This window comes from Mycetocola sp. CAN_C7 (genome assembly GCF_015752285.1).
Taxonomy (GTDB): Bacteria; Actinomycetota; Actinomycetes; order Actinomycetales; family Microbacteriaceae; genus Mycetocola_A.
This window is the reverse complement of sequence record NZ_JADOUY010000005.1, coordinates 228,399-285,232: the sequence shown is the minus strand read 5'-3', so window position 1 is coordinate 285,232 and position 56,834 is coordinate 228,399. Positions and strand designations below refer to the sequence as shown.

General features: G+C 66.6%; 52 protein-coding genes and 1 tRNA gene (1 of these 53 only partly in view). 24 read left to right on the top strand and 29 right to left on the bottom strand.

Annotation, left to right across the window (positions count from 1 at the left end):
• The 6 genes from thrB to argS form a co-directional block, all read right to left on the bottom strand.
• Positions 1 to 944 carry the 5' portion of a homoserine kinase gene (gene thrB, locus IWX78_RS13120; RefSeq protein ID WP_196833982.1) on the bottom strand. It extends 16 nt beyond the left edge of the window, so only the first 944 of its 960 coding nucleotides appear in the window; its start codon is at positions 942 to 944; its stop codon lies beyond the left edge, outside the window.
• Positions 941 to 2,023 carry a threonine synthase gene (thrC, locus tag IWX78_RS13115; protein ID WP_196833981.1) on the bottom strand — a complete coding sequence of 361 codons (1,083 nt, stop codon included), beginning with the start codon at positions 2,021 to 2,023 and terminating at the stop codon, positions 941 to 943. Before thrC ends, thrB begins: the two co-directional genes overlap by 4 nt.
• A 2-nt stretch (positions 2,024 to 2,025) precedes the next feature.
• Entirely contained in the window at positions 2,026 to 3,333 is a 1,308-nt protein-coding gene (locus IWX78_RS13110) for a homoserine dehydrogenase (RefSeq protein WP_196833980.1), read from the bottom strand.
• Positions 3,330 to 4,733, bottom strand: a complete 1,404-nt coding sequence (gene lysA / locus IWX78_RS13105) for a diaminopimelate decarboxylase (RefSeq protein WP_196833979.1) — start codon at positions 4,731 to 4,733, stop codon at positions 3,330 to 3,332. The genes IWX78_RS13110 and lysA overlap by 4 nt, the downstream gene beginning before the upstream one ends.
• A 135-nt stretch (positions 4,734 to 4,868) precedes the next feature.
• Positions 4,869 to 5,693 carry an LmeA family phospholipid-binding protein gene (locus IWX78_RS13100; protein ID WP_196833978.1) on the bottom strand — a complete coding sequence of 275 codons (825 nt, stop codon included), beginning with the start codon at positions 5,691 to 5,693 and terminating at the stop codon, positions 4,869 to 4,871.
• 1 nt (position 5,694) lies between these two features.
• A complete protein-coding gene (gene argS / locus IWX78_RS13095; RefSeq protein ID WP_196833977.1) occupies positions 5,695 to 7,359 on the bottom strand; it encodes an arginine--tRNA ligase in 1,665 nt (554 codons plus the stop codon).
• Positions 7,360 to 7,466: 107 nt separating this feature from the next.
• On the opposite strand from argS, the gene IWX78_RS13090 reads away from it, so the two are divergent.
• Positions 7,467 to 8,090, top strand: coding sequence for a hypothetical protein (locus tag IWX78_RS13090; RefSeq protein WP_196833976.1), 624 nt, complete (start codon positions 7,467 to 7,469; stop codon positions 8,088 to 8,090).
• Between the two features lie 2 nt (positions 8,091 to 8,092).
• Here IWX78_RS13090 and IWX78_RS13085 read toward each other — a convergent pair whose 3' ends face one another.
• The gene (locus IWX78_RS13085; RefSeq protein WP_196833975.1) at positions 8,093 to 8,887 is read right to left on the bottom strand and encodes a transglutaminase-like domain-containing protein; all 795 of its coding nucleotides are present in this window, start codon (positions 8,885 to 8,887) and stop codon (positions 8,093 to 8,095) included.
• A gap of 100 nt (positions 8,888 to 8,987) precedes the next feature.
• Here IWX78_RS13085 and IWX78_RS13080 point away from each other — a divergent pair.
• Positions 8,988 to 9,060 (top strand) — tRNA-Arg (locus IWX78_RS13080).
• A 162-nt stretch (positions 9,061 to 9,222) separates the two neighbouring features.
• Here the strand turns inward: IWX78_RS13080 and IWX78_RS13075 are convergent.
• Positions 9,223 to 10,596, bottom strand: coding sequence for an aspartate aminotransferase family protein (locus tag IWX78_RS13075; RefSeq protein WP_196833974.1), 1,374 nt, complete (start codon positions 10,594 to 10,596; stop codon positions 9,223 to 9,225).
• 78 nt (positions 10,597 to 10,674) lie between these two features.
• Between IWX78_RS13075 and IWX78_RS13070 the strand changes: the two genes are divergently transcribed.
• Positions 10,675 to 12,105: an aminobutyraldehyde dehydrogenase gene (locus IWX78_RS13070; protein WP_196833973.1), complete on the top strand. Its 1,431-nt coding sequence runs from the start codon at positions 10,675 to 10,677 to the stop codon at positions 12,103 to 12,105.
• Positions 12,106 to 12,257: 152 nt separating this feature from the next.
• Here the strand turns inward: IWX78_RS13070 and IWX78_RS13065 are convergent, their stop codons facing one another.
• Positions 12,258 to 13,094, bottom strand: a complete 837-nt coding sequence (locus tag IWX78_RS13065) for a DUF3097 domain-containing protein (protein WP_196833972.1) — start codon at positions 13,092 to 13,094, stop codon at positions 12,258 to 12,260.
• 146 nt (positions 13,095 to 13,240) lie between these two features.
• Between IWX78_RS13065 and IWX78_RS13060 the strand changes: the two genes are divergently transcribed.
• Together IWX78_RS13060 and IWX78_RS13055 are read left to right on the top strand one after the other, a co-directional pair.
• Positions 13,241 to 15,298, top strand: a complete 2,058-nt coding sequence (locus IWX78_RS13060) for a TPM domain-containing protein (RefSeq protein ID WP_196833971.1) — start codon at positions 13,241 to 13,243, stop codon at positions 15,296 to 15,298.
• 38 nt (positions 15,299 to 15,336) lie between these two features.
• On the top strand, positions 15,337 to 16,128 hold the full coding sequence (locus IWX78_RS13055; RefSeq protein ID WP_196833970.1) for a PspA/IM30 family protein: 792 nt from the start codon (positions 15,337 to 15,339) through the stop codon (positions 16,126 to 16,128).
• A gap of 76 nt (positions 16,129 to 16,204) precedes the next feature.
• On the opposite strand, the gene IWX78_RS13050 is transcribed toward IWX78_RS13055, so the two are convergent.
• Positions 16,205 to 16,957: a gamma-glutamyl-gamma-aminobutyrate hydrolase family protein gene (locus IWX78_RS13050; RefSeq protein WP_196833969.1), complete on the bottom strand. Its 753-nt coding sequence runs from the start codon at positions 16,955 to 16,957 to the stop codon at positions 16,205 to 16,207.
• A gap of 182 nt (positions 16,958 to 17,139) precedes the next feature.
• Between IWX78_RS13050 and IWX78_RS13045 the strand changes: the two genes are divergently transcribed.
• Genes IWX78_RS13045 through IWX78_RS13030 form a run of 4 tightly spaced genes read left to right on the top strand, consistent with a single transcriptional unit; the run spans position 17,140 to position 20,867 of the window.
• Complete coding sequence (locus IWX78_RS13045; RefSeq protein WP_196833968.1) at positions 17,140 to 17,958, top strand: arginase family protein; 819 nt, start codon at positions 17,140 to 17,142, stop codon at positions 17,956 to 17,958.
• 38 nt (positions 17,959 to 17,996) lie between these two features.
• Complete coding sequence (locus IWX78_RS13040; RefSeq protein WP_196833967.1) at positions 17,997 to 19,421, top strand: dihydrolipoyl dehydrogenase family protein; 1,425 nt, start codon at positions 17,997 to 17,999, stop codon at positions 19,419 to 19,421.
• A complete protein-coding gene (locus IWX78_RS13035; protein WP_196833966.1) occupies positions 19,418 to 19,807 on the top strand; it encodes a Fe-S oxidoreductase in 390 nt (129 codons plus the stop codon). The genes IWX78_RS13040 and IWX78_RS13035 overlap by 4 nt, the downstream gene beginning before the upstream one ends.
• Before the next feature lie 22 nt (positions 19,808 to 19,829).
• Positions 19,830 to 20,867 (top strand): LLM class flavin-dependent oxidoreductase, encoded by a 1,038-nt coding sequence (locus IWX78_RS13030; RefSeq protein ID WP_334684734.1) that lies wholly within the window; start codon positions 19,830 to 19,832, stop codon positions 20,865 to 20,867.
• A 30-nt stretch (positions 20,868 to 20,897) separates the two neighbouring features.
• On the opposite strand, the gene IWX78_RS13025 is transcribed toward IWX78_RS13030, so the two are convergent.
• Positions 20,898 to 21,725: an aldo/keto reductase gene (locus tag IWX78_RS13025; protein ID WP_196833965.1), complete on the bottom strand. Its 828-nt coding sequence runs from the start codon at positions 21,723 to 21,725 to the stop codon at positions 20,898 to 20,900.
• Between the two features lie 89 nt (positions 21,726 to 21,814).
• Between IWX78_RS13025 and IWX78_RS13020 the strand changes: the two genes are divergently transcribed.
• Positions 21,815 to 23,434, top strand: coding sequence for an HNH endonuclease signature motif containing protein (locus IWX78_RS13020; protein WP_196833964.1), 1,620 nt, complete (start codon positions 21,815 to 21,817; stop codon positions 23,432 to 23,434).
• 70 nt (positions 23,435 to 23,504) lie between these two features.
• Here the strand turns inward: IWX78_RS13020 and IWX78_RS13015 are convergent, their stop codons facing one another.
• The 3 genes from IWX78_RS13015 to IWX78_RS13005 form a co-directional block, all read right to left on the bottom strand.
• Positions 23,505 to 23,978, bottom strand: coding sequence for an SIP domain-containing protein (locus tag IWX78_RS13015; protein WP_196833963.1), 474 nt, complete (start codon positions 23,976 to 23,978; stop codon positions 23,505 to 23,507).
• A gap of 98 nt (positions 23,979 to 24,076) precedes the next feature.
• Positions 24,077 to 24,544 carry a carboxymuconolactone decarboxylase family protein gene (locus tag IWX78_RS13010; RefSeq protein WP_196833962.1) on the bottom strand — a complete coding sequence of 156 codons (468 nt, stop codon included), beginning with the start codon at positions 24,542 to 24,544 and terminating at the stop codon, positions 24,077 to 24,079.
• Between the two features lie 34 nt (positions 24,545 to 24,578).
• On the bottom strand, positions 24,579 to 26,018 hold the full coding sequence (locus IWX78_RS13005) for an amidase (protein WP_196833961.1): 1,440 nt from the start codon (positions 26,016 to 26,018) through the stop codon (positions 24,579 to 24,581).
• Between the two features lie 80 nt (positions 26,019 to 26,098).
• Here IWX78_RS13005 and IWX78_RS13000 point away from each other — a divergent pair, with 80 nt between their 5' ends.
• The 3 genes from IWX78_RS13000 to IWX78_RS12990 are packed head-to-tail and all read left to right on the top strand — an operon-like array spanning position 26,099 to position 28,187.
• Positions 26,099 to 26,494 (top strand): GntR family transcriptional regulator, encoded by a 396-nt coding sequence (locus IWX78_RS13000; protein ID WP_196833960.1) that lies wholly within the window; start codon positions 26,099 to 26,101, stop codon positions 26,492 to 26,494.
• Complete coding sequence (locus tag IWX78_RS12995) at positions 26,491 to 27,405, top strand: ABC transporter ATP-binding protein (protein ID WP_196833959.1); 915 nt, start codon at positions 26,491 to 26,493, stop codon at positions 27,403 to 27,405. The genes IWX78_RS13000 and IWX78_RS12995 overlap by 4 nt, the downstream gene beginning before the upstream one ends.
• Complete coding sequence (locus IWX78_RS12990; RefSeq protein WP_334684733.1) at positions 27,402 to 28,187, top strand: hypothetical protein; 786 nt, start codon at positions 27,402 to 27,404, stop codon at positions 28,185 to 28,187. The genes IWX78_RS12995 and IWX78_RS12990 overlap by 4 nt, the downstream gene beginning before the upstream one ends.
• A gap of 46 nt (positions 28,188 to 28,233) precedes the next feature.
• On the opposite strand, the gene IWX78_RS12985 is transcribed toward IWX78_RS12990, so the two are convergent.
• The 5 genes from IWX78_RS12985 to IWX78_RS12965 are packed head-to-tail and all read right to left on the bottom strand — an operon-like array spanning position 28,234 to position 31,206.
• The gene (locus tag IWX78_RS12985) at positions 28,234 to 28,605 is read right to left on the bottom strand and encodes a hypothetical protein (RefSeq protein ID WP_196833958.1); all 372 of its coding nucleotides are present in this window, start codon (positions 28,603 to 28,605) and stop codon (positions 28,234 to 28,236) included.
• 32 nt (positions 28,606 to 28,637) lie between these two features.
• Complete coding sequence (locus IWX78_RS12980) at positions 28,638 to 29,216, bottom strand: GNAT family N-acetyltransferase (protein WP_196833957.1); 579 nt, start codon at positions 29,214 to 29,216, stop codon at positions 28,638 to 28,640.
• 35 nt (positions 29,217 to 29,251) lie between these two features.
• Positions 29,252 to 29,962, bottom strand: a complete 711-nt coding sequence (locus IWX78_RS12975; protein WP_196833956.1) for a uracil-DNA glycosylase — start codon at positions 29,960 to 29,962, stop codon at positions 29,252 to 29,254.
• Positions 29,959 to 30,684: a Type 1 glutamine amidotransferase-like domain-containing protein gene (locus tag IWX78_RS12970; protein WP_196833955.1), complete on the bottom strand. Its 726-nt coding sequence runs from the start codon at positions 30,682 to 30,684 to the stop codon at positions 29,959 to 29,961. The genes IWX78_RS12975 and IWX78_RS12970 overlap by 4 nt, the downstream gene beginning before the upstream one ends.
• 9 nt (positions 30,685 to 30,693) lie before the next feature.
• The gene (locus IWX78_RS12965) at positions 30,694 to 31,206 is read right to left on the bottom strand and encodes a phosphoribosyltransferase (protein ID WP_196833954.1); all 513 of its coding nucleotides are present in this window, start codon (positions 31,204 to 31,206) and stop codon (positions 30,694 to 30,696) included.
• 64 nt (positions 31,207 to 31,270) lie between these two features.
• Between IWX78_RS12965 and IWX78_RS12960 the strand changes: the two genes are divergently transcribed.
• Entirely contained in the window at positions 31,271 to 32,488 is a 1,218-nt protein-coding gene (locus IWX78_RS12960) for a benzoate/H(+) symporter BenE family transporter (RefSeq protein ID WP_334684732.1), read from the top strand.
• Entirely contained in the window at positions 32,485 to 33,771 is a 1,287-nt protein-coding gene (locus tag IWX78_RS12955; protein WP_196833953.1) for a GNAT family N-acetyltransferase, read from the top strand. Before IWX78_RS12960 ends, IWX78_RS12955 begins: the two co-directional genes overlap by 4 nt.
• A 174-nt stretch (positions 33,772 to 33,945) precedes the next feature.
• Here the strand turns inward: IWX78_RS12955 and IWX78_RS12950 are convergent, their stop codons facing one another.
• The gene (locus tag IWX78_RS12950) at positions 33,946 to 34,671 is read right to left on the bottom strand and encodes a phosphotransferase (protein WP_196833952.1); all 726 of its coding nucleotides are present in this window, start codon (positions 34,669 to 34,671) and stop codon (positions 33,946 to 33,948) included.
• A 2-nt stretch (positions 34,672 to 34,673) separates the two neighbouring features.
• The gene (locus tag IWX78_RS12945; RefSeq protein WP_196833951.1) at positions 34,674 to 35,441 is read right to left on the bottom strand and encodes an SDR family NAD(P)-dependent oxidoreductase; all 768 of its coding nucleotides are present in this window, start codon (positions 35,439 to 35,441) and stop codon (positions 34,674 to 34,676) included.
• Between the two features lie 128 nt (positions 35,442 to 35,569).
• Between IWX78_RS12945 and IWX78_RS12940 the strand changes: the two genes are divergently transcribed.
• The 7 genes from IWX78_RS12940 (at position 35,570) to IWX78_RS12910 (ending at position 42,758) form a co-directional block, all read left to right on the top strand.
• Complete coding sequence (locus tag IWX78_RS12940) at positions 35,570 to 36,895, top strand: bifunctional o-acetylhomoserine/o-acetylserine sulfhydrylase (protein ID WP_196833950.1); 1,326 nt, start codon at positions 35,570 to 35,572, stop codon at positions 36,893 to 36,895.
• 86 nt (positions 36,896 to 36,981) lie between these two features.
• Positions 36,982 to 37,929: an oxygenase MpaB family protein gene (locus IWX78_RS12935; RefSeq protein WP_196833949.1), complete on the top strand. Its 948-nt coding sequence runs from the start codon at positions 36,982 to 36,984 to the stop codon at positions 37,927 to 37,929.
• 108 nt (positions 37,930 to 38,037) lie between these two features.
• On the top strand, positions 38,038 to 39,270 hold the full coding sequence (metX, locus tag IWX78_RS12930) for a homoserine O-acetyltransferase MetX (RefSeq protein WP_196833948.1): 1,233 nt from the start codon (positions 38,038 to 38,040) through the stop codon (positions 39,268 to 39,270).
• Positions 39,271 to 39,344: 74 nt separating this feature from the next.
• Positions 39,345 to 40,541 carry a sensor histidine kinase gene (locus IWX78_RS12925; protein WP_196833947.1) on the top strand — a complete coding sequence of 399 codons (1,197 nt, stop codon included), beginning with the start codon at positions 39,345 to 39,347 and terminating at the stop codon, positions 40,539 to 40,541.
• A complete protein-coding gene (locus tag IWX78_RS12920) occupies positions 40,538 to 41,722 on the top strand; it encodes a hypothetical protein (RefSeq protein ID WP_196833946.1) in 1,185 nt (394 codons plus the stop codon). Before IWX78_RS12925 ends, IWX78_RS12920 begins: the two co-directional genes overlap by 4 nt.
• A 27-nt stretch (positions 41,723 to 41,749) precedes the next feature.
• The gene (locus IWX78_RS12915; protein WP_196833945.1) at positions 41,750 to 42,397 is read left to right on the top strand and encodes a LuxR C-terminal-related transcriptional regulator; all 648 of its coding nucleotides are present in this window, start codon (positions 41,750 to 41,752) and stop codon (positions 42,395 to 42,397) included.
• Positions 42,398 to 42,452: 55 nt separating this feature from the next.
• Positions 42,453 to 42,758, top strand: a complete 306-nt coding sequence (locus tag IWX78_RS12910) for a thiamine-binding protein (RefSeq protein WP_196833944.1) — start codon at positions 42,453 to 42,455, stop codon at positions 42,756 to 42,758.
• Here IWX78_RS12910 and IWX78_RS12905 read toward each other — a convergent pair.
• From IWX78_RS12905 to IWX78_RS12885, 5 genes are all read right to left on the bottom strand, one after another.
• Positions 42,698 to 43,969, bottom strand: a complete 1,272-nt coding sequence (locus IWX78_RS12905; RefSeq protein WP_196833943.1) for a glycosyltransferase 87 family protein — start codon at positions 43,967 to 43,969, stop codon at positions 42,698 to 42,700. The two genes, IWX78_RS12910 and IWX78_RS12905, sit on opposite strands and share 61 nt — an antisense overlap.
• A 35-nt stretch (positions 43,970 to 44,004) precedes the next feature.
• Entirely contained in the window at positions 44,005 to 45,498 is a 1,494-nt protein-coding gene (locus IWX78_RS12900; RefSeq protein ID WP_196833942.1) for a ferredoxin--NADP reductase, read from the bottom strand.
• Entirely contained in the window at positions 45,495 to 46,370 is an 876-nt protein-coding gene (locus IWX78_RS12895; protein ID WP_196833941.1) for an FAD:protein FMN transferase, read from the bottom strand. Before IWX78_RS12895 ends, IWX78_RS12900 begins: the two co-directional genes overlap by 4 nt.
• Positions 46,360 to 46,803: an FMN-binding protein gene (locus IWX78_RS12890; protein ID WP_196833940.1), complete on the bottom strand. Its 444-nt coding sequence runs from the start codon at positions 46,801 to 46,803 to the stop codon at positions 46,360 to 46,362. The genes IWX78_RS12895 and IWX78_RS12890 overlap by 11 nt, the downstream gene beginning before the upstream one ends.
• A 116-nt stretch (positions 46,804 to 46,919) precedes the next feature.
• Positions 46,920 to 47,771 carry an ADP-dependent NAD(P)H-hydrate dehydratase gene (locus tag IWX78_RS12885; RefSeq protein WP_334684731.1) on the bottom strand — a complete coding sequence of 284 codons (852 nt, stop codon included), beginning with the start codon at positions 47,769 to 47,771 and terminating at the stop codon, positions 46,920 to 46,922.
• A 151-nt stretch (positions 47,772 to 47,922) separates the two neighbouring features.
• On the opposite strand from IWX78_RS12885, the gene IWX78_RS12880 reads away from it, so the two are divergent.
• Positions 47,923 to 49,005 carry an NADH:flavin oxidoreductase/NADH oxidase gene (locus IWX78_RS12880; protein ID WP_196833939.1) on the top strand — a complete coding sequence of 361 codons (1,083 nt, stop codon included), beginning with the start codon at positions 47,923 to 47,925 and terminating at the stop codon, positions 49,003 to 49,005.
• A 30-nt stretch (positions 49,006 to 49,035) separates the two neighbouring features.
• Here the strand turns inward: IWX78_RS12880 and IWX78_RS12875 are convergent, their stop codons facing one another.
• The 3 genes from IWX78_RS12875 to IWX78_RS12865 form a co-directional block, all read right to left on the bottom strand.
• Positions 49,036 to 50,085: a hemolysin family protein gene (locus IWX78_RS12875; protein ID WP_196833938.1), complete on the bottom strand. Its 1,050-nt coding sequence runs from the start codon at positions 50,083 to 50,085 to the stop codon at positions 49,036 to 49,038.
• On the bottom strand, positions 50,078 to 51,394 hold the full coding sequence (locus IWX78_RS12870; RefSeq protein WP_196833937.1) for a hemolysin family protein: 1,317 nt from the start codon (positions 51,392 to 51,394) through the stop codon (positions 50,078 to 50,080). Before IWX78_RS12870 ends, IWX78_RS12875 begins: the two co-directional genes overlap by 8 nt.
• 130 nt (positions 51,395 to 51,524) lie before the next feature.
• Positions 51,525 to 52,964 (bottom strand): GuaB1 family IMP dehydrogenase-related protein, encoded by a 1,440-nt coding sequence (locus IWX78_RS12865; RefSeq protein WP_196833936.1) that lies wholly within the window; start codon positions 52,962 to 52,964, stop codon positions 51,525 to 51,527.
• 135 nt (positions 52,965 to 53,099) lie between these two features.
• Here IWX78_RS12865 and IWX78_RS12860 point away from each other — a divergent pair, with 135 nt between their 5' ends.
• Positions 53,100 to 56,783, top strand: coding sequence for a multifunctional oxoglutarate decarboxylase/oxoglutarate dehydrogenase thiamine pyrophosphate-binding subunit/dihydrolipoyllysine-residue succinyltransferase subunit (locus IWX78_RS12860; RefSeq protein WP_196833935.1), 3,684 nt, complete (start codon positions 53,100 to 53,102; stop codon positions 56,781 to 56,783).
• Positions 56,784 to 56,834: the final 51 nt, after the last annotated feature.

The following is a 56,834-nucleotide window of genomic DNA, read 5'->3' as shown; positions in this document are numbered from 1 at the left end:
CCTTTCGCGTCCTGCGCGCGGCGCTTCGCGCCGAGCGCAAGGGACGCGCCCTTCACATCCACGGCCAGGAACATCGCTTCCCAGTCCGTCTCCGACTCGCTGGCGACGAGTTCCGCCGCTTCGAGGCGTCGACCCGGACCGTCCGCGAGTACGAGGATCGAGGGCCCGGCTCCCGAGACGACCGCTGCGAAACCGTGTGCACGCAGCAGGGAGACCAGCCGACCCGTCTCCGGCATCGCGGATGCCCGATAACTCTGGTGCAGCTTGTCTGCCGTGCCAGCGAACAGAAGCTCAGGGCTCTGCGTGAGTGCCGCGATCAGCAACGCCGATCTGGACACGTTGAAGACGGCATCCTCATGGGGAACGCTGAGCGGCTGCAGGCTCCTCGCCAGCTTCGTCGACAGGGTGTGCTGCGGAACGAAGACGAGCGGCGCGACGCCGCGGTGCACCATCAGTTTCTTGTGCTGCGGGCCGGTCACTTCGAGCCAGGCGATGGTGAGACCGCCGAACAGGGCAGGTGCCACGTTGTCTGGATGCCCCTCCAGCTCGGTAGCGATCCGGAGGAGAGCATCCGAGTCGATGTCGACGATGCCATCGAGCAGGCCTTTCGCGGCGACGATGCCTGCGACGACGGCTGCGCCGGACGAGCCGAGCCCCCTGCCGTGCGGGATCACATTGTTCGCGATGATGTCGACACCGGGGACGGGCTGCCCCATCGCTTCGAATGTGTAGGCCATCGACGTGACCACGAGGTTCGTCTCATCGGTCGGAACGACACCGGCACCGACACCACGAACGTCGACGGAGGCGCCGGACTTCTCCCGAACGGTGACAGTGACCTCGTCGTAGACGCTCAGCGCGAGTCCGAGCGTGTCGAAGCCCGGGCCGAGGTTAGCCGAGGTGGCCGGGACGCGGACCGTGACCGAACGGCCCGTGAGAGTCACGCCGTGCCCTTGACCAGTCCGAGTACGCTCGCCACCTCGCTGACGTCGACCGGGACGATCGTCGGGGCGATCTCGCCGCCGTCTGCGTTGCGGAGAGCCCACTGCGGGTCCTTGAGGCCGTGGCCGGTGACGGTGAGCACGACGGTGGAACCGGCGGGCACCTGGCCTGCTTCGGCACGTTCCAGCAGCCCGGCGACACTGATCGCCGACGCCGGCTCGACGAAGATGCCGACCTCGGCTGAGAGGATCCGCTGCGCAGCGAGGATCATGTCGTCCTCGATCGCTCCGAAGTAACCGTCTGTCGCCTCGCGTGCCGCAAGTGCGAGGTCCCACGACGCCGGGTTGCCGATCCGGATGGCACTGGCGACGGTCTCAGGGTTCTTCACGACGCTGCCGGTGACGAGCGGGGCGCTGCCTGCGGCCTGGAAGCCGAACATCCGCGGCAGCTTCGTGCTGATCCCGCGCTCGAGCTCTTCGGTGTAGCCGCGGGTGTATGCGGTGTAGTTGCCGGCGTTGCCGACGGGGATGAAGTGGAAGTCAGGAGCGTCCTCGAGAACCTCGACGACCTCGAACGCTGCCGTCTTCTGGCCTTCGATCCGGTCGTTGTTCACCGAGTTGACCAGGTGGACCGGGTATCCCGCCGAGAGCTCCCTCGCGATGTCGAGACAGTCGTCGAAGTTTCCCTGCACCTGGATCAGCTGGGCGTTGTGCGCGATGGCCTGCGCCAGCTTGCCCATGGCGATCTTGCCCTCGGGAACGAGCACGGCGGCGGTGATTCCCGCGTGGGTGGCGTACGCCGCTGCGGATGCCGACGTGTTACCCGTCGAGGCGCAGATGACGGCCTTGGCGCCCGCTTCGACGGCCTTCGACACGGCCATGGTCATTCCGCGGTCCTTGAACGACCCGGTGGGGTTCATGCCCTCGTACTTCACCCAGACCTTCGCGCCGGTCCGCGCTGACAGTGCGGCCGCATAGATCAGCGGGGTTCCGCCCTCGCCGAGACTGATGATGGGGGTCTTGTCTGTCACATCGAGACGGTCTGCATATTCGTGCAGAACTCCGCGCCACTGCTTGGCCATATCTAGGCTCCTTCAACTCGTAGAACACTGACAACTGAATCGACCACGTCGCTTGTTTCGAGCGCTCGCACGGTGGCCTGAAGTGCGTACTCGCGTGCGGCGTGTGTGCCGATGACGAGGAACGCTGTTCCTTCGTCCTCGGCGGCAACGGTCTGCTCGACGGTCTCGACCGAGACGCCGCCGGCGGCGAACGTCGATGCGACTTCGGCCAGCACACCCTGGAGGTCGCTCACGCGGAGCGTGATCTGGTACTTCGTGATCACGGCGCCGATCGGCAGCAACGGGAGGTCGGCGTGGGTGGACTCACCGAGGCCTGGCCCGCCGGCCACGTGGCGACGCGCAGCGGAGACCAGGTCGCCGAGTACGGCGGATGCGGTCTGCACTCCCCCGGCCCCTGCCCCGTAGAACATGAGCGGCCCAGCGGCCTCGGCCTCGACGAAGACGGCATTGTTTCCACCGTGAACGGCGGCGAGCGGATGCTCCCGCGCGACGAGCGCAGGATAGACGCGGGCGGAGATTCCCTCCGTACCCTGCTCATCGGTGATACGCTCCGCGATCGCGAGGAGTTTGATGACGTGGCCCGATTTGCGGGCGGCCTCGATCTGCTCGGCGGTGATGTCTGCGATACCCTCGCGGTGCACCCGGTCGGCGGGGACGATGCTGTGGAAGGCCAGGCTCGCGAGGATGGTGGCCTTCTGGGCGGCGTCGTAGCCCTCGACGTCGAGCGTCGGGTCTGCCTCCAGGAAGCCGAGCTCGAACGCGGTCTTCTGCGCGTCTGCCATGCTGTCGCCGAAGCGGTCCATGCGGTCGAGGATGAAGTTCGTCGATCCGTTGACGATCGCGAGAATGCGCTTGACATTGTCGCCGGCGAGGCTGTCGCGCAGCGGCCGGATGATCGGAATCGCAGCGGCGACCGCTGCTTCGTAGTAGATCTCAGCACCGACCTGGTCGGTTGCGGCGAACAGTTCAGGTCCGTGCGCGGCCAGGAGGGCCTTGTTGCCTGTGACGACGTCGGCTCCTGCTCCGATGGCCTGCAGGATGAGGGAACGGGCGGGTTCGATGCCGCCGATGAGTTCGATGACGATGTCTGCGCCGACGACGAGGGACTCCGCATCCGTCGTCAGCAGCTCACGCGGGAGATCGACGTCACGGTCGGCGTCGAGGTTGCGCACGGCGATCCCGACCAACTCCAGCTTGGCGCCGGCACGTGCGGCGAGTTCATCGCCGTTGGCGAGCAGGAGCCTCGCCACCTGGGAACCGACGGAGCCGGCCCCGAGCAGGGCGACGCGGACAGTGCGGTATTCGATCATCGTGCATCCAATCCGGCGTCTCGCGCCAGTAGGTCGGACTCGGTCTCACCGCGGACGATCACTCGGGCGACACCGTCTCGGACGGCGACGACCGGCGGGCGTCCCAGATAGTTGTAGTTGCTCGCCAGCGACCAGCAGTACGCGCCGGTGGCCGGCACCGCGACGAGGTCGCCCGGAGCCACATCGGCCGGGAGGTAGTCGTCGGTGACGACGATGTCTCCGGACTCACAGTGCTTGCCTGCGAGGCGGATCAGCGCAGGCTCCGCATCGGAGGAGCGCCCGGCAAGCCGTACGGAGTAGTCGGCGCCGTACAACGCCGTCCTGGCGTTGTCGCTCATGCCGCCGTCGACACTGACGTAGCGCCGAACGGCTGAACCGCCGGCATCCGTCTGCACCTCGACATCCTTGGTGGTTCCGACCTCGTAAAGCGTGAACGTCGACGGGCCGATGACCGCGCGGCCCGGTTCGAAGGCGACGCGCGGAACGGCGATGTCGAGACGGGCACACTCGGATGCGACGATGCGCGCGATCTCGCGGGCGAGTTCGTCCATCGGGGTGGGGTCGTCTGCCGATGTGTACGCGATGCCGAACCCGCCGCCGAGGTTGAGTTCGGGAACCGGCCCGCCTGGGAGCAGATCGCGGTGCACGGCGAGGAGCCTGGCCGCTGACTCGGCGAACCCGTCCGAGCCGAAGATCTGCGAGCCGATGTGGCAGTGCAGGCCGTAGAAGTCGAGCGAATCGAAACCCCGGATCGTGGCGACCGCCTCAGCGGCGTGCTCGAGTGGCAACCCGAACTTCTGGTCTTCGTGCGCAGTGGCAAGGAACTCGTGGGTGTGCGCGTGCACACCGCTGTTGACCCGCAACCGGACACCCTGGCGGCGGCCGTGTCTGGTCGCAGCGGCGGCGACACGCGGGATCTCCTGCAGGCTGTCGATGACGATCGCGCCGATGCCGGCGGCGACGGCCCGGTCGATCTCTGCGAGCGACTTGTTGTTGCCGTGCAGGCCAAGCCGTGCCGCGTCGACACCGGCCGCCAGGGCAACGGCGAGCTCGCCGCCGGAGCAGACATCGATGTTCAGTCCGGCTTCGGCGACCCAGCGGGCCACCTCGGTGCAGAGGAACGCCTTGCCGGCGTAGTACACGGTCGCGCTCGACCCGACGGCAGCGAACTCGCGCTGGAAGGCCGCGAGGGTGTCGGCGGCCCTGCCGCGGGCATCCGCTTCGTCGACGACATAGACCGGGGTGCCGAACCGGGCGGCGAGCTCTGGAGCAGACAACCCGGCGACCATGAGTTCACCTGTCGTCGACCGCGATGCGTTTGCGGACCAGACCGAAGCGGACAGGGCATTGACGTCTTCAGGAACGCGCAACCACGATGGGGCAAGCGGGGAAGATGCCACAGCAGGAACCAATCGTGCGGGGAGACGTACCGCGCGGGTGAGCGGTGGAGACGGAATGAATTCTACCGAGAAGTCAGAAGTCCCAGCGAAATTGTGTCACGTCGCGTATGCGGGGCATGGAATCCAGCCGCGAGCTCACGCTGCCGGGCACTCCCCCGTGGTGCGGAGAGACGAACCGGAGAGAACGAAATCGTTCGCAGACAGGCTGAGCGAGGCGAAGCCGTCTGCGACCTCGATGTCTGAGAGGGTGACCCCCTCAGGCAGGCGGTCGGCCGCGCAGATTGTGACGGGTTCCGCGACGAGCCGGTCGAGGATCGAGGAGACGTCGAGCGATCCGACCGGCGACGTGACCTCGGCGCTCTGCGGTGTGAGCAGAACGTCGGTTCCGTCAGGGGTCAGCACCGCGGTGATGAGGTAGCCGATGTCGAAACCGAACACGGTGGTCGAATCCTCGTAACCGGCCGTCCCATCGCCGAGCACCAGTTGCGGGTCGTTCCCCGGCAGGGTGAGAAGCTCGTTGAGCGCGGGCTCATCGAGCGTGGCTGTTGCGTCGACTGAATCGACAGCGGTCTTGAGATCGATCGGGACTCCGGATGCCGTGACGACCACCCGTTCGACCGGGATGCCGTCGAATCGTGCGTCGTCGGACGAGATCGTGACCCTGTCCATCCGCCCGCTGAGGATCTGGAGGAGCACCCAGTCCCCGTCGATGTCGACGTCGACCGTTGCCTCGACGTTCGACGGGAGGTTCGTCTGGACGGCAGCGGCGACGGCGTCCTGGGTGAACCCGCGTGCAACGGACTCGGCCAGGAAGGCACCGCCAACCACGACGACGGCAGCAACGACGATCACGATGAACGCGGTGATCCACCGACGGCCCGCTGAACGACGGACCGGCTCACGCTCGGTTTCTGCACCCTGGCTCAGCCGGGTCCAACCGTCTTCGTCTGCTGCAGCCATGTCACATCCGATCGGGCGCGGAGACACCGACGAGGTCGAGTCCGTTGCTGAGAACCTGCCCGGTCGCGTCGTTGAGCCACAGGCGGGTGCGGTGCACGTCGCCGATCGGCTCGTCGCCGAGTGGGATCACGCGGCAGTTGTCGTACCAGCGGTGGTAGAGGCCGGCCACCTCTTCGATGTAGCGGGCGACGCGGTGCGGTTCACGCAGCTCGGCGGCCTGGGCGACGATCCGTGGGAACTCCTGCAGAGCGCCGAGCAGCGCAGACTCGGTCTCGTGGTCGAGGAGCTCGGGCGCGAAGACCGAACGGTCCACACCGGCAGCTGCGGCATTGCGGTCGACGGAGCGGGTGCGCGCGTGGGCGTACTGCACGTAGAACACCGGGTTGTCGTTGCTGCGCTTCTTCAACTGCTCGGGGTCGAGGGTGAGCGGCGAGTCTGCGGGGTACCTGGCGAGCGAGTAGCGCAGGGCATCGGTGCCGAGCCACGCCTGCAGGTCGTCGAGTTCGATGATGTTGCCCGCACGCTTCGAGAGCTTGGCGCCGTTGACGCTGACGAGCTGGCCGATGAGGATTTCGATGTCGGTCTCCGGGTTGTCTCCGGCAGCACCCGCCAGCGCCTTCAGGCGGTGGACGTAGCCGTGGTGGTCGGCACCGAGGAGGTAGATCTTGTGCGCGAACCCGCGATCCGACTTGGACAGGTAATAGGCGGCATCCGCTGCGAAGTAGGTGTAAATGCTGTTGCCTCGGCGGATGACCCGGTCTTTGTCATCGCCGAAATCGGTGGTACGCACCCAGACGGCGTCGTCTTCGTCGAACACATGGCCCTGCTCGCGCAGGCGGTCGACCGCGCGGTCGATGGCGCTCTGCCCGCTCTCGTCCCTGTCGTGCAGTTCTCGCTCTGAGAACCAGACGTCGAAGTGCACGTTGAACGAGGCGAGGGATTTCTCGATCTCGACCAGCTGCAGTTTGTAGGCGAGTTCGCGCGCCGTGGCGAGCTGCTCATCAGCGGGAAGCTCGAGCAGCCCCGGCTCGATCTCGAGAACCTGGCGGCCCAGCTCGGCGATGTACGCACCCGGGTATCCGCCCTCTGGCGTCGGCGCTCCGGTGATGGCGGCGAGGACCGATGCCCCGAAGGTGTCCATCTGGCTTCCGGCGTCGTTGATGTAGTACTCGCTGGCGACGGTCGCTCCTGCTGCACGGAGCACGCGCGCTAGCGAATCACCGAGCGCGGCCCACCGGGTGTGCCCGATGTGCAGCGGGCCCGTCGGGTTGGCCGAGACGAACTCGAGGTTGATGGACTGTCCGGCGAGTGACTCGTTGCGGCCGTACGCGGCACCGGCGTCGACGATCACCCGGGCGAGAGCCCCAGCGGCAGCGGCGTCGAGGCGCACGTTGAGGAAGCCGGGTCCGGCGACCTCGGCCGTGGCGATGCCAGACAATGCGCTCAGCCCTGTGGCCAGTTCGGTTGCGATCTCACGCGGGTTGGCATCGAGTCGCTTGGCGATCCGCATCGCCACATTCGACGACCAGTCACCGTGATCACGGTTGCGCGGACGCTCGAGGATCACGTCGTCCCGGTTGATCTCGGCTCCAGCGCCGGAGCGTCTGCCTTCGGCGAGCGGGACGACGAGGTCGAACAGGGCAGCGGCAAGGTCGTCAGGAGTCACGCGCTCGATTCTATCCGCAGCCGCGAATCCGGCCGGACGCGGCCCGTCGCGGTTGCGGGGATACCGGTCTTGATATCGTCGGAGCGTCCCCCAGCAGAGAGATGTCCATGGCTTCCTCGTTCCCCAGTTCCCGAACGGCGCGTCCGCTCGCCATCACCGCTGTCATGATCGGGGCGTTGCTCTTCTCCGGCTGCGCACCGGCCGAGGCCCCTGCTTCATCGGGGTCCCCATCGCCGTCGCCGAGCGCATCCTCGGAGCCGAGCCCGACATCCACAACGGAACCGTCCGATGGAACGATCGTCAGCGAGCCCGTCGACCTGGCCTGCGAGGAGCTCGTCACCCTCGACGACATGTATGCCTTCAACCCGAACATCAGTTTCGTCGAAGACGGGCAGCCTGCTGCAGACACCAAGGCCGGCCAGATCGCCGGGATGAACGGGCTCACCTGCCAATGGGCGAACAACTCGAGCAATGAGACCATCGACATCGCCGTCGCGAAACTCCCCGACGACCAGCTGACGGCCTTGAAGAACCTGGCGGTGACCGAGAGCACGCAGGTTCCGACCTACGGCGCTCCGCCGGTCGAGGGATACTTCACGGTGATCAAGAATCAGGGCGAGGCGCAGGTCTTCACCGGCGCGTACTGGGTGGCTCTGCGTTCGGTCGCCTTCTTCGAACCGGGCGACGCCGAGCAGCTCGCCGAGGCGGCGATCGCACACCTTCCGGAGTAGCGCTAGGGCAGGAGCACCGGAGTGCGCTGGTCATCCATCGGCAGCATCTGCGCGACGGCACCCACCTCGACCCGGTCGAGGGTGAGGTTGGCGTGGTGGTTGGTGAGGAACGCAATGTCGGATGCATCCCGCCCGGTCGCGATGCGAACCAGCGACTGCCTCGGTGCCAGCCGGGTGGCATCCACGATCTGCCAGGAGCCGTCGACCCACGCCTCGGCGAGGGCGTGGAAGTCCATCGGTTTGAGACCGGGCGCGTACGCGGACACCATCCTGGCCGGCATGTCGCATGCCCGCAGGAGTGCGATGACGAGGTGGGCGTAGTCGCGGCAGACGCCCCGCTTCGACTGGAACGTCGTCGCGGCGCTGTCGCCCACGTCGCTCGACCCGGGCACGTAGCTCAGGCTGTCGTGAACGAACGAGCTGACCGCGTCGAGCAGCACCTGCCCGTGCAGACCGCCGAACAGGTCGCGGGCGACCCGGAACAGCTTGTCGGATTCCGCGTACCTGCTCGGGCGGAGGTAGAGGATGTGGTCGAGCGGGCTCGCCGGCTCGACCGGTCGCTGCCCGGCGACGACCGCGTGGTAGTGGATCTCGAACGAGCCGGCGTAACCGGTGAACCGGTGCAACCGCGAACCGTGCTTGTCGGTCAGCTCCACCGGAGTGACCGAACCGGAGTGCGTGCGGATCGACAGCGTCTCGGTCAGGATCGGGGTTCCCGCCGCGACGGCGATGGACAAAATGACATCGCTGGTGCCGCCGAGCCGGAATTCGAGGTGGGCCGAAACAGTGCGATGCATTGGTCCATCCTCACACGCCGCTGAGCGGCATCCGTTCCCCGTGGACAGTGATCGGCGACGAATTTCGGCTCTCCCGAATTCTGGTAGTTTTGTCGCATACGCCTTCGTAGCTCAGGGGATAGAGCGTCGGTTTCCGGTACCGTAGGTCGCAGGTTCGAATCCTGTCGAGGGCACACTTTTTCACACGAGCGGCAGCGGTCGAAGTGGGCGCAGCACCACGACCGTTTGTGTCGTTCGGGCGGCAGTCGTTTCCCTCATCGGACAAAAACGGTCACAGTGCGCACCACAACGCGACCGTTTGTGTCGTATGCGGGCGCCGAACCCGGCGTCGGGTGTCATAGTTTCGTCCACGCGTCCGTCAGCACTCCACGCAGGATCTGCTCCATCTCGTCGAACACGGCTGGGCCGACGGTCAGCGGTGGCGCGAGCTGGATCACCGGGTCTCCCCGGTCGTCCGCACGACAGTAGAGCCCGTTCTCGAACAGCCCGTTGGAGATGACTCCCTTGAGCAGGTACGCGGACTCCGGACCGCTGAGCGTCTCTTTCGTCGCCTTGTTCCGCACGAGTTCGATTCCGAAGAAGTAACCGTCGCCGCGCACGTCTCCGACGATCGGCAGGTCGAGGAGCTTCTCGAGTGTCGACCTGAAGGTGTCGGTGTTGGCACGCACGTTGCCGCAGAGGTCCTCCTCTTCGAAGATGTCGAGATTCTCCAGCGCGACAGCCGACGACACCGGATGCCCGCCGAAGGTGTAACCGTGTGGGAAATACGCCTCCCCCGTGCTGAACGGTTCATAGATCCGGTCTGAGACGATCGTCGCCCCGATCGGTGAATAGCCGCTCGTCATCCCCTTGGCGCAGGTGATCATGTCCGGCTGGTAACCGTAGTGCTCGCACGCGAACATGGTGCCGATCCGGCCGAATGCACAGATCACCTCGTCGCTCACGAGCAGGACGTCGTATTGGTCGCAGATCTCGCGAACGCGGGTGAAGTAACCGGGAGGCGGCGGGAAGCATCCACCCGAGTTCTGCACCGGTTCGAGGAACACAGCGGCCACGGTGTCAGCGCCTTCGAAGAGGATCTGCTCCTCGATGCGGTTCGCGGCCCAGAGACCGAAGGCTTCGAGGTCGTCTCCGTGTTCAGGCGCACGGTAGAAGTTGGTGTTCGGCACCCGGAACCCGCCGGGGGTGACCGGTTCGAACATCTCTTTCATCGCGGGAATGCCGGTGATCGCCAGCGCCCCCTGCGGCGTGCCGTGGTACGCGACCGCCCGTGAAATGACCTTGTGCTTGCCGGGCTTGCCGTTGAGTTTCCAGAACTGCTTGGCGAGCTTGAACGCGGTCTCGACGGCCTCACCTCCACTGGTGGAGAAGAACACCCGGTTGAGGTCGCCAGGCGCATAGCCGGCGAGCCGGTCGGCGAGTTCGATCGCAGCTGGGTGGGCGAATGACCATAACGGGAAGAAGGCGAGCTGCTCGGCCTGCTTCGCCGCCACCTGGGCGAGCCGTTTGCGCCCATGCCCGGCATTCACGACGAACAGGCCGCTCAATCCGTCGATGTAACGCTTGCCACGGTCGTCGAAGATGTGGTGACCTTCACCGCGGGTGATGATCGGGATGCCGGGCTCGCGGTCCATCCGGGACTGGTCGGTGAAGTGCATCCACAGGTGGTCGTGAGCCTTGCGCCTGAGGTCGGCGGCATCGTCGGTCATCTCGGTACTCCCTCTGGTGGGTCGCTGCGGATTACGCTGAGGCTACTCCCACCCCGTGCTCGTGGAAAGGAACCGCGAATGCCCCGTCATCTGCAGAATTTCATCGGCGGCAGGCCAACGGATGCCTCCGGAGACGACCGACTCGACATCCGTGATCCGTCGACCGGTGAGGTGTACGCGACGAGCGCCGTGTCGACCGCGCGTGACGTCGGACTCGCGTATGACGCCGCAGCGGAGGCGTTCGAGAGCTGGGGCGAGACCACGCCGTCGGAACGGCAGAGGGCGCTGCTGCGGATCGCCGATGCGCTCACCGAGCGGGCGAACGAGTTCGCCGCCGTGGAATCGCTGGACACCGGCAAGCCCCTCGGCACCCTCGTCGAGGACGAGATCCTGCTCTCCGCGGATCAGATCCGGTTTTTCGCCGGGGCCGCTCGCACCCTGAACGGTCTCAGCGCCGGCGAATACCTCGCCGATCACACGTCGTACGTGCGGCGCGAACCGATCGGCGTGATCGGGCAGGTCACACCCTGGAACTATCCGCTCAACATGGCGGTATGGAAGTTCGCGCCTGCGCTCGCCGCTGGGAACACGATCGTGCTCAAACCGTCGGACACGACCCCGGCGTCGACGTTGATGCTGGCCGAACTGGCTGCCGAGTTCCTGCCGGCAGGCGTTTTCAATGTGGTCACCGGTGATCGCACGACCGGGGCCGCAATGATCGAGCATCCGACACCGGCGATGGTGTCGATCACCGGTTCTGTGCGCGCAGGCATGGAGGTGGCGAGGGCGGCATCCGCCGATCTGAAACGCGTCCACCTCGAACTCGGCGGCAAGGCCCCTGTTCTCGTCTACGACGACGCGGACCTCGAGAAGGCCGCGCGCGGCATCGTGGCTGCAGGGTATTTCAACGCCGGGCAGGATTGCACGGCAGCGACGCGAGTGCTCGTGCAGGCGTCCGTTCACGACGCGTTCGTTGCGGCGCTGACCGCTGCCGCCCGCGAGGATGCCACGACGGGGGCGCCAGACGAGGACGTGTTCTTCGGCGCGGTGAACAACGCCGCGCAGCTCGGCCGGGTCACCGGATTCTTCGACCGGCTGCCACACCATGCCATCGTCGAACTCGGTGGGCACCGCATCGACCGCCCCGGATACTTTTTCGAGGCATCGATCGTTTCCGGGCTTCGGCAGCAGGACGAGGTGATCCAGGAGGAGATCTTCGGACCGGTCATCACCGTGCAGTCGTTCGTCGACGAGGCCGAGGCCCTCCGGCTCGCGAACGGCGTGCGCTACGGACTGGCGTCCTCGGTGTGGACCACCGACCACGGACGGGCGATGCGCGCAGCGAAGACGCTGAATTTCGGCTGCGTGTGGATCAATACGCACATCCCGATCGTCGCCGAGATGCCCCACGGCGGGTTCGGGCATTCCGGTTACGGCAAGGACCTGTCGTTGTACGGGTTCGAGGACTACACCCGCATCAAGCACGTCATGCACTACACGGGGAGCTGAGACCCCCCGCGATCTCCTGCGAAACGTGCGCAGCGGCGTCCTGCGTCGACTCGGCAGAAGGAGATCAGCGCGAGGCACGGACGATTCGCTGGTTCTGGTCCTTATCTCGTTCCTGTTTCCTTATCTCGCGCTGTGCGATCTCCTGCGAATCCCTACGGAGCGGTCACGAAGTCGATGAGTTCCTCGACCCGGCCGAGGAACGCGGGTTCGAGGTCGGAGTAGGTGCGCACCCGCCCCAGGATCGCCTGCCAGGCCCTGGCGATGTCTGCCTGCGTCTCGTTCGGAAGGCCGAGAGCAGCGCAGATGCCTTTCTTCCACTCGATCGAGCGCGGGATCTCGGGCCACACCGTCAGCCCGACCCGCGCCGGCTTCACCGACTGCCAGACGTCGACGTACGGATGCCCCACAACGAGAACGTTCCCTCCGTGGTTGCCGCGCATCACGGCATCCGCGATCCTCGACTCCTTCGACCCGGGAACGAGATGGTCGACGAGCACGCCCACCCGCCGTGTGCGCGTCGGCGCGAAGTCGGCGATGATCGCGCCGAGGTCGTCGATACCACCGAGGTATTCGACGACCACACCCTCCACCCGAAGGTCGTCACCCCAGACCTTCTCGACCAGTTCGGCGTCGTGGCGACCTTCGACATAAATCCGCGAGGGGAGCGCAACGCGTGCCCTGGAATCGGCGACGGCGAACGACCCTGATGCGGTGCGCGCCGGCGCGCCCGCCTTTTTGCGTGGTGCGACGAGGACGATCGGAGTGCCCTCGAGCAGAAAGCCGGGTCCGAGCGGAAAAACCCGACGCTTGCCGTGCCGGTCTTCGAGTTGGACCGTCTTGCCCTCGATCCCGGTGACGGCCCCGCACCAACCCGTTGCCGTTTCTTCGACGACAAGGTCGGCACGAGCTTCATGCTCCACCGGGGGCGGGGTCTTACTCTTGCGCCAGTCCGTGGCGAGAACATCACGTCCGTACGGGTCATAACTCACCCGGGCAACGGTAGTCGCCCTCCCCCGAAGGCGACGGATGCCACGCGCGCGCCTCACACGCAAGGTCCAACCGACTCTCTGGACGCATTCAGGCAGGCAACCCTAGACTCGGGGCGTACCTCCACCGGCGAACAGAAGGCGGGCAGATGCGGGCACGCTCAGTCTGGGCAGTCGCGGCCGTGTGCGCCGCCGTGGTTCTGGGGACACCGACCGCCGCGCTGGCCACCGATCCGGTGCAGCTCGGGTCCGAGCGAGTGCTCGATGACGCCGGAGTGCTCTCCGGGTCGCAAGTCTCCGAGATCGAGTCGGCGATCGATGAACTCCGCTCAGATGCCGGCGCGGATCTGTGGGTGGTCTTCGTCGACGAATTCACCAATCCGACCGAGGCGGATGCCTGGGCGAACGGCACCGCGGAGACGAACGGGCTCGGTCCGTCGCAGTACCTCCTCGCCGTGGCCACAGATCAGCGTGCCTATTACCTGTCGGGCGCCACAGACGGCCCGGTGTCAGACGAGCAGCTCGGCGAGATCGAGCAGCGGCTGGTTCAGCCCCGGCTGACCGATGACGATTGGGCGGGAGCCGCCGTCGCCGCGGCATCCGGTCTCAACAATGCCGTCAACGGGCGAGACGTCGCGTCGTCCGGGAGCAGTGGGGGCGGTGCGAACACGGTGATCTGGATCGTGATCGCCGTCGCTGTGATCGCCGGGATCGTTATCGTCGTCGGTGCCATGCGCCGCCGCACAAAGAAGCCCGCCATCGATCCGCGAGCGGGGGAACCGGCAGCGCTGGCCGCCGTTTCGACAGAAGACCTCGCCCGCAAGGCCGGCAGCGCCCTCGTCGACACGGACGACGCCGTGAAGACGAGTGAGGAAGAAATCGGATTCGCCGTGGCGCAATACGGCGAGGAGACCGTGGCTGCGTTCCGAACGGCTCTCACCACGGCGAAGGACAACCTCTCGCAGGCGTTCACGATCCGCCAGCAGCTCACCGACGTGGAACCGGACACGGAACAGCAGGTGCGCAGCTGGAACGCCGAGATCATCAGGCTCTGCGTCGACGCGAACGCCGCTCTCGACGCCGAAGCCGACGCGTTCGACGACCTGCGCAAGCTCGAGCAGAATGCTCCGGCAGCGGTCGCTGCGCTCCGCGCCGAACAACAGCAGCTGCTCACCCGGTCGACCGCGGCAGAGCAGACGCTGACCTCGCTCTCCGCTCGCTACGCACCTGTCGCTGTGAGCACAGTCGCCGACAACACCGAACAGTCGGCCGATCGCGTCGCTTTCGCCGACCAGACGCTCGGTTCTGCGGAAGCCGACATCGCCTCGGGCGACCTGCCCGGTGCCGCGGTGAGCATCCGAGCGGCGGAGGAGGCTCTCGACCAGGCCGGACTGCTGCTCGACGCCATCGACAAGCTCGGCACGGATCTCGACGCCGCAGACCGGTCCATCGCTGATGTTCTGGCGGATCTGAAAAATGATCTGCAGCTCGCGCGTTCCCAACCCGATCCCGACGGTTCCCTCGTCAATGTGATCTCCGCGACCGGGTCGGTCATCACCGAGGTCGAGCAGAGGCGCACCGCAGGAGGTCACTCCCCCCGCGAGCTCCTGTCACGGCTGGAAGCCGCCAACACGTCGATCGACGGCATCCTCCAGCAGGTGCGCGACGACCAGGCCCGGCTGCAGCGTGCGCAGTCCCAGCTCGGTCAGGCGCTCTCCGCCGCAGGAGCCCAGGTCTCAGCCGCTGAGGACTACATCACGACGCGGCGCGGTGCCGTGGGGGCGGATGCCAGAACCCGGCTCGCCGAAGCAGGACGCAACCTCGTGCAGGCGCAGCAGCTCGCGGCATCCGACCCGGTTTCGGCGCTCGCAAGCGCCCAGATCGCCGACCAACTCGCCCGCGGGGCGATCGACGCTGCTCAGTCCGACGTGTCGGGCTTCGGCATGCAGGGCGGATTCCCCGGCGGAAACCAACAGTCAGGCAACGGCATGATGGGCGCCATTCTCGGCGGGATCATCATCAACTCGGTGCTTGGAGGCGGACGCTCGAGTGGCGGATTCGGCGGGTTCGGCGGGTTCGGCGGGTTCGGCGGGTTCGGCGGCGGAGGAGGCGGCGGCGGGTTCGGCGGCGGACGATCCAGCGGTCGCAGCGCAGGAAGTTTCGGCGGAAGCGGCACTCGCTCCCGCCGGGGAGGCGGCCGGTTCTGACGGCCGCCGAAATACACACAACGATCGAGAGGAAGACCATGACCAAGCAATCGATCTTCGGGCGAATCGCCCAGCTGGCGAAGGCGAACATCAACGCGCTCATCGACCAGGCGGAGGACCCCCAGCTGATGCTGGATCAGATGGTCCGCGACTACACCAACAGCATCGCCGACGCCGAGAGTGCCATCGCCGAGACCATCGGCAACCTGCGTCTCCTCGAAGAAGACCATTCCGAAGATGTGCGTGCAGCGAGCGACTGGGGCAACAAGGCTCTCGCCGCGAGCCGAAAGGCCGACGAGTACCGCACCTCGGGCAACGCAGCAGACGCTGACAAGTTCGACAACCTCGCCAAGATCGCCCTGCAACGCCAGATCGCGTCCGAGAACGAGGCCCGCGCCTCTGAGCCGCAGATCGCTTCGCAGACGCAGGTGGTCGAGCAGCTCAAGAACGGCCTCAACGGCATGAAGGGCAAGCTCGAGCAGCTGAAGAGCAAGCGCAGCGAGCTCCTCGCGCGTGCGAAGACCGCCGAGGCCCAGCGCAAGGTGGCCGATGCCGTCAAGAGCATCGACTTCCTCGACCCGACGAGCGAGGTCTCCCGGTTCGAAGACAAGATCCGTCGCGAAGAGGCGAAGGTTCGCGGTCAGCAGGAACTGACCGCGTCGAGCCTCGACGCCCAGTTCGAGTCGCTCGAGGACATCGGCGAACTCACCGAGGTCGAAGCGCGACTCGCAGCGATGAAGTCCGGCGGTGCCCCCGCCGTCTCCGGCTCGCAGCCCCAGGCTGCCGTCGAGGCAACGCAGGGCGCTCCGTACACGCCGAACCAGCAGTAACACTCCCGGGTCCGCCTGCACTCGTCGGCGGACCCGAGAGCGGGCCCGGCGACACCAGGGCGTCGGGCGGATGCCGTCAGGCGCTCTCGAGCACCGTCTCGGTCTGGTCGGCGAGTGCGTCGAGCAGCACCCGCAGCTGACCGGACGGCGCGAGGAGTGCCTCCGGGTGCCACTGCACCCCGGTGATCGGCAACGTCTCGTGTTCGATCGCCTCGATGTGACCGTCGTGAGCCCAGCCGACAGCTTGCAGACCCGTGCCGAGCTGGTCGACGACCTGGTGGTGTGCGCTCTGCACGACGATGTGGTCGCGACCGTATCTGGCTCCGAGACCGCTGCCGGCGAGCAGGCGCACCGGGTGCTCGACGAGCGCGTACTCGACCGGCAGATCGATGTTCCTGTGGCCGGCCGCGTCGACGTGCTGCAGGAGGGTGCCGCCGAGCGCCACATTGATCACCTGGTGGCCGCGGCAGATTCCGAGTACGGGGATCCCCCGGGCGGCGGCGACCCTCACCAGCTGGATCTGGGCGGCATCCGCCACCTCGAAATGGTAGCCCTCGCCCTCGTAGCCCCGCTCACCGTCGTAAAACTGTGGATCGATGTCTTCGCCGCCCATGATGACGACCGCGTCGGCGTCATCGGCGGCATGCAGGAGACCGTCGACGCCGAGGTCGGCGGCGGACAGCTGGCTGACATCCCACCCGGAGTCCCTGGCGTCAGCCGCAGCGCGGTCGATCATGGTGCGCACGTAGGCGTCGTACGCCGGCGAGTGCTCGCGCTGCGCGGTCACTTCGACCATGACGAGACGGCGGCCACTCGGAGGGCGTGTCATCCGGTCCTCCTGTCGTGTTCTGGCCAGACGTATCCCCCATTCTGCCCTGCCCGGCCGATTTCCTGCCATCCGTGAACGCAACAGGCCGCAACAGTCGCCCGCAACGCGGCAACCGATACGCCTGTCGGACGCGGCGTGAGCCATACGTCGCGCGGTACTCGGAAAAGCCCGATACTGGGGGGATGGCGACATTCGTAGTTGTGCCCGCTTGGCAGGGTTCCGGTTCATCGCGGGCGATGCGCCTCATCGACGGGGCGAATGCCATCCGTGGCGACCTCCCGTCCAGCGCGACCGTGCTCGTCGACGTCCCTGCCGAAGCCGGCGAATCGCTCGACACCGGTGTGCTCAGGCTGTCGTCGCTCACGATCATCCGCGAGCGACAGGAGGCCGCCCTGCGGTCCGCCGGCGGTCCGGTGATCACCGTTGGCGGCGGATGCTCCGTCGAACTCGCCGCCGTCGACCACGTGCTCTCCGCCGACGAAAACACGTGCGTGCTCTGGTTCGACGCCCACCCTGACCTCAACACCGCAGACGGTTCGCCGTCCGGAGCGTTCGACGGCATGGTGCTCAGGGCACTCCTCGGCGACGGCGTACCCAACCTCACGCCCCGCACGCCGCTCGCGCCCGGTCGGCTCATCCTCGCTGGCGCTCGCGACATCGACCCCGCCGAGCAGGAATTTCTCGACGGATCCGCCGTGCGGATGCTGCCGGTTGAGGACCTGACACCCGAGCGGGTGGTCGAGGCGATCGCGTCGTCCGGAGCATCCCGCGTCTACATCCACGTCGATCTCGACGTGCTCGACCCAGCCGACATCGCCGGGACCGACTGGGCCGAGCCGTTCGGACTCCCCGCTGTCTCACTCGTCGAGCTGATCGCCGCGGTGAAAGCCCGATTCGACGTCGTCGGCAGCGGGATCACCGGCTTCGCTCCGGCGAGCGCCGACCACGCCGTCGACGACCTCGGTACCATCCTGAGAATCCTCGGCGCGCTCGCACGCTGACCCTGCCACCTCCCGGGTCCTGCCGCTAATCTCGGACCATGACCGACACCGAGTATGACCTCATCGTCCTGGGCGCTGGACCGGTCGGCGAGAACGTGGCCGATTACGCCACCAAAGCCGGCCTCTCCTGCGTGATCGTGGAGAGTGAACTCGTCGGCGGTGACTGCTCCTTCTGGGCGTGCGTCCCGTCGAAGGCGCTGCTCCGCCCTCCGGCCGCTGTCGACGCCGCCCGCCGGGTCCGCGGCGCGAAGGAGGCCGTGACCGGACCGGTCGACGTCGGGGCCGTGCTCGGCCGCCGCGACTACTGGGTGAACGACTGGGACGACTCAGGATCCCTGCCCTGGCTCGAGGAGAGCGGCATTGCGCTGGTCAGGGGCCATGGCCGGCTGACCGGGATCCGGACGGTCGATGTGACCACGCCGAACGACGGGATCGTCACCCTCACCGCGAGGCACGCCGTCGCCATCGCCACTGGCTCTGCCGCGCTCATCCCCGACATTCCCGGGCTTCGGGATGCCGTCCCCTGGACGAGCAGGGAGGCGACGGCGGTGAAAACCGTCCCAGACTCGATCGCGATCATCGGCGGAGGGGTCGTCGCCGCCGAAATGGCGACGCTGTACGCGGCACTCGGCTCGACGGTCACCGTGATCGCCCGCAGCGGCTTGCTCGCCGGGCTCGAAGACATCGCTGTCGCAGCGGTGTCGAAGAGTCTCGAGGCGGCAGGCGCAAGGCTGCTCCAGGACGTCCCGGTCGCTGTCGAACGATCGGGCGACGGCGTCTCGATCACCCTCGACTCCGGAACATCGGTGACAGCGGCCGAGGTTCTCGTCGCGACCGGACGCACACCACGGACGACAGACATCGGCCTCGAAACCGTTGGACTCACACCGGGCGCGTGGCTCGACGTCGACGATTCGCTCCTGGTCACCGGCGTCGACGGAGGCTGGCTCTACGGAGTCGGTGATGTCAACCACCGGGTGCTCCTCACCCACCAGGGCAAGTACCAGGGGCGCGCGGCGGGGACCGTCATCGGGGCACGAGCTGCCGGCGACGATTCCGAGCCGGCAGCGTGGAGCGACCGGGCGGCATCCGCTGACCACGAACGCGTTCCGAGCGTCATCTTCACCGACCCGCAGGTCGCCTCGATCGGTCTCACCGCTGCGGCCGCGACGAAGGCGGGATACCGCACTCGGGTCGTCGACTACGACTTCGCCGGAGTGTCAGGCGCCGGACTGCACTCGGATGACTACGAGGGTGCTGCACGGGCGGTCGTCGACGAAGACCGCGGCGTGCTTCTCGGGGTCACTTTCGTCGGCCAGGATGTCGGTGAGCTGCTCCACGCGGCGACCATCGCGGTCGTCGGCGAGGTTCCGCTCAGCCGGCTCTGGCACGCGGTCCCCTCGTTCCCGACGATGAGCGAAATCTGGCTGCGGTTGCTTGAGACGTACCGGAACGAGCGATGAAGCGGATGCTCGTCGACTCCCCCGTGAGTCGGCTCGGGTACCTCTACGCCCACCTGATCGGACTGGTGTGGGGATCGATCTGGTCGACCGGGCAGGTGCAGCGGCGCAACGGTCTCTGGGTGTTCACCGGCATGCCGTCCTGGACGTTCGGCCGGGGTGGCTCCTGCGTCGGCGGGTGCTACCTGACCCGCTCCAACGTGTCGGAGGACATTCTCGAACACGAGGCAATCCACAAACGCCAGTGGCAGCGGTACGGGATGCTGTTCCCCGTTCTGTACTTTTTCGCCGGGCGGAACCCCCTGCACAACCGCTTCGAGATCGAGGCCGGACTGGAGAAGGGCGGATATCTCCGGCCGGCTCGACGACGGCGGACGGCGCGGGAATAGTCCGGAGCAGCGCGGTGTATTCATGAGTATGGAATTAGGCGTATACAGCTTCGGCGACATCCCCACCGACCCGGCGACGGGCGCACTGGTCTCCCCTGGCCAGCAACTGCGAGAGACGATCGAACGCATCACACTCGCAGACGAGGCCGGACTGGACTGGTTCGGAATCGGCGAACACCACCGACCCGAGTACTCGATCAGTTCGCCGGCGACCGTATTGGCGGCAGCGGCGACGGTGACGAAGAACATCCGGCTGTCGAGTGCCGTCACCGTGCTCTCGACCGAGGATCCGGTGCGCGTGTTCCAGCAGTTCGCCACGATCGATCAACTCACCGGGGGCCGCGCCGAGATCGCAGCCGGCCGCGGGTCGTTCATCGAATCGTTCCCGCTGTTCGGCGCGAACCTGGCCGACTACGACGACCTCTATGAAGAGAAGCTCGGGTTGCTGCTCGAACTCAACGAGAACGAGCGGGTCACCTGGCGCGGCAGATTCCGTCCGGCACTCGACGACGCGCTGATCCTGCCCCGACCGTACGGCGACAAGCTCGACATCTGGATCGCGACCGGCGGAAACCCGGAGTCATCGATGCGCGCCGGGTATCTCGGCCTGCCGATCAACTATGCGGTCATCGGTGGCTACCCCGAACAGTTCGCCCCACTTGCCGGGCTCTACCGTGAGGCCGGCGTGAAGGCCGGGCACGATGCATCCGCCCTGAAGGTCGCTGTCTCCGGCCCGGGATTCGTGGCACCGACGAGCCAGGAGGCGAAGGACACCTTCTACCCGTACTGGAAGACGTCGATGACGAAGATCGCAGCCGAGCGCGGCTTCACCGCTCCGAGCCGGCTCGGCTACGACAGCCAGACCGCACGCAGGGGTGCCATTTTCACCGGAAGCCCCAACGAGGTCGCCGACAAGATCATCGCGCTCCACGGGCATCTCGCGTACGACCGGCACGCTCTGCAAATGGACTGGTCCGGCCTGCCTCACGCCTTGGTGATGCGCTCGATCGAACTGCTCGCCACCGATGTGATGCCGCAGGTTCGCGCCGCAATCGGCTGACCGGATGCAAGCCCCTGACGGGTCGCCGACTCAGTCGAGGTCGTCGGGGTCGCGGCCCGTCCGCTCTCCGGACTCGAGGGTGGCGATCGCGGCGAGATCGGCACCGTCGAGCTCGAAACCGAAGACATCGATGTTTTCAACGATGCGTGACGGCGTCGCCGACTTGGGAATCACGACGTTTCCGAGCTGGAGGTGCCAGCGGATCACGACCTGCGCGACACTGACGTCATGCTTGTCGGCGAGAAGGTCGAGCGTGGGGTTGCCGAGGATTCCCCCGCGGGCGAGTGGCGACCACGCCTCAGTGAGGATGCCGTGCCGGTCGTGGAAGGCGCGCGCCTCCAGCTGAGGCAGCCACGGGTGCAACTCGATCTGATTCACAGCGGGCACGACGCCGGTCTCGGCGACGAGACGTTCCAGATGGTGGGGGTGAAAATTGCTCACACCGATCGAGGCGACCCGACCATCGGCCTGCAGCCGCTCGAGCGCCTTCCAGGTCTCGACGTAGCGGTCCTGGGCCGGTGCCGGCCAGTGAATGAGGTAGAGGTCGAGCACGTCGAGCCCCAACAGCGCCATGCTGGTGTCGAAAGCGCGCAGGGTCGAATCGAAGCCATGGTCGGAGTTCCACACCTTCGTGGTGACGAACAGCTGGTCGCGTTCGACCTGCGATCGTCGGATGCCCTCCCCCACTGCCTTCTCGTTGGCGTACAGGGCGGCCGTATCGAGATGGCGGTACCCGGCGTCGATGGCCGTGGTGACGACATCCGCGGCGATGCGATCCGAGACCTTGTACACACCGAGACCGAGCTGCGGAATGGTGTGGCCGTCGTTCAGAGTTCGGGTCGGGATGTCGGATGCCATGGCTCCATTATCGCGACAGCCTCGACGAGTTCTCCACCGAACACTCGAACATACTTTCTAATTTTGGTTATCTGCGGTAAAATCGAGGCATGGCGAAGATGTCAGATCAGGTCAGGGAGATCGCACAGAGCGTGTGCGATCGACTGGCTCTGTTCGAGGCGAGGATCGAGCAGACTGCCCCGGAACCGTGGGCTTCGGTCAGCAGCGAGCCGGGTGGCGTGGCAGGTTCCGTCGATCCCGGCCCCTCCATCTCGCGGCCGCTCTCCACGGTTATCGACGAAGCATCAGACCACGAACTGCAAGACCTCCTGCGAGACGCCGCGCGAGCCCGCTCCGAGTTCGACGCCATCATCGCGGCTGGCGCCGGAGTGGTCGCCAAGCGTTCGGAGCGCGCGCTCGGTTATGCCGGCCTTGCCCAGTCGACTGGCGACCGGACAGCCGTCGACATGGTGCAGCGCCTCACGGGGTCGACGCGCACTGAGGCGTTCAGACAGGTGAAGCTCGGCGGCGCGATGGGCGAGGCGGATGCTGCGACGATCGCCGCAGCCGGCATCGCGCCATCCCCGACCGACGCGCCTCCTGTGATCGACGCTGACGGTGTCGGCGGCACCACTCCAGATCCCGGGTCTGGCCGCCCTGTGCCCCCGTGGTATGAGCCAGTCACCCGGGCCGCACGCGACGGCGTGATCCGCACCGAAGCGGTAACGGTCATCATGCGCGGGCTCGGCGAGCCGAACGAGCGACTCGATACCGAGTCACTTCGCCAAGCGGCTGAGGAGATCGTCTCCTCAGCTGTCGGCGTCCATGCCGACGAGCTGGGTCGCCGGGCCAGGCAGCTCCGTGATGCGATCGATCCAGACGGAGTCACCATTCGCTGGGATCAGCGCTATCAGAATCGAACCTGGCGGTTCGGGCGCAACGAACACGGCGCCAGAACCGCATGGGTGCAATTCGACGAAGAATCAGCAGCCTGGGCCGACGCGATCGTCGGCGCGGCGATGCGTCCCCGCCGCGGTGGTCCCCGCTTCGTCGACCCGGCCGATGCCGAACGGGCCGACAAGCTCAGGCTCGACCCGCGCAGCAACGACCAGCTCGTCTTCGACCTCATGATGGATCTGCTCAAGGCCGGGTCAGAGGCAGACCCGACCCTCGCATTCGGTTCGCGCCAGCCAGGGGTTCGCGTGATCGTGACGCAGAAGAATCACGCTCCCGCCGTCTCGACCGGCTCGGTCGGATATCTCGAAGACACCGGCGAGGCCGTCCCCCTGAGCTTTATCGGTCGTCAGAAGTGCGTCAGCGGAACGACCGTCATCACCGTCGACGGCGCAGGAACTCCCCTCGACGTCGGCCGCGAGCAACGGCTGTTCACCCCGAAACAGCGCATCGCTCTCGCACTGCGCGATGGGGGCTGCCGCATGCTCGACTGTGATCGGCCACCGTCCTACACCGAGGCGCATCACATCAATGAATGGTGCGCAGAAGACGGCACGACCGATCTCGCCGACGGAATCCTCCTCTGCCGGTACTGTCACATGCTCCTTCACAACAACGGCTGGAAGATCGTCCGGGTCGACACCGACTACTTCGCCATCCCGCCGCCGGGGATCGACCCGTTCGAGCGGCCCATACCGCTCCCGTCGAAATCACCGCAGGGGCTCCAGCGCGACTTGGAGCGAGCTGGCGCCGAACGGTGGGCACACTCCGAGTGACAGCAGAGACGATCAGCGGGTTGCTCACGAGGACCCACTTTTCGCACCAGGAAGAGCAAAGCTGCTGAGGTCAGCGCACAGCACCGAGTCGATATGCGGGAGGGGTCTGGACGACGTCGGCAGCGACGCCAAGCCCTGTTGTGAGGTAATCGTGCGACTCGGCAACGCCCCGGTAGTGTCCCCCCAGCCAGACGTGCACCTCTTCCGGGTGCTCGCAGAGCATCTCGCCGGCCCACGCCCGAACAGCTCGGGACGCCGCTTCTCCGGGAGCGCAGCCACGACCCGTCCCGGGAGCACCAGAACGACGCGACCGAGGAAGCCAGGTAACCGTCATTCGCGGAGGAGCGCTGAGAACGCCGACCGCATCCTCATCGGCGACCTCGACGAACACGCGCCCGGTTGCGCACAACGGAAGAGTTGTGAGTACTGCTTCGAGCTCCGGGAGCGCTGATTCGTCACCGGCGATGAGGAACTGGACGCGATGCTTGTGGTTCGCTTCGTTCGCTGTGTGACCGGAATGGTCGGCGCGGGTCTGTACGGTCATGTCCCTTCCAGTATAGGCAAGCCTTACCTGAATAGGCCACACCGATCGGCCGCTGCCCAGCCCGCTCACAGCCGAGTCGAGCAGACGACCACACCGCCTCAGGACTCTTCGGGATCGACGAGATACCTGCTGGTCACGGCGATGCGATTGAATGCATTGATCGAGACGATGACCCACGACAGGGTGGCGAACTCGACCTCGTCGAAGACGTCACGGGCTGCCTCATACACGTCATCGGGCACGTGACCATCGGCGACGAGCGTGATCGCTTCGGTCAGTGCGAGCGCCGCCCGCTCCCGCTCCGAATACAGTCCCGCTTCACGCCAGGCCGAGAGGACCGTCAACCGCTCGGCCGTCTCACCCAGGGCCATCGCCTTCCGGGTGTGAACCCGCAGACAATACGCACACGCGTTGATCTGCGACGCCCGCATCTGCACGAGCTCTGACAGCAGCGGCTCGATACCCGCGTCCCGCGCCAGCTGGCCGACCTCGGCCGACAGCGCTGCGAGCTTCGCGTACGCGGTCGGCCGAGTCTTCGAAAGGTGCACGCGGGCGGCAGTCGTCATGGAACCATTCTGTGGCATCTGCCCTCGAACGGCGTCACGTTTCTCGAGCGGCGATCGCCGGCGTCCGGTGCTGCCACCGGATTCGGCGCTCGAGCTGGCTCCCCAGCGACAGCAACGTCGACTCACCGCCCGGCCGGCCGATCAGCTGGATTCCCATCGGGAGCCCGTCTGCGGTCTCCGAAACGGGCAGCGTGATCGCCGGAAGCCCGGCGACGTTCACCAGCGACGTGAACGGCGAATACTGGCACTGCTGCACGAAGTTCCGGTCAGCGTCTTCGGTGTCGAACCAGCCGATCGGCCGAGGCGTCTGGGCCAACGTCGGCGTGATCACCGCATCGAACGCCGAGAACTGGGCGATGACGCTGCGCTCGAATGCCGACAGGGTGGCGAGCGTTTCGGCGACTTCCCGCGCCCCGAGCTCGCGACCGGAACGCACCAGGTGCCTCGTCACCGGCTCCAGAAGCTCCAACCGGTCGTCGTCGACCGGAATCGTCGCCGCAGAGATGCGCCAGAGCCGTCGGAATGCGTCGAGGTACACCCCATCGTGTTCGAGGGCGAGGTCGTCGATGCCATGACCCATCGCAGCCAGATGAGCGAGGGCGATACTGACCGCAGCGGATGCCTCAGGAGCGACCTCGATATCGATCGACTCCTCGAAGGGCGAATTGGCGAGCACCCCGATGGAGTACCTGCCTTCTCCGCGAACAGCGGCACCGAGCAGGTCTCCGTCGTTCTCATCCGGAGCCCGAAGAGCGAAGTGATGGTCGATCTGTCCGTTACGGCGTCCGATCATCGCGTCCAGGAGCAGAGCGGCATCCGTCACTGAGCGCGCCAGCGGGCCCTTGACCGCAAGTCCGCCGAGCGAGTCGATACCCGAGCCAGCCGGAACCAGACCGCGTGACGGCTTGATCCCGACGAGACCGCAGGCTGCTGCCGGAATGCGGATCGACCCGCCGCCGTCACTCCCGGGAGCAAACGGAAGGAGCCGGGCGGCCACCGCCGCGGCGGCTCCCCCGCTCGAACCTCCCGCGCCGAGTGCCGTGTCCCAGGGGTTCCTGGCGGGAGGAGCCACCAGCGACTCGGTGTAGCCATGCATGCCGAACTCGGGGGTGTTGGTCTTGCCGAGGCTGACCGCCCCGGCACCGTCGAGCACCTCGACGATCTCGTCCGACCGGGGCGAGATCGTACCGGCGAACGCCCGCGAGCCGAAGCCGGTGGCGACCCCGCGCCTCATCGTCAGGTCTTTGTCTCCGAGCGGAAGGCCCCAGAGTGCGCTCGTCCGCGGCACAGTGCGCTCCAGGTCCTCGGCGCGCCGAAGGGCGGCATCCCTCGTCACCGTGACAAATGCGCCGAGCTCGGGGTTCAGAGCGTCGATGCGGTCGAGATAGTGACGGGTCAGCTCCTGCGGCGAGACTTCGCCCCGCTGGAGCGCCAGCCACTGGTCGAGGGCGCTGAGTTCATGCAATTCGGTCACACCCCGAGCCTAAGCCCGGGAAAATTCGGGCGCAGGCCTTGACATGCCGCCCGCCACGGTGTTGGTTAGTTACTGAACTAATGAACCACGTAAGCTCATCGACCGGAGGTGCCGTGATCGACGAAGGCAAACCCATCTTTCTGCAGATTGCCGAACAGATCGAGAACGACATCATCGCGGGCTCGATCGCGGAGGAGAGCCAGGTGCCGTCGACCAACGAATTCGCCGCGTTCCACCGCATCAATCCGGCAACCGCAGGCAAGGGGGTGAACCGCCTTGTCGACGACGGAATTCTCTACAAGAAGAGAGGCATCGGCATGTTCGTCGCCGCAGGCGCCCGCGCCAGGCTCATCGACGCCCGCAAGACCCGATTTCGGGACGAATTCATCCGTCCCCTGATCGCGGAAGCGGCAAAACTCGGAATCGATCCCGACCAGCTCACAGAAATGATCTCAACGGAAGGCGTTTCAGCATGACCTCCCCCTCGACACATCCCTCGGACCCGGTCATCAGCGTTCGGGGACTCACCAAGCGTTTCGGCAAGGTCACTGCGGTGAACCAGGCCAGCTTCGACATCGAACGCCACTCGATCACCGGGCTGCTCGGCAGAAACGGGGCGGGCAAGACCACCATCATGCAGGTGCTCACCGGCCAGGATTTTGCCACATCCGGAGATGTGCGGGTCTTCGGCGAACGCCCGGCCGAAAACGCACGCGTGCTTCGGCAGATGTCGTTCATCAAGGAGAGCCAGCGCTACCCGGACGATTTCCAGCCGAAGCACGTGTTTGCCAGCGCCCCGTGGTTCTTCGAAAACTGGGACGCCGATTTCGCGAGCAGGCTGATCGACGAGTTCCGGCTCCCCGTCGCCCGCCGGATCAAGAAGCTGTCTCGTGGTCAGCTCTCCGCCGTCGGCGTGATCGTCGGCCTGGCCTCGCGCGCTCCGCTCACCTTCTTCGACGGGCCCTACCTCGGGCTGGACGCCGTCGCACGCCAGCTGTTCTACGACCGACTTCTCGAGGACTACGCCCAGCACCCCCGAACCGTTGTGCTCTCCACACACCTGATCGACGAAGTGTCCCAGCTGCTCGAGCATGTTCTCGTCATCGACCAGGGGTCGATCATCATCGACGAACCCGCCGAATCCCTGCGGGGGTCCGCCACAACAGTCGTCGGGATGACAGGCGCTGTCGAGGCTTTCGTCGGCGGCCGCGAGATCCTCCACCGCGACGGCATCGGCGGGCTGCTCTCCGTCACCATCGGCGCGCTGACCGCGGAGGAGCGACGAACGGCTGCACAGGCCGGCCTCGAGCTCTCCCCCGTTTCGCTTCAACAGCTCATCGTTCGCCGGACCAACGTCCCCGAGAAGGAATTCGAGAACCAGTCATGACCACCGTGTCTCCCCGAACATCCGCTTCGCCGACGCAGGCGCCCGCTCCCGCGCCCGCGAACCGGATCTGGAACGCCGCGCGCCTCAACTTCGTCAACAAGTGGACCGTCTGCTGGATCCCGCTGATGATCCTGTTCTTCATCTGGCTGGTGAATCTGGCCATCTGGTGGATCATCAGCGCCAGTGTCACCGGATCGGACCGTCAGGATGCCCTCGACGGCACGCAGTGGAGCGGAGCATCGCTGTACATCTTCGTGTACACGCTCGTCATCGCCGTCCAGGCCATGAACGCCACCTTCGCCTACGCACTCGGTCTCAGCCTGAGCAGGCGCGAGTTCTACCTCGGCACGTCCATCGCGCTCGGTCTGCTCTCCCTCTGCTACGGCGCCGCCCTCACCGGCCTGTCGTACCTGGAGCAGTGGACGAATGGGTGGGGCGTCGGCGGCCACATGTTCACCTCGTTCTACTTCGGCACAGGGCCCGTGTGGGAACGGCTCTTCGTCTTCACCGCTGCTCTGCTGTTTTTCTCGTTCATCGGCGTTCTCAGCGGCACGGTGTTCATGCGCTGGAGGACGAACGGGCTGCTCCTCACCACTGCCCTGAGCATCGTGCTGGTCGTCGGAGCGCTCGCCCTTGTCACGCTGACGCAGAGCTGGCCCCGGGTGGGCGAGTGGTTCGTCACCTCCGGCCCTGCCGGTGTGGTGGCCTGGACGCTGATCCCCACCGTCCTCGCCGCCGTGGCCGGATACGGCATCCTCAGCAGAGCCACCTCGCGGGGCTGAGCTCCACGCTCAGGGCACACTCCACGAGAAGAGCCGGAGATCCCGATCAGTCTTCGAGTTCGGCGGCCAGTTCGGTGAGGAGACGGCCGAAGACGTGCGCCGACTGGGCGATCGACTTGCGTCCGGTGAGCGGTCCGGCCCAGTGGGCGGTCTGGGCGACGTTGATCAGTTCGTGCTCGACCCGCGCACCGGCCGGTGACGGGAGAACCCGGTACTCTCCGCGATACCACCAGCCACCCTGCACGATGAGGAGGCGCTCGGCGTCATCAGCAGTGAATGCCGTCACCTCCGGGTCAGGAGGGCTCAGTCTCTGTTTGATGGCGGCATAGACAGCCGCCGGATCGGCATGGATCTCCCCGGCGTATGCACGAAGCACGGTGCTCTTGGCCGGGCGGTCGTGTGGTGCTGATGTCGGCATGCGGCCACGTTATCGCAGCCTCGCGGCATCCGTTACTTCAGTGACTTCTGCAGGAGCACGGTTCCGAGCCAGCGTTCGAACTTGAAGCCGACGCGGCCCATTCGGCCGATCTCGGTGAACCCGAAGGACTCGTGGAGCGCTATGGATGCCTCGGCGCCCTTGTCGCTGATCACCGCGAGGATTTCCTTGAGCCCGGCCGCCCTGGACCGCTCGATCAGTTCGGCGAGGAGCACCCGGCCGAGCCCTTTTCCGGTGGATGCCGGACCGAGGTAGATCGAATTCTCGACGGTGAAACGGTACGCCCGTTTCTCTTTCCAGGGGGAGACAAGCGCGTAGCCGAGGATGACCTTGTTCGGCGACTCGGCGACGATGAACGGCATCCCGAGCTTCTGGAGGTGCGCGAACTTCGATTTCCACTTCGCCAGCGACATCTTGTCTTCGTCGAACGTCACAACGCTGTTCGCCACGTAGTAGTTGTAGATCTCACGGATGTGGGGGAGGTCGGCCAGCTCAGCATCTCGAATGGTGAAGAGGAAAGGAGCCTCCGGCTCCGGTTTTTTCCGCAGGTGGGACGGCAGTTGTCTGCGGGGCTGATATTCCTCTTCAAGCACGGTTCAAGCGTAGACGACGGCGCGCTGAGACGGAGTTACCAGAGCCCGCCTGATCCGAGGTTCCAGTCGATCGGGGCAGCACCCTGCTCCTGCAGGCGTTCGTTCGTGCGCGAGAACGGCCGCGAACCGAAGAAGCCCCGGCTGGCCGACAGCGGACTCGGGTGAGCACTGGCGACGATGGGGGTGTCGCCGAGCAGCGGCTCGAGTGTCTGCGCATCCTTTCCCCAGAGGATCGCGACCAACGGGCGCCTGCGCGCAACGAGGGTTCGAACGGCAAGGTCGGTCACGGCCTCCCAGCCGATCCGCCGATGAGAGCCGGCCTCGCCCGCTCGCACGGTGAGCACCCGGTTGAGGAGCATCACCCCGTTCTCCGCCCACCCGGTCAGGTCGCCGGAATCCGGCGTGTCAACGCCGAGATCGTCTGCGAGTTCGCGGTAGATGTTGCCGAGACTCCGCGGCAGTGGCCTGACCCGGGAATCGACAGCGAAGGAGAGTCCGATGGGATGACCCGGGGTCGGGTACGGGTCCTGTCCGACCACGAGCACGGCGACATCGGAGAGCGGAGCAGCGAAGGCACGGAGGATGTTCTGCGAGGCAGGGAGAACCGTCGTTCCGGCTGCGGTTTCCGCGTCGAGCGTGCGGGCGATCTCGTCGAGCTGCGACTGCGCCGGTTCGAGGGCCGCAGCCCACCCTGGATCGATCTGCCCGGACCTCGCCAGCCGCGGCAGGTCGAAATCGATGGTCATGAACCGGCGAGCGACGAGACGCGGACCCCGGCTTCCGTCGGGAGAACCTGCCACACGTTGCCGGTTCCGACAACCCGAAGCGCACCTTCACCGACGACGAACCCGGTGTTCTCGTCGATCGCAATGCCTCCGGCGACCAGCCCGGCTTCCGTCGCGGCGATCAGTCGTGACAGGGTGCCCTCCTGCACGGCATGAACGTCGACCGAGATATCGATGAGCCCGATGCCGTTCTCCACCCTCACCTCGTCGAGATCTTCCGAGCCGCTCTCCGGGCTCACTTCGACGCCGCCGATCCGCCAGCCACCGATCACGGCGTGCTCCGAGGCGATCGCTGACCCGGCGCTGAAACCGAGGTACGGGACTCCGGCTGCGACCTGGCGGCGGATCTCGCCGAAAACAGGCTGCAGCACCTCGAGGTAGGCGGGTGTCAGCCCACCGCCGATCAGGATGCCGTGGACGTCGGCGAGCGCCGCAGCGACCGCCCGGTCGCCGAGACCGAGCGCGGTGACCACTGCGTCGAAGTCGCCCGCGGGAGTCGCCGCCGCGATCAGGGCATCCGCGTGTTCCGCTCCGTCGCCGTCGCGAACGACGATCACGGCGATCCGTGGCCGCCCTTCGGCACCGGTCGCCGTCGCACGTTCGGCTGCTTCAGCCAGGAAAGGGGCGTAGACCGCCCCGTCGTTCGTCGCGGACCAACCGCCGCCGACCAGGTGCACACTCATGGTTCGAGCCTACGGGGCGATCACCGGCGGGTGCGCTGACCAGGGGAAGGTGATCCACTTGTCGGTATCGCGCCAGACGTAGTCGGGTACGAGAACCGTGCGGGGTTTCGAGTAGAGAGTAAGCGTCTTGACCGTCGCCCCATGCTCCGTGAGCAACTCGAGCACCATGGCGAGGGTTCGTCCGGAATCCGAGACGTCGTCGACGAGCAGCACATTCTTGCCGGTCAGGGCCGGAGCGTCGAGCAGCGGCGGATGCAGCACGGGCTCGGGCAGACGCTCATCGATGTCGGTGTAGAACTCGACGTTGATACTGCCGCAGTTCTTCGTCCCGAGCGCGTAAGCGATCGCACCGGCGAGGAGCAGCCCGCCGCGGGCGACGGCCACGACGATGTCGACGCTGAAACCAGAGTCGACGACGACCGTCGCCAGCTCACGGGATGCCGAGCCGAATTCATCCCAGCCGAGAACCTCACGCTCGGGCGGGAAGGCTGCCGGCAGGGTGCTCGAGTCGGGGTTCGTCATGGAATCACGCTACAGCGATTCTCGGGTGCAGCCGTGCAGCCGTGCAGTCGAGTGGCGCGGGCGGATGAGCCCGGCCACAATGAGATCGTGGCCGGTCGGCCGCCCAGCATCCGCCCCTGAAGGACCCGCCATTCTCCAGCCCATCTCCGCCGGAATCGTCGCGGCCATCACCGGATTCGCTTCCTCGTTCGCACTCGTCATCGCGGGCCTCCAGGCCGTCGGTGCCACCGATGACCAGGCCTCGTCCGGGCTTCTCGCGCTCTGCCTCGTCGTCGGCATCCTGTGTATCGTGCTGACCTGGCTGCTCCGCATCCCGATCTCATTCGCGTGGTCGACGCCGGGGGCAGCACTCCTGCTCGCCGCCGGATCCGGTGGGGCAAGCTTCGCCTCAGCCGTCGGCGCCTTTCTCGTCTGCGCGCTCCTTCTCGTTGTGTGCGGGCTCTGGCCGCCGCTCGCGAACGCCATCACCCGCATCCCGAAACCGATCGCGTCTGCCATGCTTGCCGGCATCCTGTTCCCGATCTGTCTTGCACCGGTCCAGGCCTCCGTCGAGCTGCCGTTGCTCGGGTTGCCGATCGTGCTGACCTGGTTGCTGCTCTACCGGTTCGCCCCACGCTGGGCCGTGCCAGGAGCCATGACAGTGGCGGCGATCGCCATCGCCGTCACCGCCGGCACCGAGTGGCTCTCGGCAACCACCGTGGCGCCACAGCTGGTCTTCGTCGCACCTGCCTTCGACCCCGCCGTGATCCTCGGCCTCGGCGTTCCACTCTTCGTCGTGACCATGGCGGGGCAGAACGTGCCTGGGGTCGTCGTCATGTCGACCTTCGGCTACACCGTGCCCACCAGGGCCGCCCTGGTCGGATCGGGAGCGGCATCGGGAGTCGGTGCGCTTTTCGGCGGCCATGTCGTCAACCTCGCTGCGATCACGGCAGCCCTCATGGCCAGCCCTGAGTCCCATCCAGACAGGGAGAAACGCTGGATCGCCTCGTTCACCGCCGGGATCGCGTACCTGATTCTCGGGCTCGGCGCCGGTGTAGCGACAGCGCTGGTCGGTGCGGCGCCGCCGATCATCATCACGGCCGTCGCCGGGTTGGCCGTGCTCGGAGCGCTCGTGGCCTCTCTGACCGGTGCTCTCGAAAACACCGAGTCCCGGCTGGCAGCCATCGCAACGTTCCTCGTCGTGGCGTCAGGCATCGTGGTGATCGGGGTCGGCAGCGCGTTCTGGGGCCTTCTCGTCGGAGCCGTCGTGCTCCTCGTGACACGGCGTAAGGTGTCGGCGTGACCACCATCGATGAACTCTACGAATTCCGTCGCTTCTCCGCCTCAGGCAGCGAGGTCGACGATCACACGCGGGGCTGGCTGCAGGCCGACGCCCAGGGCTTCCACGCGAAGTCGTACACCGAGGAGTCGCTCAGCCGCGTCTCTGCCGGGCTCGTCACCGACGCACAGACGCTCACCGGCGCATACGCTCGCAGCCGCCAGGACTCATCACTGGGGGCTGAGTACCCGGTGGCGACGTTCGCCTCGTTCGCCAAGTCGCTCACCGTCGGCGGCGGCAGGATGCTCCCCGCCCACCTCATCTCAGCGGTGACCGTGCGACCCACCCATCGTCGGCGGGGTCTGCTGCGCCGGATGATGACGGACAACCTGGCGACAGCGGCAGCCGACGGGTTCGCGGTCGCCGCGCTCACGGCATCCGAGGCATCCATCTACCGTCGGTTCGGATTCGGCCCAGCCGTCTGGCATCACGCTGTCTCGCTCAAGACAGACGCGGGCTTCCGCCTGCTCACGGTGCCCACCGGGAGTGCCGACTGGGCGCACGCGAAGGACCTCGCGGAGATCGGGCCCAGGATCTTCGAACGGTTCCACACCGCTCAGCCCGGCTCGGTGGACCGTCACGTCGGCATCTGGCAGCACATCACCGGACTCGCCGACAACGACGGACAAGAAGACCGAAGCATCCGGGCTGCTCTGCACTACGACGAAGCCGGAGAGGTCGACGGCTACGTGTCGTACCGCTTCAGCGGCTGGGAGACCGAGAAACGCGCCGTCAAGGTCGTGGACTTCGTTGCCGCCGATGACAACGCCGCGCTCGGACTGTGGCAGTACCTGGCGTCGATCGACCTCGTCGACACCGTCACCTGGAACATGGGTCGCAGCGACGAGCCGCTCGCCTGGGCACTCGACGATCCGCGCCGGCTCACCGTCACCGGCGTTGACGACTGGTTGTGGCTGCGCATCCTCGACGTTCCGCAGGCCCTCGAGGCCCGACCGTATTCCGCAGACGGCGAACTCGTGCTGCGTGTCACCGATGAGCTGGGGCATGCTTCCGGTGTCTTCCGGCTGGCGGTCACGGATGGCGTCGCCCAGGTCACGACGGACGACCGCGCCCGGCCGAACCTCGAGCTCGACGCCTGGGTGCTCGGTTCGCTGTACCTCGGAGGGGCTGACCCGGTGTCTGTGGCGGCGGGCGGGCAACTGGTCGAGCGCACCCCTGGTGCTGTCGCAGCCCTTCGCACCCTTCTGGCGGCCGACCGGCCGGTGTACGGCATCACCCCGTTCTGATCCCGAGCCGTGCTCGCTGAACCCTGCTGGAGCGGCTGCAAATTCAGGAGATTCTGCCGACACGCCGTGCTGAGACCACTCCCACACGGCGTGTCGCATCCGTTCTCCTGAATTTGGAGCAATTTCCTGAATTTGGAGCAATTTGCTGCGGGGAACGGATGCTCCAGGGGCGGGCTAGAGCAGCGTGCGCAGGTGGTGTGCGTCCCGTTCGTACGCGACAGCTTCCGCGCGCAGGTGCGGTTTGAACAACTGATCGGCCATCTTCACCGAGAACTCGGCCAGGTCGAGCAGCCGGGTCACAGCCACGCGGATCACGTCGTCCCACGTCGCGTCCGACCCGTACGCCTCGAGGATGAGCTCGACCCTCCTGCGCATCTGATCCTGCCCAGGAGCCCCGACGGGAGTGTCAGCGGTCAGCGGGCAGGCGCGGGTGGCGAAGTAGGCGATGTCCCAGAGGCGAGGCCCCGGCGAGCACATGTCGAAATCGATCGCCCCGGTGATTGCGCCCTCGTCATTGAAGGCGAGATTGTGCGGGGAGAAATCGTTGTGGCAGATCACCTCGGACGGGACCTTCGTCGTCGACTGCCAGACGGCATCGTCGACGCTGAAGCCGATGGAGGCGTCGTGCAGTTGCCGGAGCTTCGTCGCCCCATCGACAAGTACCGAATCGTCCCAGACGAACGAAGGCAGCGGGTACAACGGAACGGTGCCCTCGATGTAGCTGAGAATCTCGACACCGTCGACGATGTCGAGAGGGGTCGGTGCCCAGGTCACGCCGTTCCTCGCCAGATAGCGCAGGTACCGGTGGACGGTCGGCGACCACGGCCCCGCACCCCGATGAACGGTGTCACCGACCCGGCGCACCGCATTCATGTTGCCGCCGGGGAGCGAGCCGTCCACGGTCAGCCCTGCTTCATCGTCAACGGGCCCCGAATCACCTTGTGCGGCGCGGCCTGCGCAACCGGCTTCACCGTGATCGAGTCGATGTTCACGTGGGCGGGGAGCTCGACGGCGTGCACGATGGCCTCGGCGATGTCGTCGGCGCTCAGCGGATCGGGGACGTTGTCGTAGACGGCATCCGCCCTGGACTGGTCTCCCCCGAACCGCACGAGTGAGAACTCGTCGGTGCGCACCATGCCAGGCGCCACTTCGATCACCCGGATGGGTTCGCCTGCTAGCTCGAGCCGCAGGACCTGCAGCAGGGCCCTCTGGGCGAACTTCGCCGCGTTGTATCCGCCGCCACCCTCGTACGCCACCGAACCGGCGATCGACGTGATGCCGACGATCGACGCGGCGTCCGCCTGCCGCAGGATCGGGAGCAGCGCAGAGATCACCCTCTTCGTTCCGAGCACATTGATGTCGTACATCCGCGCCCAGTCGTCGGTGTCGCTCGACTCGACCGAGTCCATACCGAACGCACCGCCGGCATTGCTGACGAGTGCAGTCGCCCCACCGGATGCCGCGACCTCGTCACGCAGACGGTCGACGTCTGCCTGCACGGTGAGATCGGCGACGACAACGGATGCCCCGGTATCGGCGGCGAGCGCCTCCAGCCGGTCAGCACGTCGGGCGACGCCAACGACATCCCATCCGCGAGAACGGAACAGCCGCACGGTGGCGGCCCCGATCCCTGAACTGGCTCCGGTCACGACCACGCGTTGTGCACTCATGAGACCAGCCTAGGCGGGCCGCGTTACGCCATATTTCCGGCCCCATTGAGTTGGCGGCGCATCGTGCATAGCGTGAGGGCAACGATCTTCGACGTAACCTTCCACCCGACCCGAAACGAGGGGCTATCATGGCCGATTCCGACGCCAACTGGCAGTTCGAAACCAAGCAGATCCACTCCGGCGCAGCGCCCGATCCAACGACGAAGGCCCGCGCGACGCCGATCTACCAGACCACGAGCTACGTGTTCGACAGCGCAGAGCACGCGAAGAACCTCTTCGCCCTCGCCGAGTTCGGCAACATCTACACGCGCATCCAGAATCCGACGCAGGCCGTCGTCGAGGAGCGCGTCGCTGCGCTCGAAGGGGGCACAGGCGCCCTCCTGCTCGCCTCAGGGCAGGCCGCATCCACCGCAGCGGTCCTCAACATCGCGCAGGCAGGCGATCACATCGTCTCGTCGTCGTCGATCTACGGCGGAACCTACAACCTGTTCAAGTACACCCTCGCCAAGCTCGGCATCGAGACGACCTTCGTCGAGGATCAGGACGACTCAGACGAGTGGCACCGGGCGATCCGCCCGAACACGAAAGCGTTCTTCGCCGAGACCATCGGCAACCCGCGCATCAACATCCTCGACATCGGACTGGTGTCGAGCATCGCGCATGAGGCCGGCATCCCCCTTATCGTCGACAACACGATCGCGACGCCGTATCTCATCCGCCCGTTCGACCACGGCGCAGACATCATCGTGCACTCCGCCACCAAATTCCTCGGCGGACACGGCACCGTCATCGGCGGCGTCATCGTCGATGGCGGCACCTTCGAATGGTCGAAGAACGTCGAGAAGTTCCCCGGCCTCACCGAACCGGACCCCTCGTACCACGGCGCGAGCTACACCACCGCCGTCGGAGACGGGCTCGCCTACATCATCAAGGCCCGGGTGCAGCTGCTCCGCGACCTCGGTGCCGCGATCGCCCCGGCGAGTGCATGGCAGCTCATCCAGGGCATCGAAACGCTGTCCCTCCGCATCGAGCGTCACGTGCAGAACGCGCAGGAGATCGCCGAGTGGCTCGACAACCACCCCGACATCGCCAGCGTCAACTACTCAGGCCTCCCGTCGAGCCCCTGGTACGCGGCCGCCAACAAGTACGCACCGAAGGGTGTCGGCGCCGTACTCAGCTTCGAACTCAAGGGCGGCGTCGACGCCGGGCGGGAACTCGTCAACACGCTGAGCCTGTTCTCGCACCTCGCGAACATCGGAGACGTGCGCTCACTCGTCATCCACCCGGCATCGACGACCCACTCACAGCTCACCCCCGAGCAGCAGCTCACGACGGGCGTCACCCCCGGCCTGGTGCGCCTCTCGGTCGGGCTGGAGAACGTCGCCGACCTCAAGGCGGACCTCGAGCAGGGACTCGCGGCCGCTCGCGCCGTGGTCGTCGCTGCCCGGGGGTAGCCCCAGGAAACACGTTCGGCACCATCCTGTGGCGGCCCCTGTGGCCGCCACAGGAATGTTCACAGGTCACGGGTTACGCTCGGGCAATGAGCAGGTTCACCGACAGCTGGCGTTCGCACCTGCTCACCACCCTGTCCGGGTCGAGCGACGGTCGCCCGCAGTGGGTCGACCGCATCGAAGAGGGAACCGACGAGGGATTCTTCGGCCCGGACTCGGCCGCATGGGCTGTTCACGGTGGACTCGCCACGATGGTCGCCGGCATCCGGGCTCTGCTCCTCCAGACGTTGCACCCCGGGGCGATGGCCGGAGTCCACGACTGGTCGAGGTACCGGGAGGATCCGCTCGGTCGTCTCTCGGGCACCATCCAATGGCTCATCACCGTGACCTTCGCCGACAGGGCGACCGCCGCACGCGAGTCTGCCCGGGTCGGCCGTTTCCATGAGCGCGTGACCGGCACATACACCGACAATGACGGCCGCGTCCACGACTACGCCGCGGGCGACCCCGACCTCCTGCACTGGGTCCACATCGTCTTCACCGACTCGTTCCTCGCCTCCCATCTGCTCTGGGAGGCGCCGATTCCTGGCGGTCCGGATGCCTACGTGCGTGAGTGGGCCCAGGCCGGCCGACTGGTCGGAGTGCCGGATCCTCCTCTCTCCCACCGTGATCTCCTCGACGGGCTCGCCGCCTATCGGAATGCCGGCGTCCTGCAATACGACGAACGGGTCGCCGAAGCGGTGCGCTTCATCCGCAACCCGCCGCTGCGACGTTCCATGATGCCCGCGTACCGGATCATGTTTGCCGGGGCTGTTGCATCCATTCCACGGGAGTACCGGGCGTTGCTCGGGCTGCGTCGATCCCCTCTCCCTGTCGTCGCCGCGACCGGGCTGGTGCTGCGCGCGGTGCGCGGCATCCTCGGTGGATCCTCGACGTCTGAGCAGGCCGCCAGACGCCGGATCGAGCGACTGCCTGCTGACCGTTCTGACACGGGTTCCCCCGCAGACGACCGGGCACGCCGACCGAAGGACAACTGACCCGGACGACGGATGCCACCCTGCGGCCCCCGCACCCATCCACCGCCGAACCACCCGCTTCCCTGTAACACAGGCACGACGGGCACCGTCAGCAGACAGAATGGATGCATGGACTGGCAGACACCCGAGGACACGGTCCCGTCGAGCTTCATCACCGAAGACCTCGCGCGGCACCTCCTCGGCAAGCCGCCAGCAACAGGAGCCTGGCGTGACGGTGATCCGGCAGGATCGCGGACCTTCGCCGAGCTCGGTTCGTTCGACTTCGAGAGCGGCGGCCACCTGCCTCACCTGCGCCTGGCCTATGAAACCCACGGCACCCTGAACGCCGAACGCGACAATGCCGTGCTCATTCCGCACGCCCTCACCGGCGACAGTCATGTTCGGGGCGAGGCCGGGAACGGCCACGCGACCGCCGGCTGGTGGGGTGCGATGGTCGGCCCGGGTCTCGCCATCGACACGGACGAGTGGTTCGTCGTCACACCCAACATGCTCGGCGGCTGCCAGGGCTCGACGGGGCCGGCGTCGTTCGCCCCTGACGGGGTCGAGTGGGGCGCCCGGTTCCCGTACACGACCATCAGGGACCAGGTCACCGCGCAGGCCCTCCTCGCCGACACCCTCGGGATCGACTGCTGGGCCGCGGTCGTCGGCGGTTCCGTCGGCGGGATGCACGCTCTCGAGTGGGCGGTCACGTTTCCTGAGCGTGTCGCCCGGCTTGCCGTGCTCGCCGCTCCCCCGCACACGACAGCAGACCAGATCGCCCTCAATTCGGTGCAGATCGAAGCGATCCGTATGGATCCCCAGTTCGCCGGCGGCTCGTACTATGACGCCCAGGACGGCGACGGCCCGCACCGGGGGCTCGCTCTCGCCCGGCGGATGGCCCTGCTCAATTACCGCAGCCCGTCAGAACTCAACACCCGGTTCGGCCGCACCTGGCAGTCAGCGATCAGCCCCCAGGGCGACGGGGGCCGTTTCGCGGTCGAGTCATACATCGACTTCCACGGCAACAAATTCACCAGGCGGTTCGACGCGAACAGTTACATCACCCTCGTCGAGGCGATGAACTCACACGACATCGGACGCGACAGGGGCGGAATCGACGCCGCGCTCGCCCGCGTGACCGCGACGACACTCGTGCTCGGCATCGACTCCGACCGGTTGTTCCCCCTCGAGGGACAGGAGACGATCGCCCGTGGCATCCGTTCGAACATCGACGGATCAGTGCCTGCTGTCATCACCTCCGACTACGGGCACGACGGGTTCCTCATCGAGTCCGAGGCGGTCAGCGCCCATCTGGGCCGGCTTCTCGAGTCCGCCGACCGGCGGGCCGCTTCCGTCTCCTGACCCGGTCGTCGTTCTAGACTGCTGCACATGACCGGCCGTGACAACGATGCGCGAGCCATCAGGGGGGTGCCATCGTGACCCCCTCACGGCTGAGCCCGGAGGAACGGGACCGGTTCTCGTGGCAGCTTGCGCGCCTGCTCTACCGGACCACCCGCCTGTTCGGTCTGACCGGAACCGCAGTCGCCGCCATCTGCGTGTCGATGCCGGACGCCATGACGCTGCCGAACACCCTTGTCTGCCTGGCCCTGCTCTCCGCCCTCGCCACGACGCAGCTCTTGATGACCCACCGCCCGAATCCGCTCTGGATGATCTTCTCTTTCTCGATCGGGCTCTGTGTCATCGCCGCCGTGTACATGCCCGCGAACGGGCAGCTGAACGTCGCGACCGGCAGCGCGATCGCGGCGGTCGGCGCCTGGGGCATCGGATCGATGGCAACCGTTCTCGTCTCCTCCTGGGGTCAGCTGATCTGCCTCGTCCTGGCTTTCGCTGCGACGGTGGCGTACCTCCTGGTCCTGTCCATCGGCAACAACCCGCGAACCAGTGCACTTCTCGTGTTCGTGCTCTGCGGCTGGGCGATCTCGATCCTGTTCGGAACCTGGCTCCGGTCCAGCTTCCCCCGCGTGATGCGCCGCATCTCGAGTATCGGCCGCGCCCACAACGTCGAGCGGCGCGCGAGTGAGACCGAGGCGCAACGGCACCGTGACGCGCGGCTGCTGCACGACACCGTCCTCGCCACCCTCACACTGCTGGCGCACTCCGGCGTCGGGGTTCCGGATGCCGCTCTCCGCTCGCAGGCGGAATCAGACGGTCTCCTGCTCAAACGACTGCGTCTCGGCGAGACGCCGCAGCCTCGGTCCTCGGGCGAGTACACCCTCACCAACACGGCCGAACTCGCCCTCGGCGGCACGCTCGAAGCGCTGCGGGGGCGGTTCAACTCGATGGGACTCGACATCGACTGGCATGGCTCGGGTCAGATCGGGCTGCCAGGAGCCAAACTCGAGGCGTTCATTCTCGCCCTCTCCGAGTGCCTGGAGAACGTGCGCAGACACTCGGGGGTGACGGACGCCCACGTCACGCTGAGCGACGACGGATCGATCGTCCGCGGGGTGGTGACGGATGCCGGGAGCGGCTTCGATCCGGCCACCGTTCCGCACGGAAAGCTCGGGTTCGCCGACTCCGTCGTTGCTCGTGTCCGTGACGCGGGTGGGAGCGTCCGCGTGTTCAGCGCACCGAGTGCAGGCACCACCGTCGTTCTGGAGATGCCGAAATGACCGACACACGCGACAGGTCAGACCGGCCGGACCGGACGGCATCCGCCCGCGCCACGTTGGGCACCAGCCAGCTCGGTGCGTCGCTGACGATCGCCGGCGGGGTGGTGCTCTTCAACGGGCTGTGGCGATACAGCCTGCACGTGACCGAATATCCGCAACCGATGCTCGCCGCGAGCGCGTGGCTGCTGCTCGTCACCGCATCCATCATCACCGTGCTCACTGTCCGCGCGAACGGGTACAGGCTCGGTGACCTTCCATTCACGCTTCTTCTGCTCTGCCTGGGAATCGTGGTCGTCCTCGACCTCGCAGCCGTCTCTCGCGCGGGTGTCGACGGCCTGTATCCGACGGCGGCGATCGGCGTCGGTGGCGTCCTCCTCGCCGTCGTGACACTCCATTCGACCTGGGACGTGGCTCTCGCAGCCGGGCTGCTCGGTGTCGCCATCGCCGTCACATTCATCAGCAACCCCGACGTCGACACGCTGAACGCGGGGACCGAAGTACTCCTGACCAGCTTCGCGGTCATGCCTCCGCTCATCGCCTGCATCATCGTCAGTTCCTACCGGCGCATGGTGCTCATGGCCCTCGACCGTGTGCTCATCCAGTCGACGGTCATGGCCCCGGCGTTCGGGGTGAGCATGCTCGAATCTGAGGAACTGGCCAGCGTCGACCTCGAGGTCGAGCAGCTCTTCGACGACATCGCCTCCGGGCGCGAACCGCTCCCCCTCGAGCCGGACCGCGCCGAGCGGGCGGGCGAACTCTCGACGGTGCTGCGGCGGCATCTCATCGCCGGTCGCAACTACACCTGGCTGCACCACGCCATCGCCGAGTCCGATTTTCTGTCGGTATCGGTGGAGTTGCGCGACGACCAGGCCCTCGCCGCCCTGCTCGACCAGCGCCAGCGCGACGGCCTGCTCTCCGCACTCTGGCTGATGATGTACGGCGAGCAGCGCACGGCGCGCAACGCGATCGTCACCCTCGGTCCGTCGGTAGCGACGAGCGGTCCCGGCTCGCCCCGACTGCGGTTCCCGATCCAGATCGAGGCGCGCGGGATGCGGCGCGTCGACGTCGAACCGGCCACGTGGCAGCACTTGAGCCGCGCAGGGCGCTATGTTGATACCACGACGCCACGGGCGCTCATGGTCGTCATCGAGTGCACGGTCGACAGTCCGATCGATCGATAGACACGGGCGTGAAGAGGGGAAAACTACATGAGCAGCGCGGATAATCCGATTCGATTGGCCATCGTCGACGATCACAAAATGCTTCTCGGGGCGTTGACCGAATGGATCAGAGGCGCAGCCACCGACATCACCATGGTCGCGGCCCTCCCGACCTGGCCTGAGCTTCTCACCCACTCCGAGTTCCCCGTCGACGTCGTCCTCCTCGACCTCGACCTCAAAGACAACATCCCGGTGTCGCTCAAGCTGTCGATCCTCAAGACCACCGGTGTCAAGACCGTGCTGATGAGCACGTACTCAGACCCAGCGGTCGTGCGTGAGGCCCTCGCCTCCGGTGCCCTCGGTTACCTCGTGAAGACCGAAGACCCGACCATGATCGTCGAAGCCATCCGGTCTGCGTACGCCGGGGAGTCCTTCATCTCTCACGAACTCGACATCGCTCTCAACGCGACAACCACCGGGTCGCCGAAGCTCAGCGCGCAGGAGCGCCGGGTGATGGCGTTGTACGCGGCGGGCGAACCGGTCAAGAGCGTCGCATACGAGCTCGGCATCTCCGAGGAGACCGCGAAGAGTTACCTCAAGCGCATCCGCGAGAAATACCGTGCGTCGGGCTTCGACGTCGGAACGAAGGTTGCCCTCCGCAAGCGCGCCATTCTCGACGGCATCATCCTCGACTGATGCACCGCGGTCCGATTCCCGCACGCTGACCGCCTGCGGGTGGCAGGATGAGTCCATGCTCGTCTCTTTCTCCGTCGCCCCATCCGGTACCGGTCGCGCCGACGCCTCCGTTCACGACGCCGTCGCTGCCGCCGTGCGGATCGTCCGCGAGTCCGGCCTGCCCAACCACACCGATGCCATGTTCACCACGATCGAGGGGGACTGGGACGACGTGTTCGACGTGATCAAACGGGCGACGGATGCCGTTGGCCGTTACGGTTCGCGCGTTTCGCTCGTACTCAAGGCAGACATCCGGCCGGGCTACTCCGGTGAACTCACCGCCAAGGTCGACCGGCTCGAGGCCGCGCTCGACGAGGACTGACGCGCCGATCTGCCCGCACGCCAGACGTCGAACAACGCCCAGCCGAGCAGCACACACAGCCCGATGTTCCTCAGGGTGAGAACCGCGACCATGCCTGGCGCAGCAGACAACAACCATCCGTACAGATACGGGTAGAGAAGCTGGGTCAGGGCGGCCAATGCCAACGCGATTCCGGCCGGCCAGGCGAATGCCCTCCCCCGCCAGAGGATGCCGGCGATCACCGGTGCGATGAGCCAGGTCTGGAACTGCGGTGACCCGACCTTGTTGACGACGATGAGCACGAGCACGAGGGCGAGAGCCAGGGATGGGAACAGCCGGAGTTCGGATGCCCCGCGTTGCACCGCGAGGAGACCGACGCAGACCGTTCCCGCGACGGCGACGACAAGGAGCGGAGTCATAACGGCGATGGCCGCCTCGATTCCCGGTCCGGCGACCTGGAAAGTCAGGATCGACTGGTCGTAGTAGATCGCCGTACCAGGGACCCTGGCGGAGACCATCCACAGATACGCCGTCGACACCGGCGCTTCGATCTGCAATCCGCGACCGGTCTGCTCGGTCACGAAAGCGAACAGATGGCGCCAGCCGCCGAGCAGAACGACCACAGACGCGATGACCGCGCTCGTGGCCACGCCCGCCAGCAGGATGGAGAGCCGGGAGCGCGCCGAGACCAGAAGCGCGCCGACCAGGGCAGCGGGCCACACCTTCATCCAGGTGGCGACGGCGAGCACAACACCGGCGACGAACGGATGCCGCCCAACGAGCAGCACAGCGACGATCGCGATCGGCACGGTGATCGAGTCGATCCTGGCGAGGGCGATCGGGCCGAGAAGAGCGGTGAACGCCAGCCACCACCAGGCCGCCGCCTGCCGCCTGCGCGTCGGGCGGGAGCCGAGCAGCAGGGCGAATGCGGCGGAGTTGAACAGGGTGACGAGTGCGAGCCAGACCGGACCGTAGGCATCCGGGCCGAATCCCATCGCCGCGAGCATCGGGAGAATCGCGGCCACCGGGTACACCCAGCCGGTGGTGACGCCGACGACCGGTCCGCCGGAGAGCGCCCGCTCGATCCAGGGACGGTAGACGAGCGTGACGTCACCGAGGGGCAGCCCGACAGCCAGCTCGCCGATACCGGTTCCTGGAAGGCCGAGGCAAATCCAGGCCAGGGAAGCGTGAACGACGGCGAACGCCCCCCAGATACCGATTCCCCTGCCCACCGCCTCATCCTAGGCGGGCTCGACTGTCGGCAGCCTCAGTACCCGGAGAAGTAGTCGGTCTTCGCCCGACGACCGAGAGCCGGCCGAAGCTCGTCGACGAGGCCAGGAGGTCCGGAGATCAGCGCGGCCCGTTCGCGCAGATCGCCGACCGCACCGGCGAGCCGGGCGGCGGTGAGCCGACCGGGGCCGAGGTAGGCCCAGCCGGTGGGCAGAACGTCGGGAGGCTCAGGAGCCGTGAGGAAGACGGGCACACCGAGCAGTTCGAGCTCGGTGCGATACGCGATCTCCTCCGGGGCCGACACCGCATACACGAGCACGATGTCCCTGGCCTGGCCGCGTCGGTGCAGGTCCGCGATCTGGCTTACGAACGGTGTGATTCCGATCCCTGCGGCCACGAACAGCACGGGGACCGTCGGGTCGCTCGGCAGCGTGAAATCTCCCCACACGCCGGTGGCGCGGATGGTGTGACCGGGTTCCACCCGCGCCAGGGCCGCCTTGAAACTGCTGCCGGGGTCGTTCTCGCGGTAGGCGACGGCGACGGTCCGGTCTGCAGGGGCCGTCGCGATGCTGAACATCCGTCGATCGCCCCTGGCATCCGCACCACGGTGTGGCACCGTCAACTCCAGGTATTGCCCGGCGGCGAAGCGCAGTGCGCTCTCGGGGCGGAACCGCAGTTCGACGGCCGTCGGAGTGAGCCGCGTCCGCGATTCGAGCACCAGACGGATGCCGCGACGCTGTCCAGCAACGAACGCCAGCAGGTTCCCGGCAACGAGAGCGAGTTCCGGCGTCGAGAAGATCGGACCGATCTCATACGGAAGCGCGAAGAGAACGCCGACGAGAGCAGCTTCGATAACCTGCTGCCACCGGCGCGGAGGGAGAGTGAGCGGTTCGGTCAGCATGAAGGCGGCGAAGAAGATCACCGGGTACGACGTGAACGACGTGGTGATGGCTGCGGCCAGTGACATGTCGTTGTCGATCAGTCGCGGCACGATCGAACCGACACCGACGACGATGAAAGTGCCTGCGAGAAGGAATCGCCTGGTTCGGTAGAGAACGAGGACGGCAGCCGCGACGACGACGGGGAGGAGAGCGGTGCTGCCGATCCACCACCAGGAGACACCGATCCCGGTGATGCCGACGACGACGGCCCCGAACGCGGCCGGATTGACGATGTGCCTGCCGCGAACGGCCACGAGATACTTCGACAGCGTCGCAACGAGAGCGGCGACCGCCGTGCCAAGCAGATCGAGCGGCTCGATGCTGGGGCGGAAGATGAAGAAGAGCAGGAGACCGGTGATCACCCCGGACTCGGTGTGTGGCGTGGCGCCGAACAGCAGTGCGACGAGCCGGTTCGACCCCACGCTGACCCCGACAGCGACGACGAGGCCGGCGGCCAGTTCGAGCGGGCTGAAGAACAGGATGCCTGTCGCAGAGAGGATCAGGCTGACGATCGCCAGGAGAATGAGCCAGAGCGTCACCAGCCGGTACATCGTGACGCGGCCGATGGCGATGTCGAAGCGGCGTTTCATCGGAACAACTCCCCGGGGAATCCGGGCGATCGTTCGATCCGCCCGTCGCTGAAGATGCGAACGCCCTCCGCGCCGAACTCTGAGGCCAACGCCGCAGGCGCGGCGAAGAACAGGGCGGTCGCGACGCCGTCTGCGGTCGCCGTGTCGTCAGCGAGCGCCCAGGTGGCGACGACCTGATCGACGGGCTCTCCCGTGCGGCCGTCGATCACGTGGTGGAGCCCGTCACCCCACGTGCGCCGATTCGTCGCCGATGCGCACAGTGACCCCTCGGTGAGGGTGACGACGCCGACTGCCCTGGCCGGGTCGTACGGGTGTTCAAGGGCGACACGGATCGGAGCACCACGGTGGGCGATGTCACCAGAAGCGTCGACGGTGAAGGTCGTGTGGCCTGCGGTTGTGAGCAGGGCGGCCACGACGTCGACGAGGTACCCCTTCCCCGCCGCACCGATGTCGATCGTCACCGGGACCGTCGTCGTCAGCGTCGTCCCGTCGAGTACAGCGATGTCTGCCCAGGCGGGAGCGCCCCTGCGGGGTCCCCGCTCCGGGACCAGCGAGTACGAGGCGTCGTAACCCAGCCGCTCGAGCGCGTCGCCGACGAGGGGCGACACCGCGCCGGATGTCGCGCCACCGAGCCTGCTGTACAGGGCGAAGAGAGCAGGGGCATCCTCCCCCAGGTCCACGCTGCCAGCCGCGCGGGCGAACGCGGAGACCACGGAATCCTCCCGGAATCGAGACCAGGTCTGGTCGAAGACACCGATGCGTGCGTCGATGGCGGCGACGAGGTCTGCGCTGATCGGGGCAGCCGAGTCGATCTGCCAGCGGGTGCCGATCGCCTCGAAGCCGATGGCGGACCCGGCTGGCTCAGCTGGCATCGTTCCTGATCTGCTCGATTGCAGCGTTGAACCCGCCGCTGGTGAGCGACGATCCGGCGACCTTGGAGACGTTCAGCTCATCGATGTCCTGGCCGACGGCGATCTCGGTGATGCCGTCGATGAACTCGCCCTGGAACCGCTCGGCGTTGGGGCTTCCGCCTGAGCCGGTCACCTCGAGGTCGGTGACGGTGCCCTCGGTGAGGGTGAGGGTCACCGTGACGGATTCCTCGCCACCCGGCGACGAATAGTCGCCGGTCGCGGTGTACTCGCCATCCGTGTACTCCGTGTCCGTCGCCGGTGATTCTGCCGGCGTATCCGCCGACCCTGACGTGTCGTCGGCCGCTGAGCCGGACGCCGTGCACCCGGCCAGCCCCCCGATCACGGCGATGCCGGCCAGTGCGGTTGCGACGTTCTGCCTCGTTCGGGTCTGCATCTCATGTCCTTTTTCTCGGGGAGGTCTGCGGCGATCCGGCCTGGGACCGTGCGGCCACGCTAGCGCTCCACCCGGAACCGAATATTTGCGCCGCCTGTGAGCCCCCTGTGAAACGGTCAGGCCCGTGAACTGCCGAGCAGCCGCCTCACGGCATCCGGCACACGCTCAGCGATGTCCATGGCGACGATCGGTCCCCCACGGGAAGCGAGCGAAGCGGCAAGCCCGTGGATCACCGCGGCCGTTGCGGCCAGTCGCGCCGGTGCGCCTGGCTCCTGAACCTCAGTGGAGTGCGTGGCGAGGAGAGCACCCAGGATGCCGGCGAGAACGTCACCGGCGCCCGCCGTCGCGGTCCAGGGCGGAGCGAGAGACACCGACACCTGCGGGCCGTCCGGTTCTGCCACCCAGGTCGTGCCGCCCTTGAGGAGCACGGTCACGCCGAGAAGGTTCGCTGCTCTCGCCGCCCACCGGTCAGGGGCAGCAGCGATGTCTGCCGGAGCAACTTCTGTGCCCGCCGCCCCGAGCATCCGAGCCAGTTCCCGGTGATGGGGCGTGACGATCACTCCCGCCCGTGGGGCGCGGGCGACGGATTCGAGCGCACCGGCATCGGCCACGACCGGTAGACGGGACGCGAGGGCATCGGAGAAGAGCGTGTCGAGCAGTCCCAGGTCCTGTGAGTCCGTTCCCGATCCGATCAGCCACGCCTGCACCCGACCGGGTGCCGAGATCACCTCGGGCCTGCGGGCGAGAACCTGGTCGGTGGCGTCGCCGAGGTATCGGATCATGCCGAGACCGGTGCGTGCGGCGGCCTCCACCCCGAGAACCGCCGCACCGGGGTAGACGCTGGAACCGGTGACGACACCGAGGACACCCCTGCTGTACTTGTCGCTCACGGCGGTGGGAACGGCGATGAAGGCCGCAGCATCCTGCTCGCCCCACGGCATCCACGTGCTTCCGGAAATTTTCTCCATACCTTCACGATAGGTTGAAGAGGCACAGAAGGACGGTATTCATGAGCATCCTGCTCTCCGACCCGACGATCGCGGTCACAGACGACACGACGGGCGGCCGCGATACCGCCACCAGCAGCAGGACGGCGTACCCGTCCGGGAAGTATTGATCATGCCCGCACTTTTCGAGCCGCTGATCCTGCGGTCGCTCACCCTGCGCAACCGGCTGTGGATCGCCCCGATGTGCCAGTATTCCGTCGGAGCCATGGACGGCGTTCCCACCGACTGGCACCTCGTGCACCTCGGCCAGTTCGCCATCGGCGGGGCAGGACTCGTTGTCACCGAAGCGACGGCCGTGTCACCCGACGGCCGGATCTCCCCGCAGGACACGGGCATCTGGACCGACGAGCAGGCCGACGCCTGGGCCAGGACTGTACGGTTCATTCGTGCACAGGGGGCCGCCGCCGGCATCCAGCTCGGTCACGCCGGACGCAAGGCTTCGACGTTCGCGCCGTGGGGGACCGACCAACGCGGCAGCGTTCCTGTGGAGCAGGGTGGCTGGCCGACCGTCGGTCCGACTTCAGACCCGTTCGATGACTTCGAGGCCCCGACTGCTCTCGACGAGGCCGGGATCGACGCCGTCGTGACCGCATTCGGTGAGGCGGCCACCCGGGCGGTGTCTGCCGGATTCGATGTGGTGGAGATCCATGCGGCACACGGTTACCTGCTGCATCAGTTCCTGTCCCCGCTCGTGAACACGCGAACGGATGCCTACGGCGGATCTCTCGAAAACCGCGCCAGGCTTCTCCTCCGCGTGGTCGACGAGGTGCGTTCGGCGATCGGAGACGTGGTCCTGATGGTCCGGTTCTCGGCCACGGACTGGGTCGACGGCGGCTGGAACGAGGTCGACACAGCGACAGTGGCCGGCTGGGCCGCCACTGCTGGTGTCGACTTCTTCGACATCTCGACCGGCGGCGCCGTTCCCGGCGTCCACATCCCGCTGTCGTCCGGCTACCAGGTGCCGTTCGCCTCCCATGTCAAGGACAACGCACACGTCCTCGTGTCAGCGGTCGGCCTCATCACCGACGCGTCCGAAGCGGAAGACATCGTTCGGTCGGGCAGGGCGGATGCCGTCATGATCGCCCGTGAAGCGCTCAGGGATCCGCACTTCCCCCTGCGTGCCGCTGCCCTGTTCGGGATCGATGATCTCGCCCCGAGCCAGTACGGCCGAGCACCGTATCGCGCGACGGACTGAGGCATTCATGCGCCCAACGCTTTCTGGCGGTCAGCGGCGCTGGGTGGCGTCCTGGACCTCACCGACGAGTTCCTCGATGATGTCCTCGAGGAACAGCACACCGGTTGTCTCTCCGTCGGCGTCGAACGCGCGCGCCAGGTGGGCACCCGACCGACGCATGATGGCGAGAGCGTCTTCGAGATCGGTGTCCTGGAAGATCGACACGAGCTGGCGGATCCGCTTCGCCGGGACCGGCAGTTTCTCGTCGCCGGGTTCTGCGGTCGATTCGAGGCGGAGAACGTCTTTCAGGTGCAGGTAGCCGCTGGGCAGCCCCTCGCGGTCGACGACGACGTAACGGGAGAAGCCGTGCTTGGCGACCGCTCGTTCCACCTGCTCCGGCGTGGTGTCCGCCGGGAGCGTGACGAGTCCGTCCAGCGGAATCGCAACATCGATCACGGTCTTGTTTGTGAATTCGAATGCGGCGAGGAGCGCGCCAGTCGAGTCCAACAGCAGGCCTTCCTTCGTGGACTGGCTGACGATGTTCGCGACCTCATCGAGGGTGAAGGTCGACGTCGCCTCGTCTTTCGGTTCGACCCCGAACAGGCGCAGGACGGCGTTGGCGACCGCGTTGAGCGACCAGATCACCGGCTTGAACACCCGGGCGACGAAGACGAGGGGAGGCGCGAGGAGCAGAACGGCCTTGTCAGGGAGGGAGAAGGACAGGTTCTTCGGCACCATCTCACCGAACACCACGTGCAGGTACGACACGAGCAACAGGGTGATGATGAAGGCGATCGTTCCGATCGCCTCTTCAGGCAGCCCGGTGACGTGGAGCGGGATCTCGAGCAGGTGGTGGATCGCCGGCTCGGACACGTTGAGAATCAGCAGGGAGCAGACGGTGATGCCCAGCTGGCTGGTTGCGAGCATGAGTGTGGCGTGCTCCATCGCCCACAGCGCCGTGATGGCACTACGTTTGCCCTGTTCGGCGAGCGGTTCGATCTGCGACCGCTTTGCTGAGATCACCGCGAATTCGGCACCGACGAAGAACGCGTTGCCCGCCAGGAGTACGAACAGCCAGGCGATTCCTGCCCAATCATTCATCGTCGTCACCTTCTTCGGTCGGGTTCGGGGTGAAACGAATGCGGTCGATCCGGCGGCCGTCGAGTCGCTCGACCCGGAGCGAACCGGCGTCGATGGCCACTTCATCGCCGATCACAGGCAGCCGCCCGAGTTCGCTCATCAGGAAACCGGCCACGGTCTCGTACGGCCCGTCCTCCGGCACAGTGATCGCCGTGCGTTCGAGCAGTTCGTCGGGGCGGAGGCTGCCGGGGAACGCGATCGAGCCGAGGGTTCGGACGACCCCTGCCCGTGTGCGGTCGTGCTCGTCTGCGACTTCGCCGACGAGTTCCTCGACGAGATCCTCCAGGGTGGCGATCCCGGCCGTGCCGCCGTACTCGTCGACGACGACGGCCATCTGGTAGCCGCGGCCACGGAGTTCTTCGAGCAGGGCGTCGAGCCTCATCGTCTCGGGAACGCGCACGATGTCGTACTGCAGGGCAGACACCGGAACATCCGACCGTCGGTCGCGGGGAACCGCGATCGCCTGCTTCACGTGAACGAGTCCGACGACGTCGTCTGCGTCTTCGTCGATGACCGGGAACCGGGAGTATCCGGTGGTCCGGGCCAATTCGACGACGACCTGTGCCGACTCGTTCCTGCGCACGGACTCGACCCTCGGCCGGGGCGTCATGACGTCGGCGGCCGTGTGGTTGGCGAAAAGCAGGGTGCGGTTGAGCAGCGTCGCTGTGTCGCTCTCGAGCGTTCCGGCCCCGGCGCTGCGGCGGACGAGGCTCGATAGTTCCTCGGCAGTGCGCGCGCCGGACAGCTCTTCCTTCGGCTCGATCCCCATCGAACGCAGGATGCCGTTGGCGCTGCCGTTGAGAACGACGATCGCCGGCTTGAACACCGTGGTGAACACCGTCTGGAACGGGATGACGAGTTTCGCCGTCTGCACCGGAAGCGCCAGGGCGAAGTTCTTGGGCACGAGCTCACCGATGATCATCGACAGGAGCGTGGCGAAGGTGATGGCGATCGTCACGGCGATCGGCGTCACCGCGGGTTCCGGGATGCCGATCGACGTCAGCGGCGGTGTGAGCAGCGTCGTGATCGCCGGTTCCATCGTGTAACCGGTGAGCAGCGTGGTCAGCGTGATCCCGAGCTGGGCGCTGGAAAGGTGGGTCGAGGTGATCTTGAGCGCCGCGATCGTCATCCCGAGCCGGGTCTCGCCCTTGGCCTGCCGTGCCTCGAGCTCGGAACGGTCGAGGTTGACGAGGGCGAACTCACTGGCGACGAAGAGGCCGGTACCGACCGTCAGGGTCAGGCCGACGGCGAGGAGGATCCACTCAAACATGGATCACAGCCCGCAGAAGCGAGAGAGGTCGATGTGCGTCGGGCGAACAGGCAGGAGGGGGGTCGTCCATTGTGTGTCCAACTATACGCGAGGCAGGCCGCGGTCGACGCCCAACTCAGGCGGCGCCGGTTCACCAGGAGACGGGCAGCGCTTTGCCTTCTTCGTAGCCGGAGGCGGACTGCAGGCCGACGAGCGCCCGCTCCCTGAACTGGGAGAGCGATGCGGCGCCGGCGTAGGTGAACGACGAACGCACGCCGGAGATGATCATGTCGAGGAGATCCTCAAGGCTCGGCCTGGCGGGGTCGAGGTAGATCTTCGACGATGAGATCCCCTCGGCGAAGAGGGTCTTGCGGGCGAGTTCGTACGGATCCAGCCGGCCGAAGCGTTCCTGCACAGCCTTGGTCGACGCCATGCCCCAGCTTTCCTTGTACAGCCCACCATCGGCATCCGTTCGCAGGACTCCCGGGGCCTCGACGGTCCCTGCGAACCACGACCCGATCATCACGGACGCCGCACCTGCGGCGAGCGCGAGCGCGACGTCGCGGGGATAGCGCACTCCCCCGTCCGCCCAGACATGGGCGCCGAGATCCCGCGCCGTCTCGGCGGTCTCGAGCACGGCGGAGAACTGCGGACGACCGACGGCTGTCATCATCCGGGTGGTGCACATCGCGCCGGGACCGACCCCGACCTTGACGATGTCTGCGCCTGCTGCGACGAGGTCGGACACGCCGACCGAGGTCACGACGTTTCCGGCGACGAGCGGGATGCCGAGTCCGAGCCCCTTCACCGTCGCGAGAGCGCGCAGCATCCCTTCCTGATGTCCGTGTGCGGTGTCGAGCACGAGTGTGTCCACCCCGGCTGAGGCGAGGGCGCGAGCCTTGGCCGCGACATCCCCGTTGATCCCGATGGCCGCAGCGACGAGCAGGCGGCCGGAGGCATCGACGGATGGTGAATACAGGGTCGATCGGAGCGCAGAGGTGCGGCTCAGCGTGCCGACCACCCGGCCGTGACGGAGCACAGGTGCGAAGTCGAGGTCGGCTGCGACGAGGAGATCGAATGCGGCGCGGGGGTCGGTGACATCGTCGGCATCGATCGAGGCAAGGGAGCCGTGCAGCAAATCGCCGAGTCGCGCATCCGGCAGGGCGTGCTCGAGATCTGTCGCAGGCAGGCAACCCGCGTAGCCGCCATCGGTGTCCGTGACGACGATGCCGTGTCCGGCGAGCGTCGGCAGCAGGGTGAGCGCCTCAGCGACGGTCGCGTCCGCGCCGAGCTCGACCGGGATGTCGAACGCCACCGGGCGTTCCTTCACCCAGCGGATCGCGGCATCCAATCGCTGCAGCGGCATGTCCTGAGGGAGCACACCGAGCCCACCCCTGCGGGCCAGCGTCGCGGCCAGCCGTGGACCGGTCACCGAGTTCATGTTCGCCGAGACGATCGGGAGCTGAGCCCCCGTGCCGTCGCCCGGCGCAAGCGACACGTCGAGCCTCGACGCCACTCCCGATCGGGAGGGAACCAGGAACACGTCCGAGTAGGTGAGATCGAATGTCGGGGCCTCGCCGTAGAACTCCATGCCCCAACGCTACCCATCCCGCAACCCGACCGCAGCCTCCGCTTAATGGGATTAGGCTGGAACCCGGATCTGGCAGCGCTTCCCACGGATGTCGTTGCCGTACTCACATCGACGTAAGAGAGTGGTGGTCTGGCGGTGTCAAGCCAGTTGACCGGAGTGGGAACTGACGACGGTTCGTCGGGCGAATTCGGAGCCAACGAGTGGCTCGTCGACGAACTGTACGAGCAGTACATCGCCGACAAGAATTCAGTGGACAAGTCCTGGTGGCCGATCCTCGAAAGTTACCAGCCGGTCAAGGGAGACAAGGCGACCGGCGAGATTCCCGCGCACCCCATCACCGCACCCATTCCCGTGATCGGTTCGCAGCCGGTCGCGAAGACCACGTCTGTCCAGCCGAAAGCGGCACCCATCCCGGCGGACGCCCCGCGCAAGACACCGGCAAAGCCGGCGCCTGCTGAGAATGCGGCTGAGAAGGAAGAACCCGTCGACGCGGTCGCACCACTGCGCGGAATGGCGAAGTCACTCGCCACCAACATGGATGCCAGCCTCACCGTTCCGACGGCGACGAGTGTTCGGACCATCCCGGCCAAACTGATGATCGACAACCGCATCGTCATCAACAACCACCTCAAGCGTGCCCGTGGCGGCAAGGTCAGCTTCACCCATCTGATCGGCTGGGCACTGATTCAGGCGCTCAAGGAGTTCCCGAGCCAGAACGTCTACTATGACGTGGTCGACGGCAAGCCCAGCGTCGTGTCCCCCGCCCACATCGGGCTCGGTATCGCTATCGACATCCCGAAGCCTGACGGCACGCGCGCCCTCCTCGTGCCCGCGATCAAGCAGGCCGAGACACTCACCTTCAGCGAGTACCTCGCCGCATACGAGGACCTGGTCACCCGGGCGCGCGGCAACAAGCTCACCGCAGACGACTTCAAGGGTGCGTCGATCTCGCTCACCAACCCGGGCGGAATCGGCACCGTGCATTCCGTTCCCCGGCTGATGAAGGGCCAGGGCTGCATCATCGGCGCCGGCGCCCTCGAATACCCGGCCCAGTTCCAGGGCTCAAGCGAGCACACCCTCGTCGAACTGGCCATCGGGAAGACCATCACCCTGACGTCGACCTACGACCACCGCGTCATCCAGGGTGCCGGCTCAGGCGAGTTCCTCAAGAAGGTCCACGAGAACCTGATCGGATCGAAGACGTTCTACCAGGACATCTTCGCCGCCCTCCGGATCCCGTACGACCCGATCCACTGGGCGCCTGACATCTCCGTCGACCTCAGCGACACCGTCAACAAGACGGCTCGCGTGCAGGAACTGATCAATTCGTTCCGCGTCCGCGGCCACCTCATGGCCGACGTCGACCCGCTCGAGTACGTGCAGCGGTCACACCCAGACCTCGACATCCTCAACCACGGCCTGACCTTCTGGGACCTCGACCGCGAGTTCGTCACGGGCGGTTTCGGTGACACCCGCCAGGCCAAACTCCGTGACATCCTCGGTGTGCTCCGCGACTCGTACTGCCGCACCATCGGCCTCGAGTACATGCACATCCAGGACCCTGGGCAGCGCAAGTGGATCCAGGAGAAGGTCGAGCGTCCGTACGCGAAGCCCCGCCACGACGAGCAGATGCGCATCCTCGGCAAGCTCAACGAGGCCGAAGCATTCGAGACGTTCCTGCAGACCAAGTACGTCGGTCAGAAGCGTTTCAGCCTCGAGGGTGGAGAATCCACAATCGCCCTCCTCGACGCCATCCTGCAGGGTGCGGCGGAGTCCGGCCTCGACGGAGCCGCCATCGGTATGGCGCACCGCGGCCGCCTGAACGTGCTCACCAACATCGCAGGCAAGACCTACGGCCAGATCTTCCAGGAGTTCGAGGGCACCAACAATTCGAAGAACAGCGGATCGGGTGACGTCAAATACCACCTCGGCACCGAGGGAACCTTCCGTGCGTCAGACGGTTCCGAGCTGCCGGTGTACCTCGCAGCCAACCCGTCGCACCTCGAAGCGGTCGACGGCGTGCTCGAGGGCATCGTCCGCGCCAAGCAGGACCGCCAGCCCATCGGCACGTACTCCACCCTGCCGATCCTCGTCCACGGTGACGCGGCCATGGCCGGCCAGGGTGTCGTGCTCGAGACGATGCAGCTCTCGCAGCTGCGTGGCTATCGCACCGGCGGCACCATCCACGTGGTGGTCAACAACCAGGTCGGCTTCACCACCCCTCCGGGAGAAGGCCGCAGCTCGGTCTATTCCACCGACGTGGCGAAAACCATCCAGGCGCCGATCTGGCACGTCAACGGCGACGACCCCGAGTCCGTTGTCCGTGTCGCCGAGCTGGCGCTGCAGTTCCGTCAGGAATTCAAGAAGGATGTCGTCATCGACCTCATCTGCTACCGTCGTCGCGGTCACAACGAGGGCGACGACCCGTCGATGACGCAGCCGCTGATGTACAACCTCATCGAACAGAAGCGCAGCGTCCGCAAGCTCTACACCGAAGCTCTCGTCGGTCGTGGCGACATCACCGAAGACGAGTACGAGGCAGCGCACAAGGACTTCCAGGACCGGCTCGAGCGGGCCTTCATGGAGACGCACGCGGCCCAGACGGCATCCACCCCGGTCATCATCGACGACCAGGGTGACGACGGCTACTCCGGCGAACCCGAGACCACCGGCGTCCCCGAAGCAGTCGTGCAGCTGATCGGTGACGGCTTCAACAACAAACCGGCCGGTTTCACTGTGCACCCGAAGCTGCAGCAGCTGCTGCAGAAGCGTCTCGAGATGAGCCGCAACGGCAACATCGACTGGGCCTTCGGTGAGCTTCTCGCCTTCGGGTCCCTCGTGATCGAGGGAACGCCCGTGCGGTTCAGCGGCCAGGATTCACGCCGCGGTACCTTCGTGCAGCGTCACGCCGTCCTCCACGACCGGATCAACGGCCAGGAATGGCTGCCACTCGCGAACCTCGCCGAGAACCAGGCCAGATTCTGGATCTACGACTCGCTGCTCTCGGAATACGCGGTGCTCGGCTTCGAATACGGCTACTCCGTCGAACGCCCGGACGCGCTCGTTCTGTGGGAAGCGCAGTTCGGCGACTTCGCCAACGGCGGCCAGACGATCATCGACGAGTTCATCTCGAGCGCCGAGCAGAAGTGGGGCCAGCGCTCCAGCGTCGTGCTTCTTCTTCCGCACGGCTATGAAGGCCAGGGACCTGACCACTCGTCCGCGCGGATCGAACGGTACCTGCAGCTCTGCGCCGAGAACAACATGACGGTCGCACGACCATCGACCCCTGCGTCGTACTTCCACCTGCTCCGGCGGCAGGCATACGCCCGCCCGCGCCGCCCGCTCGTCGTGTTCACCCCCAAGGCGATGCTGCGGTTGCGCGGAGCCTCCAGCCCCGTCGAGGACTTCACCAGCGGCAAATTCGAGCCGGTGCTCGATGACAGCCGGATCACCGATCCGACCGCGGTGAGACGCGTGCTGCTCCACGCGGGCAAGATCCACTGGGATCTGCGCGCTGAGCTCGACAAGAAGCCGAACGACGCCATCGCGCTGGTGCGGCTGGAGCAGTACTACCCGCTTCCCATCGAGGAACTCGCCTCGGTCGCCGCCCGCTATCCGGATGCTGAACTCGTCTGGGTGCAGGACGAACCCGAAAACCAGGGCGCGTGGCCGTTCATCGCGCTCGAAGCGTCGAAGCACCTCGGTGGTCGCTCCGTCCGGGTCGTCTCGCGCGCCGCGGCCGCGTCGCCGGCAACCGGTTCGGCGAAGCGTCACGCCGGCGAGCAGGCTGCCCTCCTTGCAGAGGCGTTGTCGCTGTAGCATCACGTTTCGGACGGTGGGCGTCGGCTGAAGCCGGCGCCCACCGTCGTG

Coding starts and splice junctions, on each gene's coding strand:
- IWX78_RS12995 (WP_196833959.1), top strand. CDS start 26,491: ATGACCTCCCCCTCGACACATCCCTCGGACCCGGTCATCAGCGTTCGG.
- IWX78_RS12960 (WP_334684732.1), top strand. CDS start 31,271: ATGAGCCCGGCCACAATGAGATCGTGGCCGGTCGGCCGCCCAGCATCC.
- IWX78_RS12970 (WP_196833955.1), bottom strand. CDS start 30,684: ATGAGTGTGCACCTGGTCGGCGGCGGTTGGTCCGCGACGAACGACGGG.
- IWX78_RS12890 (WP_196833940.1), bottom strand. CDS start 46,803: ATGCAGACCCGAACGAGGCAGAACGTCGCAACCGCACTGGCCGGCATC.
- IWX78_RS13020 (WP_196833964.1), top strand. CDS start 21,815: ATGGCGAAGATGTCAGATCAGGTCAGGGAGATCGCACAGAGCGTGTGC.
- IWX78_RS12990 (WP_334684733.1), top strand. CDS start 27,402: ATGACCACCGTGTCTCCCCGAACATCCGCTTCGCCGACGCAGGCGCCC.
- IWX78_RS13040 (WP_196833967.1), top strand. CDS start 17,997: ATGACCGACACCGAGTATGACCTCATCGTCCTGGGCGCTGGACCGGTC.
- IWX78_RS12900 (WP_196833942.1), bottom strand. CDS start 45,498: ATGAAACGCCGCTTCGACATCGCCATCGGCCGCGTCACGATGTACCGG.
- IWX78_RS13060 (WP_196833971.1), top strand. CDS start 13,241: ATGCGGGCACGCTCAGTCTGGGCAGTCGCGGCCGTGTGCGCCGCCGTG.
- IWX78_RS13085 (WP_196833975.1), bottom strand. CDS start 8,887: ATGCATCGCACTGTTTCGGCCCACCTCGAATTCCGGCTCGGCGGCACC.
- IWX78_RS13015 (WP_196833963.1), bottom strand. CDS start 23,978: ATGACCGTACAGACCCGCGCCGACCATTCCGGTCACACAGCGAACGAA.
- IWX78_RS13110 (WP_196833980.1), bottom strand. CDS start 3,333: ATGATCGAATACCGCACTGTCCGCGTCGCCCTGCTCGGGGCCGGCTCC.
- IWX78_RS12870 (WP_196833937.1), bottom strand. CDS start 51,394: ATGTTTGAGTGGATCCTCCTCGCCGTCGGCCTGACCCTGACGGTCGGT.
- IWX78_RS13025 (WP_196833965.1), bottom strand. CDS start 21,725: ATGGCATCCGACATCCCGACCCGAACTCTGAACGACGGCCACACCATT.
- metX (WP_196833948.1), top strand. CDS start 38,038: ATGGACTGGCAGACACCCGAGGACACGGTCCCGTCGAGCTTCATCACC.
- IWX78_RS12885 (WP_334684731.1), bottom strand. CDS start 47,771: ATGGAGAAAATTTCCGGAAGCACGTGGATGCCGTGGGGCGAGCAGGAT.
- IWX78_RS13030 (WP_334684734.1), top strand. CDS start 19,830: ATGAGTATGGAATTAGGCGTATACAGCTTCGGCGACATCCCCACCGAC.
- IWX78_RS13045 (WP_196833968.1), top strand. CDS start 17,140: ATGGCGACATTCGTAGTTGTGCCCGCTTGGCAGGGTTCCGGTTCATCG.
- IWX78_RS12945 (WP_196833951.1), bottom strand. CDS start 35,441: ATGAGTGCACAACGCGTGGTCGTGACCGGAGCCAGTTCAGGGATCGGG.
- IWX78_RS13070 (WP_196833973.1), top strand. CDS start 10,675: ATGCCCCGTCATCTGCAGAATTTCATCGGCGGCAGGCCAACGGATGCC.
- IWX78_RS12875 (WP_196833938.1), bottom strand. CDS start 50,085: ATGAATGATTGGGCAGGAATCGCCTGGCTGTTCGTACTCCTGGCGGGC.
- IWX78_RS12895 (WP_196833941.1), bottom strand. CDS start 46,370: ATGCCAGCTGAGCCAGCCGGGTCCGCCATCGGCTTCGAGGCGATCGGC.
- IWX78_RS13100 (WP_196833978.1), bottom strand. CDS start 5,693: ATGGCTGCAGCAGACGAAGACGGTTGGACCCGGCTGAGCCAGGGTGCA.
- IWX78_RS12920 (WP_196833946.1), top strand. CDS start 40,538: ATGACCGACACACGCGACAGGTCAGACCGGCCGGACCGGACGGCATCC.
- IWX78_RS13035 (WP_196833966.1), top strand. CDS start 19,418: ATGAAGCGGATGCTCGTCGACTCCCCCGTGAGTCGGCTCGGGTACCTC.
- IWX78_RS13075 (WP_196833974.1), bottom strand. CDS start 10,596: ATGACCGACGATGCCGCCGACCTCAGGCGCAAGGCTCACGACCACCTG.
- IWX78_RS12935 (WP_196833949.1), top strand. CDS start 36,982: ATGAGCAGGTTCACCGACAGCTGGCGTTCGCACCTGCTCACCACCCTG.
- IWX78_RS12915 (WP_196833945.1), top strand. CDS start 41,750: ATGAGCAGCGCGGATAATCCGATTCGATTGGCCATCGTCGACGATCAC.
- IWX78_RS13055 (WP_196833970.1), top strand. CDS start 15,337: ATGACCAAGCAATCGATCTTCGGGCGAATCGCCCAGCTGGCGAAGGCG.
- IWX78_RS13010 (WP_196833962.1), bottom strand. CDS start 24,544: ATGACGACTGCCGCCCGCGTGCACCTTTCGAAGACTCGGCCGACCGCG.
- IWX78_RS12880 (WP_196833939.1), top strand. CDS start 47,923: ATGCCCGCACTTTTCGAGCCGCTGATCCTGCGGTCGCTCACCCTGCGC.
- IWX78_RS12940 (WP_196833950.1), top strand. CDS start 35,570: ATGGCCGATTCCGACGCCAACTGGCAGTTCGAAACCAAGCAGATCCAC.
- IWX78_RS13000 (WP_196833960.1), top strand. CDS start 26,099: ATGAACCACGTAAGCTCATCGACCGGAGGTGCCGTGATCGACGAAGGC.
- IWX78_RS12965 (WP_196833954.1), bottom strand. CDS start 31,206: ATGACGAACCCCGACTCGAGCACCCTGCCGGCAGCCTTCCCGCCCGAG.
- IWX78_RS13090 (WP_196833976.1), top strand. CDS start 7,467: ATGGCTTCCTCGTTCCCCAGTTCCCGAACGGCGCGTCCGCTCGCCATC.
- IWX78_RS12910 (WP_196833944.1), top strand. CDS start 42,453: ATGCTCGTCTCTTTCTCCGTCGCCCCATCCGGTACCGGTCGCGCCGAC.
- IWX78_RS12985 (WP_196833958.1), bottom strand. CDS start 28,605: ATGCCGACATCAGCACCACACGACCGCCCGGCCAAGAGCACCGTGCTT.
- thrC (WP_196833981.1), bottom strand. CDS start 2,023: ATGGCCAAGCAGTGGCGCGGAGTTCTGCACGAATATGCAGACCGTCTC.
- IWX78_RS12865 (WP_196833936.1), bottom strand. CDS start 52,964: ATGGAGTTCTACGGCGAGGCCCCGACATTCGATCTCACCTACTCGGAC.
- IWX78_RS13050 (WP_196833969.1), bottom strand. CDS start 16,957: ATGACACGCCCTCCGAGTGGCCGCCGTCTCGTCATGGTCGAAGTGACC.
- IWX78_RS12975 (WP_196833956.1), bottom strand. CDS start 29,962: ATGACCATCGATTTCGACCTGCCGCGGCTGGCGAGGTCCGGGCAGATC.